Genomic DNA, 56,801 nt, shown 5'->3' with positions numbered 1-56,801 from the left:
AGGCGATCTTGGCGATGCGCGGGTTCGAGGCCAGCGGCTTGCCGGCCTCCAGGCCGAAGCCGTTGACGACGTTGATGACGCCCGGCGGCAGCAGGTCGCCGATCAGTTCCAGCACCACGAGGATCGAGGCCGGAGTCTGCTCGGCGGGCTTCAGGACGACGCAGTTGCCGGCGGCGAGCGCCGGCGCCAGCTTCCACACCGCCATCAAAATCGGAAAATTCCACGGGATGATCTGTCCGACGACGCCGAGCGGCTCGTGGAAGTGGTAGGCGACCGTGTCGTGGTCGATCTCGGAGATCGCGCCTTCCTGCGCCCGGACGCAGCTGGCGAAGTAGCGCCAGTGGTCGATGGCGAGCGGGATGTCGGCGTGCGTCGTCTCGCGGATCGGCTTGCCGTTGTCCCAGGTCTCGGCCAGCGCGATCAGATCGAGGTTGTCCTCCATCCGGTCGGCGATCTTGTTGAGGATGCGGGCGCGCTCGGCGGGCGAGGTGCGGCCCCAGGCGTCCTTGGCGGCGTGCGCGGCGTCGAGCGCCTTCTCGATGTCCTGCGCGTCCGAGCGGGCGACCTCGCAGATCACCTTGCCGGTGATCGGCGAGGTGTTCTCGAAGTAGCGACCGCTGGCCGGGGCCACCCACTGGCCGCCGATGAAGTTGTCGTAGCGGGCCGAGAAGGGCGACTTCGTCTTGGCGTCGGCTAGGAACTCCGGCTTGCTCATCGCGATTCCTCCATCACATTGTTGGTTGGCCGTGTTCGGCGTTCCGCGGGAGAGAAGGCCGATCGGCCCGGCGGATCAAGGTGGACTTTAGGCCAAACCGCTGTTGCAGCGCGGCAAGACACGGCAGGACTTGAGGTTTCGCAGATCTAAGCGGAACCGTTCCAGACTTGCCCGCGCGCCGGCTCGCCCTTCATTTAGTCCCGATCACCGCGCTTGACGACCCCGGAGGACCGGGCGGCGCCGCCGGACTCCGGTTTGCCCCGTACGGCATCACGGCCGGGGGGTGGGCGGCTCTCGGGGATGCGGGGGCAGGGCGTGTCGAGCCCGCCCCGGTGCAGGACGAGGCCGGTGGTGCGGCCGGCGCCATCATTCTCGAAGGTGATCTGCGCATCCTGCCCCTTCATGAAGAACGCGCGCTCGTCTTCCGGATAGAGGACGTGGCGCGGCTCGCCCGTCGCTTGCGCCCAGAGCCGACCGTTCTCCAGCCCGACCGTCAGGACGAGGCCCGGCGCGAGGCTGTAGCGGCCGACATGCGGGCTCAGGCGGGCCGGATCGAGCGTGACCTCCACCGGAGGGCGGCGCGGCTCGGCGAGAATCCGGGCGGCCTCCGCCGGGTCGATGCGCGGGGCGATCCGGTCGCGGCCGTTCTGGTGCAGCACCAGCCCGTTCGGGCGCCCGTCGGGCTCGGTGTCGATCGTGATGCGGGCGTCGACCACGCGGGAGAAGAAGGTGCGGTCGCTTTCCGGCACGAACGCGTTGGCCGGCTGGCCGGTGCCCTGGACCATCAGCCGCCCGCCGTCGCGGCGGACTTCGAGGAAGAAGCCGGGGCCCAATCTGTAGGTGCCGGCGTAGCGATCGAGGATCATGTCTTCGAGTACGATCGGGTCCGGCGTCTCGATGAACCCGAACCAGAGCGCGGCCAACTCGCGGGCCATCTTCTGCGCCGGGGCGTTCTCGTTGTTGGCCAGCACGATCACGGCCAGCCGCTCGCCCGGGTAGTAGTCGGTCATGGCCAAAAAGCCCGAGACCGCACCGCCATGCGACCACAGCGTCCGCCCATGCGCGGTGCCGACATACCAGCCGAAGCCGTAGCCCCGCCCGCCGTCGTCGAACATTTTTTGGCGCGACGCCTCGGAGATCACCTTCCCGGAGAACAGCGCCTCGTCCCAGGCCAGCAGGTCATCGACGGTGGAGTAGAGCCCGCCCGCCGCGTAGGCGACCGAGGAGGCCATCGGCGCCGCGTTGCGCCACTGCCCTTGCCCGAAGCGATAGCCCGCGGCGCGGCGCGGCAGGATCGCGGTGGCGTCGTCGTAGCCGGTGTCCTTGAGGTTCAGCGGCGCGAAGATGTGCTCGGAGAGGTAGCGCGCATAGGGCTCACCGGAGGCGAACTCGATGGCGAGCCCCAGCAGCAAGTAGTTGGTATTGCTGTATTCCACCCGCTCGCCGGGGGTGAACAGCAGCGGCTCGGCGGTCACCAGCTCGACCAGCGCCCGCGCCGGCCGCTCGATCCGCGAGATCGACGGCAGGTACTCGGGGAGCGCCGTGTAGTTGATGATGCCCGAGGTGTGGTTGAGGAGATGGCGCACCCGCACGCCCTCCCACGCTTTCGGCGCCTCCGGGTAGAAGCGGCCGACGGGATCGTCGAGCGACAGCTTGCCCGCCTCCACGAGTTGGAGGATCGCGGCCGCCGTGAACTGCTTCGTCAGCGAGCCGATGCGGAAGTGGGTGTCGAGGGTGTTCTTCGCGTTCCACTCGCGGTTGGCCAGCCCATAGGCCTGGCGAAACACCGGCTTGCCGTCCTTGGCCACGAGGATCGTGCCGCTCATCAGCCCGGACTCGCGGTAGGGCTCGATCAGCGCCGCCGCCCGCTTGGCGTAATCGACCGGGGCCGCCTGCGCAGGCGCCAGCAGGATCGCGAAAACGAGAACGGAGAGGAGGGGGCCGGCGTGCAACGGTTCCGGGCTCCGGACGTTTCGGGGGTCTCAGCGAGGGCCGCCACGGAACGGCGATCACGGTTTCGCCGCGACCCACCGAGATGATTCCACGGCTTTCCCGGAGCCGCAACCGGCCCGCGGTCGCCGCAGGCGGCCCTCGGTTCCCGGAAAAGCCCCCACAGCTGAAGGCAGACGACATGACGACATCCGCGCGCATCTGGCTGGCCGCCTCGCTCATCGGAGCGGGCTTCGCCGCTCCCCTCGCGACCGCCCCCGCGCTCGCCGAGACGGCGGACGCGAACCAGAAGGCCGCCCCGGCGGAGAAGGCCGCGGAGGCCGCGAAGCCCGTCGCGTTGACCCAGGCCAAGATCGACGGCGTGCTGGCGGCCCAGCCCGAACTCGCCAAGATCGACGCCGGCTCCCCCGACAAGCCCGATCCGAAGGCAGAGGCCAAGGCGCAGGAAGAGGCCGAGGCCATCGTGAAGCGCAACGGGTTCGCGAGCCTCGACGAGTTCCAGGACACCAGCGAGAGCATCGACGCGGTGCTGGAGGGGATCGACCCGCAGACCAAGAGCTATGTCGGCATCACGCCGCTGCTGAAAAAGCAGCTCGCGGCGGTCGAGGCCGACAAGTCCCTGCCGGCCAAGGACAAGGCGGCGGCGGTCAAGGAGCTGAAGGGCGCCATCGCCGCGGGCGAGCCGGGCGGCAAGCCGCCGGAGGGCAACATCGCCCTGGTGACGCAGAACTACGACAAGCTGAGCGCCGCGCTCGGGCCGGACGATGCCGGCGAGGACAAGGACGCTGCGGCGAAGGACGCGCCGGCGCCCGCGAAGGATAGCTCGGGCAAGGCCGCGGGGAAGAAGTAAAGGTATGGCGCCCCCCCTCTCCCCGCACGCGGGGAGAGGCCTTTAGGGACCTTGTCGTCCCTAAAGGAAGCGGAGCGGTGGTGAGGGGGACTCGACGGAAGGAGCTCTTCCGGAACCGCCCCCTCACACCTCGGCTGCCGCCACGTCGCGCCGACGACGAGGTCGTCGCGACCCTCTCCCCGCACAGCGGGGAGAGGGGATGCGCGGGCGCCGGGTCGGTCGATCGGAACCCTACGAAACGGATCGCCCATCCGGGAACGAACCCGGCGCGCGGTGCCTTTCCGCACCGACCTCGCCGGGCCCCCGTCCGCACAAGCGGCCCGGCTCTAAGCGCCTCAAGGCATCCGACGTGACATCATCCCCCCGGCCCGCTCCCGGCAGCGCGACGTCCGCCGGGCCGCCCTGGGTCGGGCCGGGATTTGCCGAGTTCGTCGGCATCGTCGCGCTGATGATGGCGGTCACCGCCATGTCGATCGATAACCTGCTGCCGGCATTTCCGCTGATCCAGCAGCGGTTTGCCGTGGAGGACGCCAACAGCCTCCAGCTTCTCGTCTACGTCTACATGATCGGCTTCGGGCTGGCGCAGATCGTCTACGGGCCGGTCTCGGACGCGCTCGGGCGGCGCAAGGTGCTACTCGCGAGCCTCGCGATCTACGCCGCGGGCTGCGGGCTGGCGATGGTGGCGCCGAGCTTCGAGTGGCTCTTGGCCTCTCGCATCATCCAGGGCATCGGCGCGGCCGGCGGCCGGGTGCTCTCGACCGCGATCGTGCGCGACCGCTTCTCAGGACGCGAGATGGCGAGCGTGATGTCGCTCATCATGATGGTTTTTCTGATCATCCCGATGCTGGGCCCCGCCATCGGCGCGACGATGCTGCTGCTCGGCTCGTGGATCTACGTGTTCGTCTCGATGCTGGCGTTGGGCGGCATCCTCGCCCTGTGGTTCGCCGCGCGCATGCCGGAGACGCTGCACCCGGAGTTCCGCCGCCCGCTGTCGGTCTCGGCGACGATGCAGGCGCTCGGCACGGTGCTGCGCACCCGCGTCGCCATCGGCTACGCCACGGGGCTCGGGCTGATGACCGGCTGCATCATGGGCTATGTCGGCTCGGCCCAGCAGGTGTTCGACACCGGGCTCTACCATCTCGGCAGCCTGTTCCCCGTCGCCTTCGGGCTGGTGGCGGGCGCCATGGGCGCGGCGACGCTGGTCAATTCCCGCATCGTCCGGCGGCTCGGAATGCGGACGCTGTCGCATGCCGGCCTCACCGCCTTCACCGCGGTCGGGCTGGTGCAGGTCGGGATCGGGCTGGCCTTCCGCGGTCAGCCGCCGATCGGGCTGTTTCTGGCGGTGCTGGCGCTCAACCAGTTCCTGATCAGCTTCGTCATGCCGAACTTCAACGCGCTGGCGCTGCAGCCGCTCGGCGCCATCGCGGGTACCGCCTCGTCGTTCCTCGGCTTCTACACGACGATGCTCGGCGCGTTTTGCGGCTGGCTGATCGGGCGCGCCTTCGACGGCACGGTGATGCCGGTAGCGGTCGGCTATGCGGGTCTGGGCGCGCTCGCCCTCGTCGTCGTCGCCTGGACCGAGCGCGGACGCCTGTACCGGGCAGGGATTTCCGGTTGATGGTCCGATCGGCTTAACCGGCGATTCAGCCTGAGCCGACACCGTTTGCGGGACTTCCTTCCTGTCCCGGAGCGTTCCCCTTGTTCGGTTCTGCCCAGAACGGCGTCCTCCTCGCCGCCCGCCTCCTCATGGCCGCGGCGCTCCTGCCGACCGGCATCGCGCGGGCGCTCAACGTCTCGGGCTTCGCGCTGACGCTCGCGGGCGCGGGCTGCCCGGCCCCGAACGCGGTCGCCACAGCCGCCGTGGTCGTGCAGGTGTTCGGCCCGCTCGCCCTGATCCTCGGCATGATGCCGCGCATCACCGGCCTCGCCATGGCCGGCTTCGTGGCGGCGATGGCCGCGCTGCTGCATCCGTTCTGGCAGTTCGTCGGCGGCAGCGCCGTGACCGAGCGGACCTTCTTCCTGGCCGATCTCGGGCTGGCCGGCGCCTTCCTGATGTACGCCATGACCGGCCCCGGCGCCTGGAGCTGGCAGGGATTCTTTGGACGTTCGGGCGGTGGCTCGGAGCCGGCGCGGGCCAAAGCGCCTGTGAAGAAAGCCCCGGCTAAGCGCGCGGGCGGCCGGGCCCCAGCCCGGGCGGCGGCGTGAGCGGCTGCAACGTCGAAACCGAGCCGTCGCCGGGCCGCGGCACCGCGCCGGGCCCGGCCTCGACGCCGCGCACCCGGCGCTGCCCCGACACCTCGGCGCCGGCATCCGGCGCGAGGCGGCGGAACACGAAGAACGAGCCCGCCGAGATGATCGCCACCGCCAGGAAGGCCAGCGAAAAATCCTCCGTGCGGATGTCCGAATGGCCGTGCAAGGATGCGGCGCCCTCCAGCGCCAGCGCCCCGATGGAGACGCCGAGACTGAGCGAGAGCTGCTGCGCCACGCTGGCGAGGCTGGTCGCCGCGCTCATCTCCCGCGATTCGAGGTCGGCATAAGCGATGGCGTTGACGCAGGTGAACTGAAGCGAGCGCACGCAGCCGCCGAGCAGCAGAACCGAGATGATGATCCAGTGCGGGGTCTGCGCCGTGAACAGCCCGTTGATGGCGAGAAAGGCGGAGGCGATCAGCGCGTTCGTCACCATGACGCGGCGGAAGCCGTGAGCGCGCAGGATGCGCGGGCCGACGATCTTGATTAGCAGCGCACCCGCGGCGGCCGCGAAGGTGATCAGCCCCGAATGCAGCGGATCGAGCCCGAAGCCGATCTGCAGCATCAGCGGCAGCAGGAAGGGAATCGCCCCCGTGCCGATACGGAAAAGGCTGCCGCCCGTGACCGCGGCGCGGAAGGTCGGGGTGCGCAGGAGATCGAGGCGGATCAGCGGATGCTCGGTGCGCCGGGCGTGGCGCAGGTAGAGCGCCATCAGCACCGCGCCCGCGCCCATGCAGCCCCAGGACACGCCGTCGGGCAGGAGATGACGCCCGGTCGAGGCGAAGCCGAGCATCATCAGGGCGAGCCCCGAGCCCGAGAGCAGGAAGCCGGCGACGTCCAGCGGCGGGCGCTCCTCTTCCCGAATGTCGCCGATATACATCGTAGCCAGCACGATCCCGACCAAGCCGATGGGAATGTTGATGAAGAAGATCCAGCGCCAGTCCGCGTAGGTGGTGATGAAGCCGCCGAGCGGCGGCCCAAGGATCGGGCCGATCAGGGCGGGAATCGTCAGATAGGCCAGCGCCCCGACGAGTTCGGATTTCGGGACGCTGCGCAGGATCACGAGCCGCCCGACCGGCACCATCATGGCCCCGCCGATCCCTTGCACGAAGCGGGCGGCCACGAAGCCGAGAAGCGAACTCGACGCCGCGCAGGCGAGCGAGCCCGCCATGAACACGCAGAGCGCGGCCCGGAACACGTTGCGGGCGCCGTAGCGGTCGGCGGCCCAGCCCGAGACGGGGATGAAGATCGCGAGACTCACGAGGTAGGCGGTGAGCGCGAGCTTCAGCGCGATCGGGTCCTCGTTCAGGCTCGCCGCGATGGCCGGCAGCGCCGTGGCGATCACCGTGGAATCGGTGTTCTCCATGAACAGGGCGGTGGCGACGACGAGGGGGACGATCTGGGCGGGACGCATCGGCGGAAACAAGCGCGGGACGGGCGGTTCGGTTGCAATGCCATACGACCGGAAACGACCCATCCGTATGGCCGTGCGCGAAGAGCGCCCCGCGCAGCGGCCTCGGCTACCAGCCGAGGCATCCAGCGGAGCGAGAAGCCTAAGGCCGCGGACGCGGCCGCCGGCGCCTGAGGCCCAAGCATGAAACCGGGCGGTCGCTGAAAGCGACCAGCCGAAACATCGTTGCCGAACGGTCACAGGGCGGCGGATACGCCCCCGCCGGAGGCCCGCAGCGGCGCGGCGTCCTTCCGGCTCGGGCCCCTTACGGCTAGGCTTCCCGTCCGAGACGACACAACCCTTTCCGCCCCGGCGGGACGGCGCATCACCGCGCCGGCCCCGTTCCTCCGCGAAAGAGACTGATGCTGCTGCGGTCGCAATTCTCCCGCTCCTCGATCCGGGCGGCGCGCCTCGGGCTGGCCCTGGCCGGCTCGCTCGGCGTGCTCGCCGGCTGCGGCGACGTGGTGCTCACCGACGGGCGCACGCTGACGCGCGCCGACCAGTTCGTGACGAGCGACGCGGTCGCCTCCGAGTCCAAGCTGTTCATCGATCCGACCCTGCCGCAGACGGTCCGCACCGTGCGGATCGTGCCCACCGTGTTCACGGAGGCCGTCTCCGGCCCCGGCCTGAACGCCGTGGAGCGGCGGCTGATCGCCAACGCCGCCGACCGGGCGCTCTGCTACGACCTGTCGCTGCGCTACGACATCGTCTCCGCCGGCCCCGCCGACCTGACGGTGCGCTCGGCGGTCACCCGCATCGACCTCACCAACGTGCCGGCGGCGGGCGCCACCATCGCGGCGTCCACGGCGATCTCGATCGCGGGGCAGGTCGGCGTGGGCTTCGCCAACACGGTCGGCAAGGTGCCGGTGCCGCGGGTGCCGCTCGGGCTCGGCAGCCTGACCATCGAGGCGGAGGCGATCGACGCGCGCCGACGCCAGCGCGCCGCGATGATCTGGGGCGGGGCGGCCAACGCCTTCACCAACTCCGCCCGCTTCTCGGCGGCCTCCGACGCCTACGACCTCGCGGGCGAGTTCGGCCAGGATTTCGGCTCCTACCTCGCCACCACCAAGGACCCGTTCCGGGGCGAGTTGCAGATCCCGACCTACGACCGCATCCGCATCACGACGCTCGGCGAGGCCCCCCTCGATCCCGATTGCGACCGCTTCGGCCGCGCGCCCGGCATCGACGGCATCATCGGCGATTCCCTGGGCCTGCCGCCGGACTGGACCGACCGGGGACCGGACGCCCGCCCGTCCCGATAGGACGGCCTCCGAAGCGTCCCGCCGGGCCCGCCTTCGACGCGCGCCCGGGCCGGTGCTATCAGCGCCCGGCGCGGCGGCGCCCCCGCACGAGGCGGGCCGCCGTCCGGCCCGCGGCAGCGGGCCCGCGCAGCGCGGCAGCAGACGGAGACGGACGATGAACCCCAGAATCAGCCGCCACGACGGCGTGGTCCTGGCGCCCTACACGGTCCGGCGGGACATCTTCTACGGCGGCTTCACCGGCCCGGACTTCCCGTTCGGGCGCATCCGCCGCGACGGCGATCCGATCGACGTGCCCCAGGCGGTGGACGAGGCGGACGTGACCGAGCTTCTGCCGGGCCGCTCGCTCTATGCCGGCTTCCTCTACGACCATTTCGGCCACGTCACGACGGAATCGATCCACCGGCTGTGGGCGTTCGACCCGAGCCTCCACGATCACGTCGTCTTCGTCGCGATGTGCTTCGACCGGCGCCCGGAGATGCTGACCTCGGTCCGGATTCCCGGCTACCTGCGCGACATCCTCGGCCTGTTCGGCGTTCCGGTCGAGCGCTGCACCATCGTCCGGCAGCCGACGCGGATCGCCGAGCTCGACATCCCCGAGCCCGGCTCGCGTCTCAAAGTCGGCGCCGCGGACTGGTACCGGGACATCCTGCGGGAGGTGTCGAAGCCGATCCTTGCCGCGGACGAGAGCGCGCCGACGCCGCGGCGCCTGTTCCTCGGGCGCCATCATATCCTGTGGAAGGGCACGCTGCTCGGCGAGCGCTACTTCGCCGACGTGCTCGCGGAATTCGGGTTCGAATCCCTCCGCCCCGAGACCCGGAGCATCGCCGACCAGTGCCGGGCGATGGCGCGGGCCGAGATGGTGGTCTTCGTCGAGGGCTCGGCGATCTACAGCACCGAACTCCTGGCCGAGATGCCGGGGCGGTTCGCGATGATCCCGCGGCGCAACGTGTCGAGCTTCTACACGCCCCATCTCGGGCAGCGCTGCCGCTTCGCGGTCGCCGGGAACGTGCGGGCGATCCATCGCTGCAAGGACCGCAACGGCTCGTCGATCCCGAGTTCGCCGGTGGTGACCCACGCGCCGCAGAGCATCCACGACGACCTCGCCCGCGCCCTCGACCTGCCGCTGCCGCCCTTCGACGCGGCCCGGTTCGCCGAATACGTGACGCGGGACATCGCGGCAGTGGCCAAGGACGACGCGGCGTTCCGCGAGCGGCTGACGGAGCAGGCGTTTCCGGAGCGGGCCGTCACACCCGGTTGAGCCGCGCGACCCCCAGCGGGCGGTTGGCCGAGAGCGGCCGGCTCGTGATGTAGCCGTTCAGGACGATGTCCGAATGGACCGGCGCGGCGTGGCGCTGGGTCAGCTCCTTCGCCAGGATCGAATCCGGGTTCAGCCCGGCGACGGCACTGGCATCGATGCTGTGGGACAGGATGTACCAGTCGGTCCCGATGCTGTGGAACTTCTCGGTCCGCGCGATGGCCGAGAGCTTCTCGGCGCCCGAGCGCGTCAGGATGTAGGCGTCCGAGCCCGGCGCCCGCAGGTTGGGAAGGCGCCGGCTGAGTTCGGCCAGGGCGGTGCCGATCGGCTCGACGGTCAGGCGGTCGGCGTCACCGCAGAGCCGGTCGTTGCAGAAGATGATGTCGGCATCCGCCGGCAGGGGCGCATGGCGCAGGAACGGCTCCATCGCCATGGTGGCCGTGGTGTCGTCCTCGAACACCAGGGTCAGCTCCGGCTCCCCCTCCGCCGTCTGCCGCCAGATGCGGTACTGCGTGAGCTGGTTGCCGAAGGTGCCGTCCTCCATGCGGGTGACCGGCCGGGTGAACAGGGGCTGGTCGGAGGCCGGGATCTCGTCGACGCGGATCGCCTTGGCGAACTCGAACGCCAGCCCGACCCGCTTCATCGCCGCCATGCACATATCGCGGCGGGCGTAGTCCTGCGGCAGGTTCACCACCTTCACGGCGTAGCGCCGCCCGCTCCCCGCCTGCGGGCTCGCGAGCAGCTCGCGCTCCGCCCTGATCCGAGCCTCGAGCTGCGGCCACGCCTTGGCCTCGGCGCAACGGTCGGCGAGCGCGAGCGCCTCGTCGTAGGCGCCCCGGTCCACCGCCAGCCGGGCCTTCAGGGCGTAGAGGTCGGCGTTCGCCAGCGTCTCGGCGCAGGAGAGCGCCTGCCGCTCGGCCCAGGCGAACAGGCCCAGGCTCTCGTAGCGGCGCAGCTGGCGCTCGATGAAGCTCGGCGAGGGCAGGCGCTTGAGCCGGGACTGGCGCAGGAAGATGCGGTCGGCGGCGAGCAGGGCCAGCGCGATCAGGTTGTTCTGCTGGAAGAAGTGGGTGATGTCCGCGATCGTGGCGTCGCTGTTGTTGTCCATCGCCAGCAGAAGCTCGTGCGAGAACGGCTCCTTGAGCGTCTCGGTGGCGATGAGATGCCGGTGCAGCGCCTTGTTGATCCGGTTGAGACGCGCGAAAGGCGTCATCGCGATCGTCTTGAAGCCCGCGTCTTTCATTCCATGACAGCTCTGCACGCGAGGACGAGACGGGCGTGGGGACGGCCCGGACGGCGCGCCCTACGGCGTCGCCCTCGTCCGGCCGGGACCGCCCCATATCGGCAAGTGGAGCCGGCGGCAAATCGGGCTCAGGCGCTGCGGCTCGCCGGCCGGCTCTCCTTGGGCGGGTCGCGCGGCTCGGCGGCGACCCCGCCCCCCTTGCCGACGGTGCGGCGGGCGCGGAAGGCCGGGCGCTGGTCGGCCTCCTTGCGCTTGAGCATGGCGCGGAACTCGTCGCGGCGCTCGTGGATCGAGGCGATGACGTGGCCCATCGGCACGCCGACATCGACGAGCACCGCCTCGGAGAGCTGGAGCGAGGCCTCGATCGTCTCCGGCACCGCGTCGGTCACGCCCATCTCGTAGAGCTGGGTGGCGTGGCGCGCGTCGCGGGCGCGGGCCACAACGGTGAGGTCCGGCCGCTCGGCGCGGGCGGCCTGCACCACCGCCTCGACCGCGCTCGGGTTGTCGAGGGTGACGACGAGGGCGCGCGCCGAGGCGATGTCGCAGCGGCGCAGCATCTCGGTGTTGGCCGAATCGCCGAAATAGACCGGGCTGCCGAGCCGCCGCTGCTCGGCGACGCGGGCTGGGTCGGCGTCGAGCGCGAGATAGGGGATGTCGTGGCGCTTGAGCATCTCGCCGACGAGCCGCCCGACCCGGCCGTAGCCCGCCACGATCACCCGGTTCTGCACCGCCTCCGGCACCGGCTCGGCCCGCGCCCGGCCGAGCTGCGCCCCCGACACGCGCCGGCCGACGCGGCGGCCGAGCACGGCGAGCGCCGGAATCGCGATCATGGTCACGGTGGTGACGATCAGGGCGGCGGCGCCGACCGGCTCCGGCACCAGCCCGGCGATCATCGCCCCGCCGATCAGCACGAAGGCGAACTCGCCGCCGGGGCCGATCAGCAGCGCCGTCTCCAGGGCGACCGGACGGGGGATGCCCATGAAGCGGGCCCCCGCCCACAGAACCGCGCCCTTGATGACGAGGAGGCCGATCGCGAGGCCGAGGATCGCGCCGGGCGCGGCGAGCAGTTGCGCCGGATCGAGGCTCATCCCGACCGAGACGAAGAACACTCCGAGCAGCAGGCCCTTGAACGGGTCGATCGTCGCCTCGATGGCGCGGCGGTATTCGGTCTCGGCGAGCAGCAGGCCGGCCACGAACGCGCCGAGCGTCATCGACAGGCCGCTCGCGGCGGCCACCAACGCGGTCGCCACGATGACGAGGAGGCAGGCCGCCATGAACAGCTCGGGCGAGCGGGTCAGCGCCACGAGATGGAACAGCGGGCGCAGCGCCACGCGGCCGGCCACCACGATGAGGACGAGCGCCACCGCCGCCTGACCGAGCGCGAGGGCGAGCGCCGCGCCGAGATTGCCGCCGTCGTTGCGGCCGAGCACGGCGATGGCGAACAGGATCGGCGCCACCGCGAGATCCTGGAACAGCAGCACCGCGAAGCTGGTGCGGCCCGCGGGCGTGCCGAGCCGCTTCTGCTCCGCCAGAACGGGGAGCACCACCGCGGTCGAGGACAGAGCGAGGCCGAGCCCGACCAGCACCGCGCCCGCCACCGGCTGGTCGAGCGCCACGAGGATCGCCGCGATGATGGCGGCGGACGCGATCACCTGGATCGAGCCGAGGCCGAACACGAGGCGGCGCAGAACCCGCAGGCGTTCCCAGGACAGCTCGACCCCGATCATGAACATCAGGAAGATGACGCCGAATTCGGCAAGATGCGCGATCTCCGAGCGGCTGCCGATGGTGACGAGGCCGAGCCAGGGATGGGTCTCGGCCAAGCGCCCGAGGCCGAACGGCCCGAGCAGCGCCCCCGCGCCGATGAAGCCGAGCACCGGGCTCACCCGCAGGCGGTGGAACAGCGGCACCACCACGCCCGCGGTGACGAGGAACAGGATCGCCTCCTTGTAGCCGCCCGCATGCGCCCCGGCTTCGGCGGCGATCTGAGTGGCGGCCTGCACGGGTGCGGTCATCGGGAGGGGCGCATGCCTGTCGGTGGGGAGCGGGGGCTTGGGATTGAGTCCGCCGCCATCATGGGCGGCGGGTCCACGCGGGGGCAACCGCTTTCATCCTGCGCGCGCACCAACACGTGAAGAATTTCGCGCTGCGGCATTCGGCACCCCGCCGTCCACCGATGATCGCGCCGGCCGGCACAACTTCGGCACAATGCACGCTTACGCTTGAGTAACGCGATGTTAGGGAATGGCCGGTTCGCCGCCCCGCAGAGGCCCGTCGAGATCGATGTTCAGGAAGCCGCCGAACCGGGATGTGGCGCGCGAGCGGCGCGAATGGGCGCTCGACCGGAGCCGCTGGAAGCACGAGCGCGACGTCGAGCGCGGCTACCGCATCAAGTGGGGCTACGTCTCGATCGCCTATCTCGTCGAGTTCATGGTGATCGGCGCCTCGCTCGCGGGCGCGTGGCTGTTCGCGGATTATTACAGCGACGGCGACAACCGCGCGTTCTACTTCATGCTGCTGGCCCCGCTGGTCTACGCCGCTGTCGAGCTGTGCCGCGTGCCGCTCGGCATTCTGGCCCGCACCCAGCGCTCGTGGTTCGTGCGGGGGCTGGCGATCATCGGCATCGTCTTCGCCGCGGGCGTGACGACGAAGTCGGTGTCGCAGCTCGGCGAGATGATGTTCCATCCCCGCCTGATGGACGCGGCCAAGGCCAAGACCGCCCTCAAGGACGCCCAGGCCGACCGCGACAGCATCGACACGCGGATCGCGGCCGCCAACGCCCGCGTCGAGCAATACGCCAACGAACTGGAGCAGATCGAGAAGCGCTCGGCGGAGAACGCCTCGCAGCTCGCAGGGCTCCCGGCGCAGCGCTGCGAGCGCGTCTACGGCACCAACAGCCGGGGCGTGCGCTACTCGAACCTCAAATGCGTCACCGACCCGCGCACCGCGACGCTCAACGCCGCGGTGTCCAAGGCCGGCACCGACCGCGGCGCCGTCGTCAAGGAGTTGGAGGAGGCGCGCAAGGCCCGCAGTCTGCTCGACCGGGGCGCGGCCGACCGCAAGGTGGCGGACGCCGAGCAGGCCTACCGCAACGCGGTCAACCGCTCGCAGCTCCACTCCTTCACCGCCATGGTCTACGGGGTCGATCCGATCGAGGTGAGCGACGCGCAGGTCCACGCTTTCCTGCGCATCTTCGTGTTCGTCCCCGCGCTCTGCGCCGCCTTCGCCTCGACGATCCTGGCGCTCTCGGCGGTCTCGGTGCGCCGGACCTTCATGGACGAGGACGACCTCGGCGCCGCCGTCAGCGCGGAGGCCGCGCCGTACCTGCTCGCCTCGGTCGCCGAGACCGTGCGCCAGGAGATGGCGAGCAATCCGCTGCGGCCCGCTTCGCGGGAGGGCTCGGTGATCCCGCTCGACCGCCGCACGGCGCCGACCGTGCCGCCGGCCCCGCCCGCCCCCGTGCCGGCGACGGCCTGAGTCCGACGAGTCCCGCCCGATGAGTATCCTGACCGACGGCACGCACGAGAACATCGTGCTGGCGCAGAACGTGAACGGCCGACTGCGCGCGGAAGCCCGCATGGCCTTCGCCCGTGCGTTCCTGCTTCGGGCGAGCGGCGCGGGCATCTTCCTGGCGCTGGCCGGGATCGGAGTCGGCGCGGCGTCCTACGGCTACGCCTACATGAACCAGTTCGACTCGGCCGCCGAGAAGATCGCGGGTGCGATGCAGGCGGCTTTGTCCGAGGTGACGCTCAAGACCAAGGGCGAGGTGACGCTCACCGACAACGTGCTGAAGCTGGAGCAGCCGCCCGCGCCCGCCGCCTCGCCGCTCGCCGCGGTCCAGGCGGCGGCCGCCGCCAAGCAGCCGGAGGGCTCCGCCCCGGTGCGGACCACCTACACGGTGTTCAAGAGCACGCCCTACCTCACCGGCGACATCGTCACCGGCTGGAACTTCGAGGGCACCGGCACCACCCCGACCAAGCAGTTCTGCTACTTCGCCTCGCCGATGAGCCTGTTCAGCACCGACATCAAGCAGGTCAACATCGCCATCGACCGCAAGCTCGTCGAATCGACCAGCCGCGAGTACAACCTCGCCGAACTCGTCAAGAAATGCGTCTGGTACGACAAGAAGCTCGACAATTGATCGGGGGCGGCGCCTACGGCGCTTCGGTGCCCTGCCGCAGGGGATTGATGAAGCCGAGGCCGGCGAAATCCCGCTCGTTGTCGGTGACGATGACAAATCCGCGAACCTGAGCGATGGCTGCGATCATCATATCGATCGCATCGCGTGGTCGGCCGATCGCTCGGCCTTCGGCCATCAGCACCGCCCAGATCAGCGCCGCCTCCTGATCGAACGGGCAGATGCGGTCGGCGAAGGTGGCCGCCGGTCCCTTATTCCCTGAGAACCAATCGTCCAGTCGCGTCCGCTTTTGCACCACCGGCATCTGAAGAATGCCGCGGCGAATTTCCCCGAGCGTCACGGCGGCGATGAAGAGTGTCGCGTCTTCCTGGGCCGCGATCCAGTCGAGCAGAGGCGCGGAGGGGACCGGCCTGACGAGATTGCTGACGATGTTCGTATCGAGAAGGTAGCCGCTCACGGATCGACATCGCGGCCGGGATGGCGGGTTTTCCTCAGGTCGAGATCGGCGCCGACAAGCGGCGAGTTGCGCAACGCTGCGAGAACGCCGCCGCGCTTGGGCGGAACGTTCTGAGCGCTCTCGACGCCTTTGGTACCCTCGACGGCCGACGCGACGGCCTTGCGCAACGCGGCAGCGCCGTCTCCGGGCTCGGCCAGCCGCCGTGCAAGCGCGCGCAGGAGGGCGCGGTCGGCGTCCAGCCCCTCGACCTCGAACCGCGCCAATCCCTCATCAGCCGGAGGGGTGCGATCCTTATCCTGATCTCGGGCAGACCTGTCCATCGATCGCCTCCGTTGCTCGGCCGAAGTGTGGCCCGGCGGCCGGTGACCCGCAATGGCTTCGCCTCATCCGGTTGCCGAGCCGCTTCGCACCGGGTTAGTCCGGGTCAATCCTCTTTTTCCCGACGCGAGCCGCCATGCGATTTTCCGGAACCGACAGCTACGTCGCACCGCCCGATCTCACGACCGCGGTCAACGCCGCGATCGTGCTGGAGCGCCCGCTGCTGGTGAAGGGCGAGCCCGGCACCGGCAAGACCGTGCTGGCGGAGGAGATCGCCAAGGGCTTGAGCGCGCCGCTGCTGACGTGGAACGTCAAGTCGACGACCAAGGCGCAGCAGGGGCTCTACGAGTACGACGCGGTCTCGCGCCTGCGCGACTCGCAGCTCGGTGACCCGCGGGTGTCGGACATCGGCAACTACATCCGCCGCGGCAAGCTATGGGAGGCGTTCGCCGCTCCCGAGCGGCCGGTGCTGCTGATCGACGAGATCGACAAGGCCGACATCGAGTTCCCCAACGACCTCCTGACTGAACTCGACCGGATGGAGTTCCACGTCTACGAGACCGGGCAGACCGTGAAGGCGAATGTCCGCCCGATCGTGATCATCACCTCGAACAACGAGAAGGAGCTGCCGGACGCGTTCCTGCGGCGCTGCTTCTTCCACTACATCAAGTTCCCCGATGCCGAGACGCTGCAGGCCATCGTCGAGGTGCATTATCCGGGCATCAAGCACCGCCTCGTCGAGGAGGCCCTGCGGGTGTTTCTGGAGACCCGCGAGGTGCCGGGCCTCAAGAAGAAGCCCTCGACCTCGGAACTGCTCGACTGGCTCAAGCTGCTGGTGGCCGAGGACGTGTCGCCCGAGACCCTGCGCGAGCGCGACGGCCGCAAGCTCATCCCGCCGCTGCACGGGGCGCTGCTCAAGAACGAGCAGGACGTCAGCCTGTTCGAGAAGCTGGCCTTCATGATGCGGCGGGAGGGCAGGGGCGGCTGAGCCGCCCCCTTGGAGCCGAAAGCGTCCTCATGGCATTCTGACGAGGGGATCGTGACCGGGAGGAGGCCGCCATGTCGCTCGCCGTCGCCGACCGCGACATCCAAACGATGTCCGCACGCGCCTTCCGCCGCTTCCAGGCGGAGCGGCCGGACCGCGAGCGCTGGGAGCTGGTGGCGGGGCGCCCCGTCATGATGGCGCCGGCCTCGCTGGCCCATAACCGGATCGCCAGCAACCTCGAGCGCCTGCTCAACGACGCGCTGGAGCCGCACGATCCGTCGCGTCTCGCCTGCCAGCGGCCGGGCATCGAACTCGGATCGGACGATCGCTACCGGCCGGAGCCCGATGTCGCCGTCATCGATGCCGATTACGAAGCGGGCCAGCGTTTCGTCGGTCGCGCCTATCTGCTGGCCGAGATCGTCTCCGGCACCGACCGCGAGACCGTCGCCGAGGCGGGCCGGCGCTGGATCGACATCAAGCGCGACCTCTACCGGGCGCACGCCACCTGCGAGGCCGTGCTGATCGTCGAGCAGGAGCGGCCCGAGGTCGAGGTTTCGATCCGCACCGTCGAAGGTTGGCGGACCGAGATCGTATCAGGATTCGACGGCCGGCTCGCCCTGCCGTCCTTCGGCTTCGAGGGTGAACTGGCCGCGCTCTACGAGGGCACGCCGCTGAGACCGCGCGGGGGCGGATAAAAACCCCCGCGCGGCACCGGCTCAATTCGCCCGGCGCGAGACCGACACCGCGTAGGCCGGCGAGCGGATGGCGAACATTGGGTCGTCGGACGGGCCGGCCACGCCCTCGGGCAGGTCCACCACCGGGTCGAAGGTGCGGGCGTCGCAGGTGGCGTCGGGCTCGATTCCCGTGATCGAGAGCGTGCCGAGCGTCTCGGCCTTGCGCTGCTCCTCCGGCCACGCCACCGTCGGATCGCTCGTCGTATCGCCGGACTCGGCCAAAATCGCCACGAGGTCGAACTTGGCCGGGCCCTTGGCGAGGCGCTCCTTCAGCTCGTCGGCGTAGAAATTGTCGGGCTTGGCCTTGGCCTCGTCATCGGTCAGACCCGCCTTGTCGGTGGACACGAACTTCAGCCGGGCGGTCTTGGTCTCGCCCTTGGCGTTGGTCAGCGTGTAGGCGTGGACCGCCCAGTAATCGACGCCCGCGTAGCTCGCCGGCACCGGACGGGCGTTGAGCCATGCCGCCTGGCGCGTCGTCTCGGGGTTGGCGGCGGAGAACGCCTTGACCTTCTCGGCATCCGGCTTGCCGTCGGGGCCCGGGGCGCGAACCTGCACGAATTCGAGCAGCTGGGCCGGGGTCTTGGTCGAGAAGACCGGCGCCGAGATCGTCACGAACACCATGTCGCCCGCGTCCGCGCTCATCCGCACCGAGAGGCCGCGGGTGACGGGCTTGGCCTTGTCCGAAATCTTGGGGTTGCTGCCGCCCATGGAGAAGCGGGCGGTCACCGGCACCTCTTTCGCGAAATGCGGCGCCTTGGAGAGCGCGGCGGCACCGGAAGCCGGCACGAAGCTGCCCTTGAGGCAGACGCCCTTGGCGCCGCTGGCGCGCACGCCCGTGTGGTTGCCGCCGGCCGCGAACTGCCCGGCGACGATGGCCGCCGGATCGGTCTCGTCCGCCTGCACAGCGGTCATCAGGCAGGCGGTCGCGGCGAGGCCGCCGAGCAGCGCGCGGGTTCGGCTCATGGTCTTCAGTGTCCCCTCGGATTGGAATCGCGCCAGGGAGCGCGTGCTCCCTCGTGAATTGCGCGCAATCTTTTTGCAAGCACCTTCCGAGCACCTTGGCCGTCACGGGCGCGTCATAACCTCGACGCAGAGCCGGAACGCGGTGACGATCGCGCCCGCTGCCCCAGTTAAGGGCGCGTCGCTCATCCAGCGCGGTGCTTCCCCATGAAGACGAAAAAACTCGGCCGCACCGGCCTCGACGTCTCGCCCCTCTGCCTCGGCTGCATGACCTACGGCGTGCCCGAGCGCGGCCCCCATCCCTGGACGATGCGCGAGGAGGAGAGCCGGCCGCTGATCCGCCGAGCGCTCGACCTCGGCATCAACTTCTTCGACACCGCCAACTACTATTCTGACGGCACCTCGGAAGAGATCGTCGGCCGCGCGCTCAAGGATTTCGCGCATCGCGACGACATCGTGCTCGCCACCAAGGTCTATTACCCGCTCACCGACCGGCCGAACGCCGGCGGCCTGTCGCGCAAGGCGATCTTTTCGGCGATCGACGCCTCGCTGAAGCGGCTCGGCACCGACTACGTCGATCTCTATCAGATCCACCGCTGGGACTACGCCACGCCGATCGAGGTCACGCTGGAGGCCCTCCACGACGTCGTGAAGGCCGGCAAGGCCCGCACTATCGGCGCCTCGTCGATGTACGCGTGGCAGTTCGCCAAGGCGCTCTACACCGCCGACCGTCACGGCTGGACCCGTTTCGCCACGATGCAGAACCACCTCAACCTGCTCCACCGCGAGGAGGAGCGCGAGATGATCCCGCTCTGCGCCGACCAGGGCATCCCGCTGATCCCGTGGAGCCCGCTCGCCCGCGGACGCCTGACCCGCGACTTCGACGCGGGCAGCGCCCGGCAGGAGAGCGACCTCGTCGGCAAGGGGCTCTACGACGCGACCGTGGAGGCCGACCGCAAGGTGGTCGAGGCGGTCGCCGCGATCGCGCAGGCGCGCGGCGTGTCGCGGGCGCAGGTGGCGCTGGCCTGGGTGCTCCAGAAGCCGGAGGTCGCCGCGCCGATCATAGGCGCCTCGAAGCCTCAGCATCTCGACGACGCGGTGGCGGCCCTCGACCTCGCGCTGACGGCCGACGAGATCGCGGCGCTCGAAGCCCCTTACGTCCCGCACGCCGTGGTGGGCTTCAAATGACCCGCCGCCTTCTGCTCCTGCGCCACGCCAAGTCCGCCTATCCGCAAGGCATGGCCGACATCGACCGGCCGCTCAACGCCCGCGGGCGCGAGGCCGCGCCGCTGATGGGCGACTTCATCGCCCGCGAGGGCCTGCGGCCCGACCTCGCCATGGTCTCGCCGGCCCGGCGCACACAGGAGACCTGGGGCCTCGTGCGCTCGTTCCTCGACGGGACGCGGGAGGAGACCGTGCCCTCGATCTACGAGGCGCCGTCGAACCGCATCCTCGACGCGATCCGCTCGGCGCCGGATGCGGTCGGCACGCTCATGGTCATCGGCCACAATCCGGGGATGGGCGATGCGGCGCTCCGCCTCGTCGGCGCGGGCGAGCGGGAATTGCGCCGGGACCTGCGCGAAAAATTCCCGACGGCGGCGCTGGCGGTGATCGAATTTCCAGGGGAAAGCTGGGCGGGGATCGCCGAGGGGACCGGCATGCTGCTGCGCTACGTCCGCCCGCGCCAGTTCGCGGCCGAGATGGACGACGACTGAAGGGGGCGGCGCGATAGAACCGTTCGCGCGGCTCGGCCGTTTCGACCGGGGCCGTGTCCGGCCCGCCCGACGGGGGAACGCTTGCTGCTCGAAGCCCTCTTGGCCCTGACGATGCTGCCGCGCGAGGCCGAGACGGCGGGGCGGGCCGCTGCGCAGTCCGTCGTGGCGCGGCTCCCGGCGCTGCCGCCGGCACCGGAGGCCTCGCCGACCCTGCCGCCGAGCCTGAGCCTCGTCGCCCGCGCGGTGTCGAACTGGCGCGAGGAGGCCGGCCGGAACCTCGCGCCGACCTCGCTCGCCCTCGTCGTACGCTACGCCGCGACCGAGCCCGGCTTCGTCGCCCGCTGCGTGCGGCTCAACAATTACTGGTGCGTGAAGCAGGCGCGCTGGTCGGGCGAACTCGGCGGCGACGCCGAGGGTCACACGGGTTTCGCCACCGCCGCCGACGGGGCGGACGCCGCCGCGGGCCTCCTGCGCCGCTACTACCGCGATTACGGCCGCCGCACGGCGCTCGCCATCGTGCGGCGCTGGGCGCCGGCCGAATGCGGCGCGCCGCGCCCCGTCGCGCGTTCGGTCCCGCGGGGCGGAACGGCGGCGGCGCGCGCCGCAGCAGTCCCCGCGGTCTCGGCCGGCCTCGCGCCGCAGGGCATCGGCCGGACGCTGCGGGCCCGCTTCCTCGCCCGCCACGGTCGCGGCGGGGTGGCCCGCGCGCTGCCGCCGGTCGCGGGCGGCCTGCGGGTCCAGCCGTGGTCGGCCCGCGCGCGGCTCGCCGGCCATTCCGGACGCGCCCCCCGCGCCGCGGCCCTGCCACCGCTGCGGCCCACGGCCGACATCGCCACCGGCCTCACCGCGGCCTCCGGCCCGGCGCCCCGCGCGGCAGCCGATCCGGCCGCGCTGCTCGCCTCGAACCGGTCCCCGGATGCGAGCCGGCTGACGGCCGAGGCCGCGGCGCTGCCGGCGCTCGCCGCCCTGCCCAAGGGGAGCCTGCTCGATCTCTCCGTCCCGGCCCCGCTCTGCGCGAACGACGAGACCCGCATCCGCAACTACGCCGCGCGCATCGCCGGAAGCGTCGGGATGGGCTCGGACGACGACCTGCGGCTGTTCGATCCCGACGGCCGGGCCGGGGCGAACCTGCTGCCGGTGATGCGGGCGATGTCGGCGGTCGAACTCGGCACCCTGCACGCCGCGCCCGCGTTGATCGCGGCGGCGGTCGGGCGGCTCGATGAGCGTCAGGCGACCAGCGCGAACGCAGAACCGAAGGTTGAATCGGACCGTTGATCCGACCCGGGGCCGCGACGATCAAATTACAGCACGAAGATCAACCGCAATATCATCCTCATTCGACAAAAGATCATTCGCAATAACGCGCCAATTCTTGTCACGACAGCACTGTTAGAGACATCTGTTCGGCCCCGATACACAGTCCTGCGTCGCTTGACCGAGCGGAGCGGTTCCCATACTGACATCGCCGAAGGCTGTCGGCACAGGGGGTCATGAGGGGAATCGCCCGAACCGCCCCTCGGAACGGCGCCAAGATCTCCTGCCGACAGGGCCTCGGACATGACCATCCATCGCGATCTGCAAGATGCGAAGGGCCATGATTCAAAAGGCCATGTGGCGTCCCACAAGATCGGCTCCGACAAGACGATCGAGTTCATCCAGGTCGGGGCACCGCAGGTCGAGGCGTCCGTCATCCTGCGCGACCGCTACGGCTTCCAGGAGAGCGGCGCCATCCTGAGCCGCCGCGCCCTCGACCGGCGGATCGTCAACCACATCGTCACCGCCGACAAGGGGCTGATCTGGCGCCTCGTGGAGACGCCGACGGGCGCGCGCATCGGCAAGAACGTGCGCAACTGGACGCTTTCGGGCAGCGACACCTACTTCATCTTCACCGAGAACGACACCGGCGACGACCGGCCCGCGGCGGCCGTGGCGCGGCTGCTCGATCCGCTGGACGGCGAGGACCTCGCGGTCGAGCCGGGCCGGACCTACCTGTTCTCCACCCTGGTCGCGACCCATCGCTGCGAGGCCTGCTTCGTCTTCCAGTTCCTCGACGCCGAGGGGCAGGTCGTGCATCGGCAGGCCCACGACGTCGTGACCGTCCGCAAGGGCGGATCGCGGATCGAGGATTACCAGCCGCTCACGAGCCGTCTCGACGTCCCCCGCACGGCGAGCCGCCTGCGGATCCTGATCGAGAAGGGCGCCAGCACCAGTCAGAACAACAGCTACCTGTTCTTCGCCAAGCCTGGGCTGGCGGTGGAGACGGACGAGCCGATCGTCCTGTCGAGCGAGTTCCTGCGCCTCGCCCGCGAAGACGGCCCGAGCCAGATGCTCGCCTACACGGCGAAGCTGCCGCTGCTCGCCTTCGAGGGCCGCAAGGGCACCAACGACATCGCCATCGTGATCGGCGCGCACGAGCACGTGATCAAGAACGCGATCTCCTACGGATTCGATTTCAAGATCAACGAGTTCCGGGTCAACTTCGATCAGGTCAGCATCGCGATCACGCGCAACTCGGCCAACCACACCTACATCCGGTTCGGCGTCTACGTCGACGACGACCCGATCGGTCAGGTCGAGCTGCTGATGGGCACCGACCGGATCAGCCACAACCTCAAGATCGACCGCAAGCATTTCGACGGGCAGTACCACGTCGTCTCGATCCGCGACGCCGACGACGGCACCGTGCTGCACCACACCACCGTGTCGCTCGACTTCCAGATGACCCCCTGGGAGGCGTTGCAGACCTACGCCAAGAAGCCGTTCGACGCGACGCTGTCGGCGCTCGCGGCCTATCACCTCAAGTCGTACCGCAACTGGCACTGCAACCCGCGCGACGCAGAGCGCATCCCGGACCTCTACGCCCTGCAGGAGACGCTGCTCGACGGCATCCGCAAGCGGGCGAGCTACCGGCCGCTCGCCTTCCCGGCGGTCGAGACGCCGGACGTCAGCATCGTCATCCCGCTGCACAACAAGTTCGAGGTGACCTACCTCTGCCTGTCGTCGCTCCTGTTCGCCTACACCGCCTACAGCTTCGAGGTCATCGTCGTCGACGACGGCTCGACCGACGACACCGTGTCCATCGCCGAGACCGTCTCCGGCCTCACCTGCCTGCGCAACCCGGTCGCCAAGGGCTTCGTCGAGAGCTGCAACCGCGGCGCGGCCGCCGCGCGGGGCCGCTACACGGTGTTCCTCAACAACGACACCGAGGTCACGGCCAACTGGCTCGACGAGCTGATCCACGCCTACGAGGACTTCAACGACGTCGGCCTCGTCGGCTCCAAGCTGATCTACCCCAACGGCACCCTGCAGGAGGCCGGCGGCGTCGTCTGGGGCAGCGGCAACCCGTGGAACTACGGCCGCAACCAGAACAACAACGATCCGAAGTTCAACTACCTGCGCCAGGCCGACTACGTCTCCGGCGCCGCCCTGCTGATCGGGTCCGAGTTCCTGCGCGAGATCGGGTATTTCAGCCGCGAGTTCATCCCGGGCTATTTCGAGGACACCGACCTCGCGATGAAGGTGCGCCACGCCGGCAAGCGGGTGCTCTACGTGCCGAGTTCGGTCGTGGTGCATTACGAGGGCCAGTCCTCGGGCACCGACGTTTCGTCGGGCATGAAGAAGTACCAGGAGGTCAACCGGCCTAAGTTCAAGAAGAAGTGGGTCAGCCTGTTCAAGGATCACGGCCGGGAAGGCGTCAACGTCGATCGCGAGAAGGACCGCAACGTCCGCCAGCGGCTGCTGGTGATCGACAACCACTACCCGATGATCGACAACGACGCGGGCAGCTACGCCGCCTTCCAGGAGATCCGGCTGTTCCAGAGCCTGGGCATGAAGGTCACCTTCCTGCCGCTCAACCTCGCCTTCATGGACCGGCACACGCGGGCGCTGCAGAAGATCGGCGTCGAGTGCCTCTACGCGCCGTTCGTCACCGACATCTCGGCCTTCATCCGCGATCGGATCGGCGAGTTCGATCTGGTCTACGTGACCCGCTACTATACCTTCGGCAGCGTCATCCCGCTGATCCGCGAGCATGCGCGCAGCATCAAGGTAATCCTCAACCTCGCCGACCTGCACTTCCTCCGCGAGATGCGCGCCGCCAAGGCGCAGGAGCCGAACTACAGCATCGAGGGCGCGCTGGAGACCAAGCGCCGCGAACTGGAGATGATCGCCGAGGCCGACCTGACGCTGAGCTATTCCGACGTCGAGCTGACGGTGCTGGAGAGCCATCTCCCGGCGGCCAAGCTCGGGCGGGTGCCGTGGGTCATCGACGTGCGCGACGACATCAAGCCGAGCTTCGCCAAGACCAAGGACATCCTGTTCCTCGGCGGCTTCGGCCATCCGCCGAACGTCGAGGCGGCGCGCTTCTTCGTCGCCGAGGTGATGCCCGAACTGATCGCCAAGGACCCGTCGATCGTCTTCCACATCGTCGGCAGCAACCCGACCAAGGAGGTGATGGACTTCGCCTCCGACAGCGTGAAAGTGCACGGCTACGTGCCCGACCTCGAGGCGGTCCTGACCTCAACTCGCGTGTTCGTCGCGCCGCTGCGCTCGGGCGCCGGGATCAAGGGCAAGGTGCTGGAGAGCCTGTCCTACGGGCTCGCCGGCGTGTTCTCGCCGATCGCCATCGAGGGCACCGGCCTGTCGGACTCGCTCGACTGCCTTGTCGCCGACGAGCCGCAGGTCTGGGCCGAGCAGGTGCTGCGGCTCTATCAGGACGAGGCGCTGTGGGAGCGCATCAGCGCGGGCGCCCTGAAGCGCGCCCGGCGCTTCTCGTTCGAGCACGCCCGCGAGGACCTGCAGAAGGCGCTGGCGACGGTGGACATCTACACCACCGCCGACGGCCTGCATTACAAGCGCGTCCGGCCCCGCTCGTACGAGTGATGCTTGGTTGCACGGAACAGGACCGATGGTCCTGTTCCGTGCGTCCGGCGGACGACCGCCGCCCCGCATTCGCGGGGGCAATCGGCGATGAATGAATCATCGCCGATTGACGTGCAGAGGACGTCAGGCGGCCTCGCCCGGCGCCCGCTTCAGCTGGCAGCCGGTGATGCGCCACTGGCCGTCGACCTGCCGCTGGAGCGTGTAGAGCGCGACCCAGTCGATGCCGGCCTCGTCCTGCAGGCTCATGCCCTGGGCGATCTCGTCCTCGGCCGTCTCCTCGGAGGTCTCGAAGCGGTAGCTGCGCGGGCGCAGTACCGGCGCATAACCCTTCTCCACCATGGCGATGAAGGTGTCGGCGGAGGGGAAGAGGTTGCGGATCTGCGGCGCGGCCTCGGCGTAGGCAGCACCCGAATCGTTGCGGCGGAAGGCCTCGATCTGGCGCTCGATAGTGGCGCGGGCGGCCTTTTGCGAGTTCTCGTCGGCCCGGGCGGACGGGATGCCGAGGGCGAGGGCGATCAGGACAACGGCTGTGCGCATGGTCGGGGCGCTCCGTGCTTCCGGCGCCGGAACCCGGCGCGGCCTGCGTTTCGTGAAGCAGGCCGCGGGCCAACGCGCTCAAGGGGCGTCGGGCTCCACCGGATCGTGCAGGCGCCGCCACGCGAAGACGGAAAACACACCGACGAGGCAGGCGGCGATGCCGAACCACGTGAAGGCGTATTGCAGGTGGTTGTTGGGCAGGTCGACCCGCAGGTTGCCGCCGCGGGGCCAGCCGCCGGGGTTCTCGGTCGCGTCCGCCTCGATCAGGTAGGGGGCGACGTTGGTGAGCCCGCGGGCGGCCGTGATCGCCGCGATGTCGCGGGTGTACCACTGGTCGCGGGCGGGGTCGGATTCCGGCACGAACAGCGTGCGGACCTCGCTGCCGCGCAGCATGCCGGTCACGGTGGTCTCGCCGGTCACCTGTCCCGCGGCGCGGCTCTTGGGGTCCTTCAGCTCGGTCGGGACGAGCCCGCGATTGACCAGGATGATGCTGCCGTCGTCGCGCTTGAGCGGGGTCAGCACGTAGAAACCCTGGAGCGCGCGGCCGGGCTCGCCCGGCGCGAGGCCGTGCACCAGCGCCTCCTTGTTGTGGAGGAAGGTGCCGGTGGCCCGCACCCGGCGGAACTCGTCGGCGCCCGGGTTCCAGGCGTCGAAGGCCGGGGGCGCGGCGGGCGGCTCCGCGCGAGAGCGCTCGACGATGCGGGCGATCAGCGCCTCCTTCTCGCCCTTGCGGGCAAGCTGCCACAACCCGAGGCCGAGCAGGATCGCGAGGCAGACGAGGGCCGCGATGCCGGGGGCGATCAGGCTGCGCAGGGCGCTCGGGCTCGGGCGGGTGTCGGCTCGGCTCACGGGCTCATTCCTCGCGGCCCGCCGACAGCGCGGGCCTCCAGATGCGAAAAAGGGCGGCTCGCGCCGCCCTTCCGGGTTTCGATTCCCCACCGCGAGATGGGGAAGGGTGAGGCGGCCGTCAGTGGGCCGAGGCGCCTGCGCCCCAGACGTAGATGGCGGCGAAGAGGAACAGCCACACCACGTCGACGAAGTGCCAGTACCAGGCGGCGAACTCGAAGCCGAGATGCTGCTTGGGGGTGAAGTCGCCCTGGTAGGTGCGCAGCAGGCAGACGGCGAGGAAGATCGTGCCGATGATGACGTGGGCGCCGTGGAAGCCCGTCGCCATGAAGAAGGTCGCCGAGTAGATCGAGCCCGAGAAGCCGAAATGGGCGTGGGCGTACTCGTAGGCCTGGCAGGCGGTGAACAGCACGCCGAGGATGATCGTCAGCCACAGGCCGTACTTCAGGCCCTTGCGGTCGCCGTGCAGCAGGGCGTGGTGGGCCCAGGTCACGGTGGTGCCGGAGGTGAGCAGGATCAGCGTGTTGAGCAGCGGCAGGTGCCACGGGTCGAACGACTCGATGCCCTTGGGCGGCCAGACGCCGCCGGTGAACTCGACGCGGGTCGCCTGGATCGGGTCGGCGGTGTAGAGCGCGGCCTCGAAATAGGCCCAGAACCACGCCACGAAGAACATCACCTCGGAGGCGATGAACATGATCATGCCGTAGCGGTGATGGAGCTGGACGACGCGGGTGTGGTCGCCGGAATTGGCCTCGTGGGTGACGTCCTTCCACCACGACAGCATCGTGTAGAGCACGCCGAGCGTGCCGGCGCCGAACACGTAGGGGCCGATGGCGAGACCGCCGGCCGACAGGCCCTTCATCCAGAAGACGGCGCCGAAGGCCATCAGGAACCCGGAGAACGCACCGAGGAGGGGCCACGGGCTCGGGTTGATGATGTGGTAGTCGTGATTCTTGGCGTGCGCCCCGGCCATCGCAACTGGTCTCCCTTCGCCCGTACCCGTCGCCGCATCGACGGCCGGGCCTTAACTTGCCTTGTTGAGGATCGGGCGGACCCGATCCCGGTGAAGCTCTATCGCGGCCCGCGCGCCCTTGTCACGCTTCGAGCCGTCAGAAATTCGTCGTCTTAGTGGGCTTGGCCGGGTCCATCTTGGCCGCTTCCGCCACCGGCGCCCCGTTCTTCGACGGGAAGTAGGTGTAGGACAGGGTCATCTCAGGCAGCGTGCCGATGTCCGGGTCCTTGCGCAGCGCCGGATCGACGTAGAACACCAGCGGGAACTCCGCCGACTCGCCGGGCTGGAGCGTGTGCTCCTCGAAGCAGAAGCACTGCACCTTGACGAAGTACGGGCCCATCAGGTCGGGCTGCACGTTGAACACGGCGATGCCTTTGGAGGGCTCTGAGCCGGTGTTCGTCACCTTGAAGAACACCGTCGCGGTCCGGCCCGGCACCGCCTCGACGCTCGCCTGCTCGGGCCGGAAGCGCCAGGACAGGTTCTTCGCGACGTTGGTGTCGAAGCGGACGGTCACGGGGGCGAGCGCCTCGCCGTCGGTGATCGTGGGGGCCGCGCCGACGAGCGGCGTGCCGTTGAAGCCGGTCGCCTTGCAGAACATGTCGTAGAGCGGCGCCGAGGCGAGCGCGAGACCGCCCATGGCGAGCACCACGCCCGCGCAGGCCGCCACGGTGCGGCGCACGCCGCGGGCCGCCTGACTCTGCCGGTCGGAGCTGTCCGTCATCATCGCGCCCCTAGAGCGGCCGTTGCAGGACCTGCGGTCCGAGCTTGGCGATCGTCAGCACGAAAAACAGGATCACCAGGGCGCCGAGCGTCAGCGCGATGGCGAGCGAGCGCTTGCGCCGGGTCTGCGCCTCTTCGGGCGTCAGCGGGCGGATGCCGTCGGGGAGATCGCTCATGCCGGGCCTCAGACCACGACTGCGCGGTAGAGGCCGAGCCCCTGCTCGGCGAGGAGCGCCGAGAACAGCAGGAACAGGTAGAGGATCGAGAAGGCGAACAGGCCCATCGCCGCCTTGCGCTCGGACTCGCCCTCACGAAGGCGGAAGACCTGCACGGCGCCGGCCAGCATGCCGAGGCCGCCGAGCACGCCGATCAGCGCGTAGAGCCAGCCGCCGAAGCCGAAGAACACCGGCGCGAGGCCGAGCGGCGCGAGCAGCAGGGTGTACCAGACGATCTGGCGGCGGGTGGAATCCGGGCCGGCGACGTTCGGCATCATCGGGATGCCGGCCTTGGCGTACTCGCCGCTCTTCACGAGCGCCAGCGCCCAGAAATGCGGCGGCGTCCAGATGAAGATGATGGCGAACAGGATCAGCGACTCGATGCCGACATGGCCGGTGACGGCGGCCTGACCGACCACCGGGGGAAGCGCCCCGGCGGCGCCGCCGATGACGATGTTCTGCGCCGTCGCCCGCTTCAGCCACATCGAGTAGATCACGGCGTAGAAGACGATGGTGAAGGCGAGTAGCCCCGCGGCGAGCCAGTTCGAGGCGAGCCCGAGGATCAGCACCGAGCCGACCGAGAGCACGATGCCGAAGGACAGGGCCTCGTCGGGGCGGATGCGCCCGTCGGGGATCGGCCGCTTGGCGGTGCGGGTCATCAGGGCGTCGATGTCGGCGTCCCACCACATATTGAGGCAACCCGAGGCGCCGGCACCGACCGCGATCATCAAAAGCGAGATCGCCGCGATCACCGGGTTCACGGTGGCGTCCGACACCACCATGCCGACGAGCGCGGTGAAGATGACGAGCACCATCACCCGCGGCTTCAGCAGCGCGAAGAAGTCGCGCACCTCGCCGCCGACCGCGGGGGCGAAGGAATGGGTGTCGGCGGTGACGCTGTTCGACAGGGTCGTCATGAAAACCGTGTTCTGACGCTTGGATGGAGGCGGGGAGGGGGTTTTTTGGATCGCCGCCCTTTGCCGGAGGTCTTCCGCGGAAGACTTCGGGGAAAGGGCGAGGACCGCCGGGGCGGTCCTCGCTTTTGGTTTTAGTGGGCCGGCTCGTCGACGATCTTGGGGAGCGTCTCGAACTGGTGGAAGGGCGGGGGCGACGACAGCGTCCACTCCAGGGTGGTGGCACCCTCGCCCCACGGATTGTCCGCGGCGCGGGTCTTGGAGCGGAAGGCGAGCACGATACCGATCACGAAGACCACCATGCCCAGCGCGAAGACGTGACCGCCGAGCGTCGCGACCTTGTGCCAACCGGCGAAGGCCTCCGGGTAGTCGGCGTAGCGGCGCGGCATGCCGGCGAGACCGAGGAAGTGCATCGGGAAGAACAGGATGTTCGCACCGACGAAGGCCAGCCAGAAGTGCAGCTTGCCCGCCCACTCGGGGATGATGTGGCCGGTCATCTTCGGGAACCAGTAGTAGACACCGGCGAAGATGATGAACACGGCGCCGAGCGAGAGCACGTAGTGGAAGTGCGCGACGACGTAGTAGGTGTCGTGCAGGTACTTATCGACCGCCGAGTTCGCGAGCACGACGCCGGTGACGCCGCCGACCGTGAACAGGAAGATGAAGCCGACCGCCCAGTGCATCGCGGCGGTGAAGCGGATCGAGCCGCCCCACATGGTCGCGATCCACGAGAAGATCTTCACGCCGGTCGGGACCGCGATCACCATGGTGGCGAACACGAAGTAGGACTGCGTCTGGAGCGACAGGCCGACGGTGTACATGTGGTGGGCCCACACGACGAAGCCGACGACGCCGATGGCGACCATGGCGTAGGCCATGGCGAGGTAGCCGAAGACCGGCTTGCGCGAGAAGGTGGCGATGATGTGCGAGACGATGCCGAAGGCCGGCAGGATCATCACGTACACCTCGGGGTGGCCGAAGAACCAGAACAGGTGCTGGTAGAGCACCGGGTCGCCGCCGCCGGCCGGATCGAAGAAGGTCGTGCCGAAGTTACGGTCGGTCAGCAGCATCGTGATCGCGCCGGCGAGCACCGGGAGCGACAGGAGCAGCAGGAAGGCGGTGACCAGCTCGGCCCAGGCGAAGAGCGGCATCTTGTGCAGCGTCATGCCCGGGGCGCGCATGTTCAGGATGGTGGTGATGAAGTTGATCGCGCCGAGGATCGAGCCCGCACCGGCGAGGTGGAGCGAGAAGATCGCGAAGTCGACCGCCGGACCGGGGTGGCCGGCCGAGGAGGAGAGCGGCGGGTAGACGGTCCAGCCGGTGCCGGCGCCGGACGCGCCGGGCGAGCCCTCGACGAACAGCGAGCAGACGAGGCAGGCGAAGCCCGACACGGTCAGCCAGAACGAGATGTTGTTCATCCGCGGGAAGGCCATGTCCGGCGCGCCGATCATCAGCGGGACGAACCAGTTGCCGAAGCCGCCGATGAGGGCGGGCATCACCATGAAGAACACCATGATGAGGCCGTGACCGGTCACGAACACGTTGTAGGTGGCCGGATTGGAGAAGTACTGCAGGCCGGGCTCTTCCATCTCCATGCGGATGCCGAAGGAGAGGAACGCGCCGATGGTGCCCGCCATGAAGGCGAACACGAGGTAGAGGGTGCCGATGTCCTTGTGGTTCGTCGAGAGGAACCACCGGGCGAAGAACGAGGGCTTGTGGTCGTCGTGGGCGTCGTGCCCGGCATGTGCTGCGGCTGTGGCCATCTCTATGCCTTGCTCAGATCTCTGTCGCCTCTGGCGAGTTCAGGTTTCGGCCGGAGCATCGCCCCGGCCCGATGAAAGCGTCAGCGGGCGTCCGCGAGGCGCGAGCCGTTGTCGATCGCGGCGAACTTCGTCTTCGCCTCGGTCAGCCACTCGGCGTAGGCCTGCTCGGAGACGACGCGCACGGTGATCGGCATGTAGGCGTGGCGGGCGCCGCACAGCTCGGAGCACTGGCCGTGATAGGTGCCCTCGCGGTCGGCGCGGAACCACCACTGGTTCAGGCGGCCGGGGATCGCGTCGATCTTGCCGCCGAAGGACGGCATCGCCCAGGAGTGGATCACGTCGCCGGAGGTGACCTGCACCTTCACGATCTTGCCGACCGGCACGACCATGTCGTTGTCGGTGGCCAGGAGCTTCGGCTGCTTCTCGTCGTCGAGGTTGGCGTCGAAGGTGAAGCCGCCCTTGTCGCCCTCGGTGGTCGGGTACTCGTAGGACCAGTACCACGCGTGGCCGATCACCTTGACCAGCACGTCGGCCTTCGGGTCGGAGAGCTGGGTGCGCAGCGTCCGGAACGACGGGATCGCGACGGCGACGAGGATCAGGACCGGGATGATGGTCCAGGCCACCTCGATCATCGTGTTGTGGGTGGTACGCGAGGGCGTCGGGTTCGACTTCTCGTTGAACTTGAAGATCACGTAGACGATCAAGGCCAGCACGAACAGCGAGATGCCGAACGCGAGCCAGTGCAGCCAGTTCTCGAAGACGTGGAGGTCGTGGGCCTCCGCCGTCACTGCCACCTGACGATCCATCTGCCACGGCTCGGGCTGGCCGATGCCGGCCGCCAACGCGATGGAAGACGGGACGAGGAGGGCGCCGAGAGCGGCGGCCCCTCTCAGTGACCAATGTTGCGCCTGCGTCTTCCGCATGTTCCCCGCCTGGCTCCCCGAAGTGCCTGTTGAGTTCTTGACCCTTGAATTCGCGAAGCTTGATCGCAAATCCGGTGGGCGGCCCGACCCTGGCGTGCCATGCCGGTTGTTCGGCTTGGTCTGGCGCTGCCGGACGGGCGGTCGCGACGTAGAACCATACTGATCGTAAAACCGCAACCGCAACGGCGTCGCTTCGCGTCGGTTGGACGCGGGTCAATGGGACCGGGGTGACATCCGGCGGGATCTGAAGGTGCGACGATGGGGCAGGGCGGAACGGGCGTCGAAGCGGGCCTTCCCCCCACCTCGGTCCGGGTCGGGACGCTGGTCGTGGCCTACGAGTCCCCCGAGCCGAAGCCCGATTCGCGCTCCCTCGCGGTCGAGACCCCGGTCAACGTCGTCTACGGCAGCGTGCCCTACGCGGTGATGATGCTGACGCCCGCCGACCTCACCGATTTCGCCTACGGCTTCAGCCTGACCGAGGGCGTGGTGGAGTCCGCCGACGAGATCCGCGGCGTCTCGGTCGAGGACGGGGAGGGGGGCCTGCGGCTCCTCGTCGATCTCGCCCCGGGTCGGCTTCGTGAGCACCTTGCCCGAAAGCGCGCCATCTCCGGTCGCACCGGCTGCGGTGTGTGCGGCATCGACGATCTCGCCGCCCTGCCCATGGCGAAGGCACGCGACGACGGCACTTCGAGCGGGCCGCGCGTCTCGCTCGCCGCGATCCAGGCGGCGCTCGACGCGCTCTTCGACCGTCAGACGCTCAACCGAGAGACCCGCGCGGTCCACGCCGCCGGCTGGGCCCGGCTCGACGGCACGCTGTTCGCGGTCCGCGAGGATGTCGGTCGCCACAACGCGCTGGACAAGCTGATCGGCGCGCTGATGCGCGAGGGCGTGCGGCCGGACGAGGGGTTTCTCGTCATCACCAGCCGCTGCTCGTTCGAGATGGCGGAAAAAGCCGCGGTGCTCGGCGCCTCGGTGCTGGTGGCGATCTCGGCGCCGACCTCGCTCGCCATCGAGCGGGCGCGCTGCCACGGCCTGACGCTGTGCGCCATCGCCCGCTCGGACACCCTCACGGTGTTTTCGGGACGCGAGCGGCTCGTGCTGGCGGGTGAGGGGGACTGAAGTTTCGGAGCCCGTTTGACGGGCCCATCCCACCCAATCCCCTCATCCTGAGGTGCCGCGCAAGCGGCCTCGAAGGAGGGCTCCAGAAGTCGCGCGATCCCTGGAACCCTCCTTCGAGGCTCCGCTTCGCGAAGCACCTCAGGATGAGGGGGAGGGTCGGAGGAAACGCGACCTCGGACCGGCGCTCAGTTCGCGCCGCCGGCCTCGGCCGTGCCGCCGGGCACGACCGTCGCGCCGCCGATGACGCGGACCGGCTTGCGGTCGGCGGGCGGGTCCTGCCACGTGCGGTCCTTCGGCGCGGGCGCCAGCGCCGGGGCGGACTCGGCGGTCTTCACGGGGTTGGCAGGCTCGGCCGGCTCCGCACTCTTCGCGGGCGCGCTCTCCACAGGCTTCTCCTCCGCCTTCGCCGCGGGCTCGGTCGGGCGCAGGCTCGGCGCCGGGGCGGGCGGCGCGACGCGGGCGACCGGGGCCTTGGCCGGCGGGGGCGCCTTCGCGGCGCGGCGCGCGGCATCCGGCCGGGCGGCCGCGTCGGGATTGAGGCCGTAGGGGTTGGCCTCCGGCGCGCTCGGCGGCGCGATCCCGGCATTGGCCTCCTGGCGGGGCAGGCTTGGGCGCGCGGGCGCCGCGCGCACGCGGCCCTCGTCCGGGGCGAGACCGCGATAGCTCGGGGCCGGCACGGCGGAGGGGATGTCGGCGGGCGGCACCAGCCGTTCGGCTTCGCGGAAGCGGCGCGGCCGGTCGTCCTCCTCGGTCCAGCCGTAGCCCGGCGTCACCGGGCGCGGGCGGATCGCGGTCGGGTAGTAGGGTTCGCCGACGACCTCGCGGCCGATCACGGCGCCGTCGCGGGCATCCACCACCAGGCGCAGGCGCGCGCCCCGCGGACCGGTGGCTTCGACGATGTAGGCGCGCCCGTCGAAGCGCGGACGGCCGATCTCGGTGAAGCCGCGATCCTGGAGGCTGTAGGCGACGGAGCGCGGCGACAGCGCCGGCTCGGCCCGGTAGACCGCCCGCGGCGCGCCGTAGACGTCCTCCGGGCCGTAGCCCCAGGAATAGCCCTGCGCGGACGCCCCCTGCAGGCCGGCACCGAGAAGGAGCGCCGCGGCGCCCCCACGGCGCAGCATCGTCACGGCACGACCGGAGACGGGACGGCTCGCCATGCGGACCTCACGAGATCGAAACGGGTCAAGAACGGATATCCGGGAGCCCGCTGTTGGCCGCGGGTCTCCCGGCGTCACGGGCGGTCGCGTGTCCCCGCATTCCCTCCGTGTCGGCGGACCCGGTTAAAGCCTTCGAATGGGGCGAGATTGCGAAGCGGGCCTGCGCTGCACCGGCTGATTGCGGCAGGCCGCGGAGGGTCGCGTCGGGCGAATTGGGGGCATGCTCCTGCGGGCGGTTGAAAGCCCCCGGCCTGCGGCTCCGCGCCCCTTGCTGGAAACCTTAAAATCTGGCAACGTCCCCTATAGGACAGCAACACTGTCCCAATTTGTCGCGCTGGCCGCCGGGCGAGCTGTTGGGAATTCCTCACGTGATCGACGTGACGTCCGAACGAGCTGACAAACCGGCGACCGTCAAGGCGATCCGGGCGAGCGACGGCTGAGCGAAGCCGGACGCTGCAGCCCGCGGGTCTCGCGGGCGATTCCGGCAGGAAGACCCCGACAGGACCGATCGGCTAAAAGTCGCGCGCGGCCCGGGCATCATTTGATGTTCGGGCACGAAACATGCTCGCGGGGCGGGCAGGGTCGGAGATTGGCGGACGATGAGCGGAATTTCGTCTGAACTGTCGGTGGTCGAACACGAGGCGCCCGCTCCGTCGCGGGCCGGGCCCGCGCCGCTGATCGTGCGCGACCCCGCCCTGCCGATCGCGCAGGGCGCCTACGATCCGGCCCAGGAGCGCGACGCCTGCGGCGTCGGCTTCGTCGCCGACATGCACGACCGGCGCAGCCACGCCATCGTCCAGCAGGGCCTCAAGATCCTCGAGAACATCGACCATCGCGGGGCGGTCGGCGCCGACCCGACCATGGGCGACGGCTGCGGCATCCTCACCCAGATCCCGCACGGCTTCTTCAGCGAGGAATGCTCGCGCCTCGGCTTCGAGCTGCCCCCGGCGGGCGGCTACGCCATCGGCCAGTTCTTCATGCCGCAGGCCGCGGACGCCCGCGCGATCATCGAGGGCATCGTCGAGAAGACGCTGGCCGACGAGGGCCTGCCGCTGCTCGGCTGGCGCGACGTGCCGGTCGACTCGGCCGATCTCGGCAAGGCCGTGAAGGAGACCGAGCCGCATCACCGCCAGCTCTTCATCGGCTGCCCGGCCAGCATCGCCGATCAGGACGCCTTCGAGCGGCGTGTCTACATCGCCCGCAAGGTGATCTCGGGGAAGGTCTACGGCCACGACGACAAGCGGCTGATGGAGTTCTACCCCGTCTCGGTGTCGAGCCGGACCATCGTCTACAAGGGCATGGTGCTCGTGCACCAGCTCGGCCATTACTATCTCGACCTGAAGGACGAGCGCTTCGTCTCGGCCCTGGCCCTCGTGCATCAGCGCTTCGCCACCAACACCTTCCCGACCTGGCGCCTGTCGCACCCCTACCGGATGGTCGCGCATAACGGCGAGATCAACACGCTGCGCGGCAACGTGAACTGGATGGCCGCGCGCCAGGCGAGCGTCGATTCCGAGCTGTTCGGCAACGACATCTCGAAGATCTGGCCGATCTCCTACGAGGGCCAGTCCGACACCGCCTGCTTCGACAACGCGCTCGAATTCCTCGTGGCCGGCGGCTACTCGCTGGCGCACGCGATGATGATGCTCATCCCCGAGGCCTGGGCCGGCAACCCGCTCATGAGCGAGGAGCGGCGCGCCTTCTACGAGTACCACGCCGCCCTGATGGAGCCGTGGGACGGCCCGGCGGCGGTCGCCTTCACCGACGGCCGCCAGATCGGCGCGACGCTCGACCGCAACGGCCTGCGTCCGGCCCGCTACATCGTCACCGACGACGGCCTCGTCGTGCTCGCCTCCGAGATGGGCGTGCTGCCGATCCCCGACGAGAAGATCGTCCAGTCCTGGCGCCTCCAGCCGGGCCGGATGCTGCTGATCGATCTTACGAGGGGCCGCATCGTCTCCGACGAGGAGATCAAGGGCGAACTCGCCGGCGCGCACCCCTACGCCGACTGGGTGAAGAACACCCAGATCGTGCTGGAGGAGTTGCACCCGATCAGCCCGCGGGCCTCTCGCACCGACGTGTCGCTGCTCGATCGCCAGCAGGCCTTCGGCTACACCCAGGAAGACCTCAAGCTGCTCATGGCCCCGATGGCCGTGACCGGCCAGGAGGCCGTCGGCTCCATGGGCTCGGACACGCCGCTCTCGGCGCTCTCCGACAAGCCCAAGCTCCTCTACACCTACTTCAAGCAGAACTTCGCGCAGGTCACCAACCCGCCGATCGACCCGATCCGCGAGGAGGCCGTGATGAGCCTCGTCTCGTTCATCGGCCCGCGCCCGAACCTGCTCGACATGGAAGGTGCCTCGCGCCGCAAGCGGCTCGAAGTGCGCCAGCCGATCCTGACGAACGGCGACCTCGAAAAGATCCGCTCGATCTCCCACTTCGAGGACCGCTTCGACACCCGCACCCTCGACATCACCTACGCGGCCGAATCCGGCGCCACGGCGATGGAGGGCGCGCTCGATCGCCTGTGCGACCGGGCCGAGGTCGCCGTGCGCGGCGGCTACAACATCATCATCCTGTCGGACCGCATGGTCGGGCCGGACCGCATCCCGATCCCGGCCCTGCTGGCGACCGCGGCGGTCCACAACTACCTGATCCGCAAGGGACTCCGCACCTCGGTCGGCCTCGTGGTCGAATCGGGCGAGCCGCGCGAGGTGCACCACTTCGCCTGCCTCGCGGGCTACGGCGCCGAGGCCGTGAACCCCTACCTCGCCTTCGAGACGCTGATCGCGATGAAGGGCGAGTTCCCGCCGGACCTGACCGACGACGAGATCGTCTACCGCTACATCAAGTCGATCGATAAGGGCCTGCTCAAGGTCATGTCCAAGATGGGCATCTCGACCTACCAATCCTATTGCGGCGCGCAGATCTTCGACGCGATCGGCCTCAACGCCGACTTCGTCGCGCGCGACTTCTTCGGCACCGCCACCACCATCGGCGGCATCGGCATGGCCGAGATCGCCCGCGAGACGGCGGAGCGCCACCGCGACGCCTTCGGCGACGCCCCGATCTACCGCAACGCGCTCGATGTCGGCGGCGAGTACGCCTACCGCCTGCGCGGCGAGACCCACACCTGGACGCCCGACACCGTGGCGACGCTGCAGCACGCGGTGCGCCTCGGCGCGGCCGAGCGCTACCGCGAATACGCGCGCCTCGTGAACGAGCAGGAGAACCATCTCAAGACCCTGCGCGGCCTGTTCCGGATCAAGACCGCGGCCGATCTCGGCCGCGAACCGATCGACATTTCGGCGGTCGAGCCGGCGGTCGAGATCGTCAAGCGGTTCGCCACCGGCGCCATGTCCTACGGCTCGATCTCGAAGGAGGCGCACGAGACGCTGGCGATTGCCATGAACTCGTTCGGCGGTCGCTCGAACTCGGGCGAGGGCGGCGAGGAGCCGCGCCGCTTCCTGCCGGGGCCGGACGGGCGCTCGCGCCGCTCGGCGATCAAGCAGGTGGCCTCGGGCCGCTTCGGCGTGACGACCGAGTACCTCGTCAACGGCGACATGATCCAGATCAAGGTGGCGCAGGGTGCCAAGCCCGGCGAGGGCGGCCAGCTGCCCGGCCACAAGGTCGACGCCAAGATCGCCAAGGTCCGCTACGCCACGCCAGGCGTCGGCCTGATCTCGCCGCCGCCGCACCACGACATCTACTCGATCGAGGATCTGGCCCAGCTCATCTTCGACCTGAAGAACGTGAACCCGGCCGCCGACATCTCGGTCAAGCTCGTGTCCGAGGTCGGCGTCGGCACGGTCGCGGCGGGCGTCGCCAAGGCGCGCGCCGACCACATCACGATCTCCGGCTTCGACGGCGGCACCGGTGCCGCCCCGCTGACCTCGATCAAGCATGCGGGCGGCCCGTGGGAGACGGGTCTCGCCGAGACCCAGCAGACGCTGGTGCTCAATGGGCTCCGCGGTCGCGTGGCGCTCCAGGCCGACGGCGGCATCCGCACCGGCAAGGACGTGATGATCGCGGTGCTGCTCGGCGCCGACCAGATCGGCTTCTCGACCGCCCCCCTCATCGCGGCCGGCTGCATCATGATGCGCAAGTGCCATCTCAACACCTGCCCCGTGGGTGTCGCCACCCAGGACCCGGTGCTGCGCAAGCGCTTCAAGGGAACGCCGGAGCACGTCGTCAACTACTTCTTCTTCGTGGCCGAGGAGCTGCGGGAGCTGATGGCGGCGATGGGCTTCACGAAGCTCGAAGACCTGATCGGCCGCTCCGACCTGTTGGACAAGCGCGAAGCGATCGAGCACTGGAAGGCCCGCGGCCTGGACTTCTCGAAGCTCTTCCATCGCCCGGAAGTCGGACCGGACGTCGCCATCCGTCACACGGAGACGCAGAACCATCCGATCGACACGGTGCTGGACCGCCGCCTGATCGCGGGCGCCGAGCAGGCGCTGGCCTCCGGCGAGGTGGTGACGCTGACCGACGTGATCCGCAACTCGGACCGCGCGGCGGGCGCCATGCTGTCCGGCGCGGTCGCCAAGGCGCACGGCCACGACGGGCTGCCCGACGACACCATCGTGGTGCGGCTCACCGGCACCGCCGGCCAGAGTTTCGGCGCGTGGCTCGCCGCGGGTGTCACCTTCGACCTGACCGGCCACGGCAACGACTACGTCGGCAAGGGCCTGTCGGGCGGCAAGCTGATCATCCGTCCGAGCGACGCGCTGAAGGCGCCCCCCGCCCGCACGATCATGGCCGGCAACACCGTGCTCTACGGCGCCATCGCGGGCGAGTGCTACATCCGGGGCGCGGCGGGCGAGCGCTTCGCCGTGCGCAACTCCGGCGCCATCGCGGTGGTCGAGGGCATGGGAGACCACGGCTGCGAGTACATGACCGGCGGCGTCGTCGTCTCCATCGGCGTCACCGGCCGAAACTTCGCGGCGGGCATGTCCGGCGGCCTCGCCTACGTGCTCGACGAGGACGGCTCCTTCCGCGACCGCTGCAACCTGTCGATGGTCGATCTGGAGCCCGTCGAGGAGGAGGACGACATCATGCGTCGCTTCCACCAGGACGGCGACCTCGAGACCAAGGGCCGGGTCGACATCCTCGCCGACATGTCGGGTCACGACGAGGAGCGGCTCAGCCAACTCCTCACCAACCACCTCAAGTACACCGGCTCGCCGAAGGCCAAGCAGATCCTCGACGACTGGGCGGGCTTCCGCACCAAGTTCGTCAAGGTGATGCCGGTCGAGTACCGCCGGGCGCTGCGCGAGATGGAGATGGCACGGATGCCGGCGGCGGCGGAGTAGGGGCGCGATGGGCGAGCAGACGGCGCGCGTCCGCCTCGTCCGGACGCCGGACGGACAAAGGCTCGACATCCCGCCCGGCTTCATGCTGGGCGGGGACGAGGCGATCCTGACGGCGAAGGACGGGCGGCTCGTCGTCGAGCCGGTGGCCCGGTCTTCGCTCCTGTCGGTCCTCTCCGGTCTCGACGACCTCGACGAGGACTGGCCGGAGATCGAGGACGCTTGAAGGTAATGACTGCTTGAGCCCCCCGAGCGGCTCTGAGTCATCGAACTGAGATCAGTGGGCCGCAGCGTGCCCGGGGGCTGGATACCGTCGCGAGGCGGTCACGAAGAGACGGACACGATGGGCAAGGTCACGGGCTTTCTCGAATACGACCGGCAGGAGCAGAAGTATCAGCTCGCCGCCGACCGCGTGCGGCACTTCCGCGAGTTCACGCTGCCGCTCGACGAGCACGACCTGTCGAAGCAGGCGGCGCGCTGCATGGATTGCGGCATCCCGTTCTGCCACGGGCCGACCGGCTGCCCGGTCCACAACCAGATCCCGGACTGGAACGACCTCGTGTTCCAGTCGGACTGGCAGGAGGCCTCGCGCAACCTCCACTCCACCAACAACTTCCCCGAGTTCACCGGCCGCATCTGCCCGGCGCCCTGCGAGGAAGCCTGCACGCTCAACCTCGAGAACCAGCCGGTCGCGATCAAGACGATCGAGCAGGCCATCGCGGACCGGGCCTGGAACATGGGCTGGGTCAAGCCCGAGCCGTCCGAGACCCGCACCGGCAAGCGCGTGGCGGTGATCGGCTCCGGCCCCGCCGGCATGGCGGCGGCGCAGCAGCTCGCCCGCGTCGGCCACGACGTGCACGTCTACGAGCGCGAGCCCAAGGCCGGCGGCCTGCTCCGCTACGGCATCCCCGACTTCAAGATGGAGAAGCGCCACATCGACCGGCGCGTGAAGCAGATGGAAGCCGAGGGCGTGGTCTTCCACTACAAGGCCAATATCGGCGTCAACGTCCCGCTCGAGGAGCTGACGGGCAAGTTCGACGCCGTGCTGTTCTGCGGCGGCGCCGAGGACCCGCGCAACCCGCAGCTGCCGGGCCAGGAACTCGACGGCGTGCACTACGCCATGCCCTACCTCGTCCAGTCGAACCGCCGGGTCGGCGCCGAGCCGATGCCGGGCAACGGCGAGCTGCCGATCCTGGCCGCGGGCAAAAACGTCGTCGTCATCGGCGGCGGTGACACCGCCTCCGACTGCGTCGGCACCGCCTTCCGCCAGGGCGCGCTCTCGGTGACGCAGCTCGACATCCGCCCGCGCCCGCCGGAACGCGAGGACAAGCTGACGGTGTGGCCCTACTGGCCGACCAAAATGCGCACCTCGTCGAGCCAAGCGGAGGGTGCCGAGCGCGAGTTCCAGGCTGCGACCCTGAAGCTGCAGGGCAACCGCAAGGGCCAGCTCACCGGCGTCGTCTGCGCCCGCGTGGACGAGAAGCGCCAGCCGATCGAGGGCTCCGAGTTCGTGCTGCCCGCCGACCTCGTCTTCATGGCGATCGGCTTCGCCGGCTCGATCCAGAAGGGTCTGGTCGAGGAATCCGGCGTCTCGGTCGATCGCCGCGGCAACGTCTCGGCCAACGAGGAGGACTACCGGACCTCGAACCCCAAGATCTACGCCGCGGGGGACATGCGCCGGGGCCAGTCGCTGGTGGTCTGGGCGATCCGCGAGGGCCGTCAAGCGGCCCGCTCGATCGACGAGGCGCTGATGGGCTCGACGGTGCTGCCGCGCTGAGCGGAGGCGTTCGTCGGAGGATCGGGGCCGTCGCTGCGAAGCGGCGGCCCTTTCTTTTGGGCGTTCCCCGACCCCTTGGCGCGCCATAGAGATCAGCTTGCAAAGTCGGATGCTTTCCCTATCGTGACCACAAGGGTCACGGAGCGATCGATGCAAGAAATTCAGCTTCGCGAGGCGAAGGCGACCCTGTCCTCGGTCATCGACCAAGCGCGGCAGGGACAGCCCTCGATCATCACCCGGCGCGGTCGGCCGGAGGCTGTGGTGCTGAGCTTCGAGGAGTGGCAGCGGCTCTCGCAGGTGCCGTCTTTCGGCCGACTGCTGATGGCGGCCCCTCTGGAGGACGGCGATCTGCCGGAGCGTCAGGGCGGGGTCAGAGACCCGGACTTCTGACCGTTGTACCTCATCGACACCAACGTCCTCTCGGCCGGAGCGCCGACGCGACACGTTCAGGCGCAGGACGTGACGGCCTGGATGGATCGCAACAGCGCCGGCCTATTCCTCTCGGTCGTCACGGCCGCAGAGATCGAGGACGGCATCGCCAAGTGCCGTCGGGAGGGCGCAAGCCGCAAGGCGGGTCGCCTCGCGGATTGGTTGGAGGCGCTGTTGCACCTCTATGCGAACCGGATACTGCCGATCGATCTCGACACCGCACGGCTGGTCGGCGCCCTGACGGATCGGGCGAGGGGGCAGGGACATGCTCCCGGCTGGGCGGACCTCGCGATTGCCGCAACCGCTCGGCGCCACGGCTTCACGCTGCTGACCCGCAACCTTCGGCACTTCCATCCGCTTGGGGTGCCGGTGCTCGATCCGTTCGCCGCACTTCCGCCCGAGATCGCCTGACGTCAGCGACAGACTGCGCCGTCAGCCTTCTGCAACCGTTGCTCTCACCCCGGCGGCCAGCGGAAATCGTCCGCCCGGCCCGGCTGGGGCAGGGGGGCGGCACCGCGTTGGAGGCTGCGCTCGCGGGTGCCGGTGGCGTCGCCCTCGGAGGGGCGGCCGGTCATCAGCGTGCCGCCGGGCGCGGTCTCGGCCCGGCCGAGCGGCACCACGGGGCCGGCGGCGGGCTTGACGGGGAGCGTCGGGATGCCGGGCGGCTCGGGCAGGCTCGGCAGCATCGCGGTGATTTTGCGATCGATGGCGGCGGTGTCGTCGCCCGGGCTCCCCGGGGTGGGCGCACCCTCCGGCGGGTTGGTGGTGGCGACCGGGGCGGCGGGCTGTTCGGTGGGCAGGCCGCCGCGGGCGCCCATCAGGCGCTTCAGCTCCACGTCGGCGAAGTGGGCGACCTTGCGGGCGCCCGCGCTGGTGAAGTGGATGCCGTCGGCGGTGCGCAGCCGCGCCTCCTGGCCCTCGACGTCGGGGCCGTTGGCGGTGAAGCGGTTGCGGTCGTCGACGAAGCCCTGCCAGATGTCGACATAGGTCTGACCGGCCTTCTGCACCCGCTCGCGCACGAGGTCGTTGATGCTGGCGTAGTCGCGGGTGAGGCTGTCGCTGCGCACCGGCGGCAGGCCGACCCAGATCAGCGGCACCTTGGCGTCCGAGAAGGCCTTGATCACCGCATCGACGCGGGCGCCGTAGAGTTCGCGCCAGCGGTCGGACAGGGCCTCGACGCTCTGGTCGCCGTCGCGGATCGATTGGCGGTCGTTCACGCCGACCATCATCAGGGCGTAGGAGAGGTTGGGGTTGGCCTTGAGGTAGTCCTCGGCGCTTTTCGCCCAATCGACCACGTCCTTGCGCACGAGGCCGCTGTCGCCCTTGGAGCGGTCGATCACCGCGACCTCGGCGCTGTCGGAGAACGCCTCGTCCACGCCCTTGCCGAGATAGCTCGCCAGCGAATCGCCGAACACCGCGACCTGCACGGTCGGGGCCGCCTTCGGCACGACGGGCTTGGGCGGCTGGGCGACGCTCGGCGCCGGGCTCGGGCGGCGCCGGGCGCGGGCGGCGCGCTCCTCATCGGAGCGGGTCGTCACCGCGGGCGCGCGGGGCCGCGAGGGACGGGCGTAGCCCGAGGGCGGGGCCGCCTGTCCGGGCGGAGGCTGCGGCGCGGGCTGGCTGCGCGGCTGGTCCTCCCACGGCCAGTAGAACGAGCGCGATTCCTGCTGCTGCGGCGGCGGGGCCGGGCGGCGGGGCTGCGGCCGGGCATAGCCGTCGTCGCGGTAGTAGCCGCCGCGGGGGCGGCGCGGGGCGTAATAGGGATCCTGCGGCGGGGCGTCGTAGGTGTCGCCCCACTGCGCCAGGGCCGGCGGCGGGCCGGCGAGGCAGGCGGCGACGGTGAGCAGGCCGAGGACCGCGGCGGCGCAAGGGAGCGCGGGGCGATCTTTCGGGCGACGATCCATCCGGGAACCTCGGGTCGATGCTGCGCGGGCCGTATGCCGTCCGGCCCCGTCTGAAGCGCTCAGGATAGCGCGGGAGCGCGCCCGCGTCGAAGCCCCCCCGAAAGGCGGGCTCAGCGCCCGCCCTCCAGACGCTCCAGCAGGGCCGGGCGGGCGTAGCCGTCGGCGGGCAGGCCCTCGCGGATCTGGTAGCGGCGGACCGCCTCGCGCAGCTTCGGCCCGGCCCGCCCGTCCCCATCGCCCTCGTACAAGCCTTCGCGGGCGAGCCCGGCCTGGAGCCGCTTCAGGCCCGGCCCATCGAGGCGGGCGGCGCCGTTCGGCCAGGGGGCGGCGAGCGCCGGGGCGCCGGCGAGCCGGTCGGCGAGATGGCCGATCGCGAGCGCGTAGGAATCGCTGGTGTTGTAGCCGCGGATCGCCTCGAAGTTTTGGGTGATGAGGAAGACCGGGGCGCCCAGGCCGCCCGGCAGGAACAGGCTCGCCTCGCCGGCTTTGGGCAGCGGCTTGCCGTCGGTGCGGCGCACGCCGCGGGCGGCGAAGTCGGGGATCGGGCCGCGGTAGCGCGTCAGGTCGAATTTTTCCGGGAGCGCGACTTCGTAGCCCCAGCTCAAGGCCGGGTTCCAGCCGAGCGAGCGCAGGTAATGAGCGATGGAGGCCAGCGCGTCGGCCTCCGAGCGCCAGATGTCGCGCCGGCCGTCGCCGTCGAAATCCACCGCCTCGCGCAGGTAGACCGAGGGCAGGAACTGCACCTGCCCCATGGCCCCGGCCCACGACCCGACCATTTTCGGGGGCTCGACATCGCCGTTCTCGAGGATCTGGAGGGCGGCCAGGAGCTCGTCGCGAAACAGCCGGCCGCGATGCCCGGCATAGGCGAGGCTGGCGAGCGAGCGCACCACCGGCAGATTGCCCGCGCTCGCGCCGAAATCCGACTCGATGCCCCAGAAGGCCAGCACTACGGAGCGCGGCACGCCGGTCTTGGCCTCGATCGCCGCGAGCGTGCCGGCAAGCCGCGCGGCCTGCGCCTTGCCCTTGGCGATCCGCGCGCCCGAGACCGCGCCGACGAGGTAGTCCCAGGTCGGGCGGCTGAACTCGCTCTGGCGGCGGGTGCGGGCGATGACTTCGGAGTCAGGCCCGCTCACCCCGGCAAAGGCCGCATCGAAGGTCTTTTGCGAGACGCCCCGCGCCTTGGCCTCGGGGCGCAGCGAGGCGACGAAGCCGGGAAAGTCGCCATCCTGCGCCGAGGTTGGGCCGGCGGCGAGGAACAGGGCCGCGAGGAGCGCGGCGCGCTGCCTCACCGCCGGTTCCGCTTGGCCAAGGAGTCTTCCCAGGCCAGCGCCTGAGCCACGATGGCGTCGAGGTCGTCGTGCTTCGGGGTCCAGCCGAGTTCCGCGCGGATGCGGTCGGCGCCCGCGACGATCTGGGCCGGGTCGCCGGGGCGGCGGGGGGAGAGCCGCACCTCGAAGTCGCGGCCGGAGATGCGCTTGACCACCTCGATCACTTCGAGAACCGAGTAGCCGCGGCCGTAGCCGCAGTTCAGCGTCAGGCTGTCGCCGCCGGCGCGCAGGTGGTTCAGCGCCACCATGTGGGCCTCGGCGAGGTCCGTCACCTGGATGTAGTCGCGCAGGCACGAGCCGTCGCGGGTGGGGTAATCGGTGCCGAACACTTCGAGATGCGTGCGCTGGCCGAGGGCGGCCTGCGTCGCGACCTTGATCAGGTGGGTGGCGTTCGGCGTCGACTGGCCGGTGCGCCCGCGCGGGTCAGCGCCCGCCACGTTGAAGTAGCGCAGCACGACGTAGCTGAAGCCGTGGGCGGCCGCCGCGTCGGCCAGCATCCACTCGCTCATCAGCTTGGAGCGGCCGTAGGGGTTGATCGGGTTGGTGGCCAGAGTCTCCGGCACCGGCACGGTCTCGGGCTCGCCGTAGACGGCCGCCGTGGAGGAGAAGATGAAGTGCTTCACGCCCGTGCGCGCCGCGGTCTCGATCAGCGCGCGGGTCTTGACCGTATTGGCGAGGTAGTAGCCGAGCGGGTCGGAGACCGAGTCCGGCACCACGATCTTGGCGGCGAAGTGGGCGATGGAATCGATCCGGTGGCGCAGGATCGTCTCGGTGACGAGGGCCTGATCCGACACGTCGCCGACGACGAGGCGCACCTCCGGCGGCAGCGCCCAATCGAAGCCGGTGGAGAGGTCGTCGAGCACGACCACTTCCTCGTGCCCGGCATCGACCAGCGCCAGCACCATGTGGCTGCCGATATAGCCCGCGCCCCCGGTGACCAGAACGGCCATGGATGTTCCTCTCGCTCAGTTCGGCCGCACTCTAGCGGCCAAAGTTTCAGACGCGATTAAAGTGCCGTCGATCCCCATCGGCACCGAGATCGGCTCGATCCGGGCGGCGTGACGCCTCTTTGTGACAGACATTTCACGCGAAAAGCACGCCGCGGCGCGCGAAGCGGGGCTGTTGCTGGCGCGCGGCGTGCTATCTCACCCTGACCGTTCAAGGTTGCCCCGCCCCACACCATCCACGGGTCCCGCCAGATGAAACCGATTCGCAAGGCCGTCCTCCCCGTCGCCGGCCTCGGCACGCGCTTCCTCCCGGCCACCAAGGCGGTGCCCAAGGAGATGCTCACGGTCGTCGACCGCCCGGTCGTCCAGCACGTGGTGGACGAGGCCCGCGAGGCCGGCATCGAGCATTTCATCTTCGTCACCGGCCGCGGCAAGGCGGTGATCGAGGACCATTTCGACATCGCGTTCGAACTCGACCACACCCTGCAGGAGCGCGGCAAGACCGCGGCCTACGAGGAGCTGAAGAAGGATCTGCCCAAGGCCGGCCAGACCAGCTTCACCCGCCAGCAGGCCCCGCTCGGCCTCGGCCACGCGGTGTGGTGCGCCCGCGAGATCGTCGGCGACGAGCCGTTCGCGGTGCTGCTGCCCGACATGCTGAGCCGCGGCTGCATGGCCCAGATGCTCAAGGCCTACGAGCAGCACGGCGGCAACGTCATCGCCGTGGAAGAAGTGAAGCCGGAAGAGACCCACCAGTACGGCATCGTCGCCGTGGGCGAGACCTTCGGCCAGTCCTTCGAGATCACCGGCATGGTCGAGAAGCCCAAGCAGGGCACCGCGCCCTCGAACTTCATCATCTCCGGCCGTTACATCCTCCAGCCCGAGATTTTTTCGATCCTGGAGAAGGGCGAGAAGGGCGCGGGCGGCGAGATCCAGCTCACCGACGCGATGATCCGGCTGGCCGAGCAGCAGAAGTTCTACGGCATGCGCTTCGACGGGCGCACCTACGACACCGGCTCCAAGATCGGCTTCCTCACCGCCAACCTCGCCTACGGTCTGGAGCGGCCGGAACTGGCCGAGGCCCTGAAGGCGGAAATCCGCGCTCTGCTCGGGTAGGTCGTTCGACCCCGGCTTTCGGGAAAGCCGAGCGATGTCAGAAACTTGGAAGGGCGCCTGGGATACCACATCCCAGGCGCCCTTCCGTTTCCGCAGGCGTCCACGCGGCGGCGCAGCCGAGCCATGCATACGGCGCAGGTGGAATCGTTCTCATCGCCCTTGCGTTTTGTGCGCCGCGATGCGAATTGTGCATTGCGAGATCGCGATGGCGTCGTGGTCCCGCAGCCCTTCTTGGGCGTTTCCTCCCTAGACTTCGGGCCGCCCTCCATCGGGGCGGCCTTTTTTCTTTTCGGGCCTACTCCTCCGCCGTCATTCCGGGGCCGCGCAGCGGAACCCGGAATCCACCCGTGATGCGGGAAGAGCGGTCGAAAACGAACCGTCGCGGCCAGTCGTGGATTCCGGGTTCGCCTTCGGCGCCCCGGAATGACGTGGAGAAAACGGGATTCTCCTACTCCGCAGCCATCCGAAGCGGCGTCGTATCCACCGTCTCGGCGGCGACTTCCGCAAACACCTGGGTGAGATGCTTGGCCAGCGGCGCGAAGCCCGCCGTGAGCGCGAGTGATTGCTCGTTCATGTAGAGCGCCCGGTTGATCTCGATCTGCAGCGCGTGGCGCCCGAGGCCCGGCTCGCCGTAATGCTCGGTGATGAAGCCGCCGGCATAGGGCTTGTTGCGCACCACCCGGTAGCCGAGCGCCCGCAGGCGCACCTCGACGCTCTCGGTGAGCGCGGGCGCGCAGCTCGTCCCGAACCGGTCGCCGAGTACGAAATCGGCCTGGGCGGCCTCGTCGCGCCCGAGGCTGGACGAGGGCATCGAGTGGCAGTCGATCAGGATCGCCTTGCCGAAGGTCCGCGCCGTGCGCTGGATCAGGCCGCGCAGCGTCCGGTGATAGGGCTTGTAGAGCGTCTCGATCCGGCCCACCGCCTCCTCGACGGAGAGCCGCTCGCGGTAGATTTCCTGACCGTCGGCGACGATGCGCGGCACCGTACCGAGCCCGCCGGCGACCCGCATGGAGCGGGTGTTGGCGTAAGCCGGGAGCCGCCCGGTGAACATGCGCGGGTCGAGTTCGTAGGGCTCGCGGTTCAGGTCGAGATAGGCGCGGGGGAAGTTCGCCCGCATCAACGGCGCGCCGAGCCCGACCACCGCGGCGAACAGCCGATCGACATGGGCATCCTCGGAGCGGCGGAGCGTCAGCGCGTCGAGCCGGGAGGCGGCGAGGAAGGCCGGCGGGTAATGGGCGCCGGAATGCGGCGCGTTGAACACGAACGGCACGGCGTGCGCGGCGGGCTCGTCCACGACGAAGGGCGGATCGAACGTCTCGGTGCCGTCGGCGGGGGGGAGGCTCATCGCGTGGCGGGCGCCGATCTGTGGCGGACGGGGGACATTTCGCCACTTTGCGGCGGCGCGGGCGGGCTGTCTACTGCAACGCACGGGACGGCCGCCGGTCCCGTGGGCGCGCCGGTCTTAACCCCGTGTTTACCATGCCGCCGCTTTATGGAATGAACACCCCAGGGCGTAGAGGCATCGGGACGTCGTTCGATGAAAATCCTGCTCGCGGAAGACGACAACGACATGCGGCGGTTCCTGGCCAAGGCGTTGCAGAACGCCGGCTACGACGTGCTGTCGTTCGACAACGGTCTGTCCGCCTATAACCGCCTGCGCGAGGAGCCGTTCGAGCTCCTGCTCACGGATATCGTCATGCCGGAGATGGACGGCATCGAGCTGGCGCGCCGCGCCACCGAACTCGATCCCGACATCAAGGTGATGTTCATCACCGGCTTCGCCGCCGTGGCGCTGAACCCCGATTCGAAGGCGCCCAAGGACGCAAAGGTCCTTTCCAAGCCCTTCCACCTGCGCGAACTCGTCAACGAGGTCGAGAAGCTGCTCGCCGCGGCGTGAGGGGCGGGGTCGGTTCGTCTCCAACCCCTCCGCCGTCATTCCGGGGCCGCGCAGCGGAACCCGAACCCGGAGGGGCGCGCCGGAGGCGTGCAATCCACCCGTAATGCGCGGCCCTACGAGGCGTCGAGGCCAGTCGTGGATTCCGGGTTCGCTTCGCGCCCCGGAATGACGGTGCTCGTTCCTGAGGGCGTTGCGATCATCCTCGCTGTGTCTTCCCCGCAGTAGGAAGATACGCGGCGCTCGCCTATATCGGCTGCTTCTCCCCTCGGGCGCGCGAGCGACCATGCAGCCGGTCACGATCTACACCACGGCCTGGTGCCCCTATTGCTCGGCGGCCAAGAGTCTGCTGCGCGAGAAGGGCGTGGCCTTCACCGAGATCGACGTCGAGAAGACGTCGGGCGCGCGGGCCGCGATGGTCCAGCGGGCCGGCGGGCGCACCAGCGTGCCGCAGATCTTCGTCGGCGACCGCCATGTCGGCGGCTGCGACGACCTCTACGCCCTCGACCGCGCGGGCGGGCTCGACCCGCTGCTGGCCGCATGAGCGCGGCGTCCACCTTCGTCGCCGCCTGCGTGCAGATGCGCGGCGGGCGCGATCCGGCCGCCAACCGCGAGGCCGCGGTGAAGGCCGTTCGCGAGGCCGCCACTGCCGGCGCCGCCTACGTCCAGACGCCCGAGACGACCTCGCTGATCGAGCGCGACCGCGACGCCCTGTTCGCCCATGTCGGCCCGCAGGATTCCGACGCCACGCTCGCGACCCTGCGCGAAGTCGCGCGCGAGACCGGAATCGTGCTTCAGATCGGCTCGCTGGCGATCCGCGAAGGCCAAAAAATCGCCAACCGGGCCTTCCTGATCGATGCGGAGGGTGCGATCCGCGCCTCCTACGACAAGCTCCACCTCTACGACGTCGATCTGCCCAACGGCGAGAGCTGGCGCGAATCGGCGACCTATTCGGGCGGCGCCTGTGCGGTGGTGGCGCAGACCCAGCTCGCGGCCTTCGGCCTCACCATCTGCTACGACCTGCGCTTCCCCGCGCTCTACCGGGCGCTGGCCGAGGCCGGCGCCACGGTGCTGACGGCGCCCGCTTGCTTCACCCGCCAGACCGGCGAGGCGCACTGGCACATCCTGCAAAGGGCGCGGGCCATTGAGACCGGCTCGTTCATGATCTCGGCGGCTCAAGGCGGGCGGCACGAGGACGGACGCGAGACCTTCGGGCACTCGCTCATCATCGATCCCTGGGGGCGCATCCTGGCCGAGGCCGAGGGCGACGCGCCGGGCATCATCCTCGCCGAGATCGACCTCGCCCGCGTTCAGGACGCCCGCGCGCGCATCCCCACCCTGTCCCACGCACGCCCCTTCGACGTGCGCCGAGTCTGATCTTTTGTTATCTTTTTCGCCCGCGGCGTGGCTCTGCCCGCGCTCGAGGCCCTCACGAAAATGATCCGCTTCACCCTCGTCTGCGACTCCGGCCACAGCTTCGAGAGCTGGTTTCCCTCGGGCTCGGCCTATGACGAGCAGGCCGCGCGCGGGTTCGTGACCTGCCCGATCTGCGAGTCGGGGCGGGTGACCAAGGCGCCGATGGCCCCGGCGGTCGCCCGCACCGACCGCGACCGCCGCCCCGCGGCCGAGCCGGCCAGCCTCCCGGCCCCCCCGAGCCCGCCGCCCACCGCGCCGATGCCGATGCCGATGCTCGCCGAGCCGGAGCGGCGCCTGCGCGCCCTGTTCAAGGCGGTGCGCGAGCACGTGGTCTCGACCTCCGAGCATGTCGGCGACCGCTTCGCCGAGGAGGCGCGGGCGATCCATTACGGCGACGCGGAAGGCCGCCCGATCTACGGCGAGGCGACCCCGCACGAGGCGCGGGAACTCGCCGAGGAGGGCATCGAGGTTATGCCCCTGCCGCTGTCCCCGGACGACCGGAACTGATTTTTTTCGGACTTTTCAGGAGATCGCGTCACGGAACGCGATCTCTGCGTTTTCCCGAAGGAGACGGCTCAGACGCCGGCTTCGAGCCAAGCCCGCGCCTCGGCGATCCGGGCGCGCTCGAACACCTTGATCTGCACCGGCGAGACGAAGCCGAAGGTCTCGGCCACCGCCCGCAGCCAGGTCGCGTCGGTGACGAGCGCCACGTGGCTCACGCCCTTCATCATCGACAGGCCGAAGCGCGGGTCCTTGAAGAAGGCCGCCGGCTCCATGCCCTCGAAGGCGCGCACGTCCTCCAACAGCTTGAGCTTGCCGCCCTTGTCGAGGTCGGCCTTCATCGCGGTCATCACCGCGTTCATCTCCTCGTCGGAGATCTTGCCGTCGACGACGATCTCGGCGATCGCGGAATCGGGCTTCTTCTCATAGGTCAGCAAGGCGCGGCGCTCCTCGAAAGGGCGCCGACGCGGGAGTCCCGCGCCGGCCGCCCGGGAGGCCGCTTATAGGAAACTCTGCGGGTCCACGTCGATTGCGACCTTGAGATTGCCTCGCGGCTTCGGTCCCCGCGCCAGCCAGTCGCGCAGGTAGCTCTGCACGTCGATGCCGCGCTCGGTCTTAACCAGCAGACGGAAGCGCCAGCGCCCGCGCACCAGCGCCAGCGGAGCCTCCGCCGGCCCCAGCACCATGACGCCGGGCGGCGGATCGGCCGCGCGCGCCAGCGCCTGCCCGTGGGCTTCGGCCTTCTCGCGCTCCTCGCCCGACACGATCAGCGCCGCGAGCCGCCCGAACGGCGGCAGCCCCGCCGCCTCGCGGGCGCCGATCTCCTCCTCGTAGAAGCGCTCGGCGTCCCCCGAGAGCAGGGCGGCGATGACCGGATGGTCGGGCTGGTAGGTCTGGAGCAGCGCGCGCCCCGGCCGCTCGCCGCGCCCGGCGCGGCCGGTCACTTGCTGCAAGAGCTGGAACGTGCGCTCGGCCGCCCGCGGATCGCCCGTGGTGAGCCCGATATCGGCATCCAGCACGCCGACGAGCGTCAGGTGCGGGAAGTTGTGGCCCTTGGCGACCAACTGCGTGCCGATGACGATGTCGCACTCGCCCGCCGCCACCGTCTCCAGCTCCTGCCGAAGCCGCTCGGCCCCGCCGGGAAAGTCGCTCGACAGGACGACGATGCGCTTGTCGGGAAACAGCGCGGTGGCTTCTTCCGCGATGCGCTCGACGCCGGGGCCGCAGGGCGTCAGGTGATCGAAGGCGCCGCACTCGGTGCAGGCTTCGGGCTTCGGCTGTGCGTAGCCGCATTGGTGGCAGACCAGCGCCCGGCGGAAGCGGTGCTCAACGAGCCAGGTCGAGCAGTTGCGGCACTGGTAGCGATGGCCGCAGGCGCGGCACAGGGTCAGCGGCGCGTAGCCCCGGCGGTTGAGGAACAGCAGCGCCTGCTCGCCCGCGGCCAGCGTCGCCTTCACGGCGTTGACCATGGGTGGGGACAGGAAGCGCCCGATCTCTGGCTTGTCGAGGCGCATGTCGATCGCCTTGATGTCCGGTAGCGGGCGCCCGCCGAAGCGGCCGGGCAGCGAGACGTGGCGGTAGCGCCCGCTCTGGGCATTCACCAGCGACTCGATCGAGGGGGTGGCGGACGCCAGCACCACCGGGCAGCCTTCGAGCCGGCCGCGCACCACCGCCATGTCGCGGGCGTGGTAGTGGACGCCGTCCTCCTGCTTGTAGGCGCTCTCGTGCTCCTCATCGACCACGATCAGGCCGAGCCGGGTGAAGGGCAGGAACAGCGCCGAGCGGGCGCCGACCACCACCGAGACCCCGCCCGAGGCGACGCCCGCGCGGATGCGCTCGCGCCGCTTGCCGCCGATGCCGGAATGCCACGTCGCTGGGCGTACGCCGAAGCGGCTCGCGAACCGATCGAGGAACTGCGCGGTGAGCGCGATCTCCGGCATCAACACCAGGGCCTGGCGCCCCTCGCGCACGCACTCGGCCACCGCCTCGAAATAGACCTCCGTCTTGCCCGAGCCGGTGACGCCTTCGAGCAGGATCGTACCGCCGGTCTCGGTCGGGGAGGGCGCCGCGATGAGATCGTGCGCCGCAGCCGCCTGCGCGTCGGAGAGCGGCACGCGGGGATGATCGGGATCGGGCGGCAGGGCCACCGGCTCGGGGACGAGCGCCACGGCCTCCAGCGCGCCGTCGTCGATGAGGCCATCGACGACGCTGAGCGACACGCCCGCCTCCTTGGCGAGCGCGCTCTTGCCCCGCACCGCCCCGTCGGAAGCGACCGCCAGCACCTTGCCCCGCGCCGCCGTCGGGCGGGAGGCCGGGCGACCGGACGTGCGCACGCCGATGCGGGAGCTCTCGCGCTGCGCCGCCTCGTCGGGCAGGCGCAAAGCCATCGCGAGCGCCGAGCCCTTCGGGGCGAGCGTGTAACGGGCGAGCCAATCGACCAGCTTGCGCAGCGGCTCGGACAGGGGAGGGACCTCGATCCGCCCCGTCACCGGCCGCAGGTTGCCGCCCGAGGCCCGCTCATCGACGCCCCAGACGACGCCGATGGTCTCGCGAGGGCCCAGAGGCACCTGCACCACGTCGCCGGCCGCCAGCGTCAGGCCGGGCGGCACCGCGTAGCTGTAGGCGGTGTCGAGCGCCAGCGGGATCAGGATGTCGGCGACGGCGGGCATGGCATCACGGTTCTTCGAACGATCGTTCTATATATGTCCCGCCGCATCCTGGCGAATGTCGCGCCACAGCCGGTGCGCGACCGGCACCGCCAACAGGCTCAGCCCGCTCATGGCCCAGAACGCGGGCAGCCCCAAGCCGCCGTAGAGCGGCCCGGCGGCGAGCGTCACCAGCGCCGAGGCGAGGCCGAGGCCCAAGCTGCCGTAGACGGTGAGCGCGGTGGCGCGCAGCCCCTCCGGCACCGCGCGCGTGAGAATCCGCAGACAGGCGAGGTGCAGGAGCGCGAAGGTCAGCCCATGCAGCGCCTGGATCGCGATCAGCGCGGGGAGCCACGTCGTCTGCGCCTGCACCGCCCAGCGCAGGGCCCCGGCGAGCGCGGCGAGTTCGAGCGCGCGGGCCGGCCCGATCCGGCCGAGCAGGCGCGGCCCGAGCCAGAAGAACACCAGGACTTCCGCCGCGACCGCCTCCGCCCAGAGCAGGCCGGCGGCGCTGGCACCGATCCCGGCCCCGGTCCAGGCGATCACCGCGAAGGCGTCGTGCATGGCATGCGCGCCGATCACCAGGGCGGCGGCGAGCACGAGGCGGCGAAAGGCGCCGATGGCGACGAGCGCCCGAAACTCGCCCGTCGCCCCCGCCGCCGGCGGGCAAGCCGGGGCGGGGAGCCGCAGCGTCACCAGCGCGGCCATTCCGAACAGCACGGCGCAGGCCCCGAGCCCGGCCCCGTCGCCGTAGCGCCCGACGAGCCATCCGGTCAGCACGGTGGTGACGATGAAGGCGGCCGAGCCGGCCCCGCGGATGCGCCCGTAGGCCGCGCCGTTCCGGCCGGCGAGAACAAGCGCGTCGGCGAGCGGGCTGAGCGCCGCGCTCGTCGCCGCATGGATCAGCACAAGGACGACCAGCACCGCGAGCCCGTCGCCGGCGAGCAGGCCTAGGGTCAGCCCGCCCGAGGCCGCGAGACCGAACGCCAGGAAACCCCGCACGGCAGCGTACCGGTCCGCGAGCCGCCCGGTCGGCGGGCCGACGACGAGCCGCACCAGCATCGCCGCGGCGAGCAGCGTGCCGATCTGCGACGCCTCGAGCCCGCGCGCGGCGAGGGCGGCCGGCAGGAACGGCGACAGCGCACCGTATCCGCCGTAGAGCGCCGCGTAGAGCGCGACCGCCCGCCAAAAACTCCCCTCGCTCGCCACAAGCGCCCCCGCTCACCCCAACCCGATCTGGCGCGGGGCGCCGTGGCCGGAAGGGGAGGGGGCGGATCGGATGAGAGTTCGCCGATTTCGTTCTCGCCGACGACTGCCCTCCGCCCTGAAACTGGTCTAAGGAGCGTGCTGCCGAGGGTCCCGTCCGTGGCCCGTCGGCCGCGCGGCCGGCCCGTGATGCCGGTCTCGCGGTGTTCCGCGAGAGAGGTTTTTCGTCGGCCATGACCAGCCCCAGCACCGGACCCGGCAACGACGGCGCGCCGCTGCGCCCGCAATCGCAGCTCGTGACCGTGTTCGGCGGCTCCGGCTTCCTCGGCCGCCACGTGGTGCGGGCGCTGGCCAAGCGCGGTTACCGCATCCGCGTCGCGGTGCGCCGGCCCGACCTCGCGCTGTTTCTTCAGCCGCTCGGCAAGGTCGGCCAGATCGTCGCCGTGCAGGCCAACCTCCGCTATCCCGATTCCGTCCGCCGCGCGGTCGAGCATTCGGACATCGTCATCAACCTCGTCGGCATCCTGCAGGAGCAGGGGAGCCAGCGCTTCGCGACGCTGCAGACCGAGGGCGCCGGCACCATCGCGCGGGCCGCGGCGGCGGTCGGCGCGCGGGTGATCCACGTCTCGGCCATCGGCGCGGACGAGGCCTCGCCCTCGCTCTACGCCCGCTCCAAGGCGGCGGGCGAAGCGGAAGTGCACCGTGCCAGCCCGGACGCCGTCATCTTCCGACCGTCCCTCCTGTTCGGCCCCGGCGACGGCTTCTTCAACCGCTTCGCCGGGCTCGCAACCTTCCTGCCGGCGCTGCCGCTGGCCGGCGCGCAGTCGCGGTTCCAGCCGGTCTTCGTCGGCGACGTCGCCGAGGCGATCGCCCGCGCGGTCGATGGCGATGCCGAGAGGGGCAAGATCTACGAACTCGGCGGGCCGGAGGTGAATACGCTCGAATACTTCGTGCGCTACATGTTTGAGGTGATCATGCGCCGCCGCGCTGTGATCGACCTGCCCGAGCCCGCGGCGCGGCTCCAGGCCCGCGTGCTGGAGATCATCGACACGCTCACCTTCGGGCTCTTGCCCCCACACCTCAAGCTCACCCGTGATCAGGTCACGCTGCTCCAGAGCGACAACGTCGTCTCGGAGGCCGCCAAGTCCGAGGGGCGCACCATCGAGGGGCTCGGCATCGTCCCGACCGCGGTCGAGGCGGTGGTGCCCGGCTATCTCTGGACCTACCGCAAGGCCGGCCAGTTCGCGCAAGGCCGCGGCACCGAGGCGATGGCCGCGGTGCCCGACCTGATCGCGTCGGGCACCGAAGCCCCGGAATCGCAGCACCATCCCGCCCGCGCGAGCGGCCCGGCCATCGGCGCCGAAGCCGCGGGCGCGAGCCGCATGGGCCAGCGCTGGGGCACGCGCTCCTAAGCGTACCCCATTTTCGGATGGGCCTTCCGCTTCGCCAGGAAGGCCCTTGGCAGGCTCCCGCGAACTTTTCTCGATTTTCCGATTGACGAGGGCATAAGGGCCCCGTAGAAGCACCTCACCAACGGGGCGCCGCGGCCCACCACACGGTGGGGCAGCGAACCGGAGGTCATCGGGACTGATTGAGCGGCACGGCTGATCCGGGCGACTGGATCGGACGATCGCTGTCCTTCGTGTCCCCGATGTGTCGATCGGATGACGGTTGACAGGACGGTTCGCCGGCTCTAGACGCCACGGACCGCTCGAGCGGACTTCCCGGCAACGACTTACGGTCGCTGCGTGAACGGGACCGCCGCGGAACTATCGCTGAAGACGGGGCTGATCGGGCCGGGCAACCGGGATGATGGCGCGTCGGCAGCAGGAGGTTACACCTCGGGTGTAGGCTTCGCGCTCTTTGACAAGTAGATATCGAGAAAGAGAAACGCGGGCGGCTTGTTCATGTCCTTGCGGGTTCGGTCGGAAGATCGAGCCGTGAGAGTATGACGCTGGACCGACGT

General features: G+C 70.0%; 49 protein-coding genes (1 of these 49 running past the window's edge). 25 read left to right on the top strand and 24 right to left on the bottom strand.

The window, feature by feature from the left end; all coding sequences use genetic code 11:
• Positions 1-715, bottom strand: partial view of an aldehyde dehydrogenase gene (gene adh, locus AAHG03_RS24230; protein WP_342153860.1) — the 5' portion only. It extends 809 nt beyond the left edge of the window; the window shows 715 of its 1,524 coding nt (coding positions 1-715); it begins with the start codon at positions 713-715; the stop codon falls past the left edge of the window.
• Between the two features lie 194 nt (positions 716-909).
• On the bottom strand, positions 910-2,667 hold the full coding sequence (locus AAHG03_RS24225) for a serine hydrolase (RefSeq protein ID WP_342153858.1): 1,758 nt from the start codon (positions 2,665-2,667) through the stop codon (positions 910-912).
• A 179-nt stretch (positions 2,668-2,846) separates the two neighbouring features.
• Here AAHG03_RS24225 and AAHG03_RS24220 point away from each other — a divergent pair, with 179 nt between their 5' ends.
• The 3 genes from AAHG03_RS24220 to AAHG03_RS24210 all read left to right on the top strand — a co-directional run bounded on the left by AAHG03_RS24220 (position 2,847) and on the right by AAHG03_RS24210 (position 5,720).
• On the top strand, positions 2,847-3,515 hold the full coding sequence (locus AAHG03_RS24220; protein WP_342153857.1) for a hypothetical protein: 669 nt from the start codon (positions 2,847-2,849) through the stop codon (positions 3,513-3,515).
• A 451-nt stretch (positions 3,516-3,966) separates the two neighbouring features.
• Positions 3,967-5,133, top strand: a complete 1,167-nt coding sequence (locus AAHG03_RS24215; protein WP_342153862.1) for a multidrug effflux MFS transporter — start codon at positions 3,967-3,969, stop codon at positions 5,131-5,133.
• An 80-nt stretch (positions 5,134-5,213) separates the two neighbouring features.
• Positions 5,214-5,720 (top strand): DoxX family protein, encoded by a 507-nt coding sequence (locus AAHG03_RS24210; protein ID WP_342153855.1) that lies wholly within the window; start codon positions 5,214-5,216, stop codon positions 5,718-5,720.
• Here the strand turns inward: AAHG03_RS24210 and AAHG03_RS24205 are convergent.
• Positions 5,677-7,176 (bottom strand): MFS transporter, encoded by a 1,500-nt coding sequence (locus AAHG03_RS24205; RefSeq protein WP_342153853.1) that lies wholly within the window; start codon positions 7,174-7,176, stop codon positions 5,677-5,679. The genes AAHG03_RS24210 and AAHG03_RS24205 overlap by 44 nt on opposite strands.
• A gap of 398 nt (positions 7,177-7,574) precedes the next feature.
• Between AAHG03_RS24205 and AAHG03_RS24200 the strand changes: the two genes are divergently transcribed.
• Positions 7,575-8,474 carry a DUF3313 domain-containing protein gene (locus AAHG03_RS24200; RefSeq protein WP_342153851.1) on the top strand — a complete coding sequence of 300 codons (900 nt, stop codon included), beginning with the start codon at positions 7,575-7,577 and terminating at the stop codon, positions 8,472-8,474.
• A gap of 154 nt (positions 8,475-8,628) precedes the next feature.
• Positions 8,629-9,732 (top strand): glycosyltransferase family 61 protein, encoded by a 1,104-nt coding sequence (locus AAHG03_RS24195; protein ID WP_342153849.1) that lies wholly within the window; start codon positions 8,629-8,631, stop codon positions 9,730-9,732.
• Here the strand turns inward: AAHG03_RS24195 and AAHG03_RS24190 are convergent.
• Both AAHG03_RS24190 and AAHG03_RS24185 read right to left on the bottom strand, forming a co-directional pair.
• The gene (locus AAHG03_RS24190; protein WP_342153847.1) at positions 9,719-10,942 is read right to left on the bottom strand and encodes a hypothetical protein; all 1,224 of its coding nucleotides are present in this window, start codon (positions 10,940-10,942) and stop codon (positions 9,719-9,721) included. The genes AAHG03_RS24195 and AAHG03_RS24190 overlap by 14 nt on opposite strands.
• 158 nt (positions 10,943-11,100) lie before the next feature.
• Entirely contained in the window at positions 11,101-12,987 is a 1,887-nt protein-coding gene (locus tag AAHG03_RS24185; protein WP_342153845.1) for a cation:proton antiporter domain-containing protein, read from the bottom strand.
• A gap of 268 nt (positions 12,988-13,255) precedes the next feature.
• Here AAHG03_RS24185 and AAHG03_RS24180 point away from each other — a divergent pair, with 268 nt between their 5' ends.
• A complete protein-coding gene (locus AAHG03_RS24180; protein WP_342153843.1) occupies positions 13,256-14,449 on the top strand; it encodes an ATPase in 1,194 nt (397 codons plus the stop codon).
• A gap of 19 nt (positions 14,450-14,468) precedes the next feature.
• Complete coding sequence (locus AAHG03_RS24175) at positions 14,469-15,113, top strand: hypothetical protein (RefSeq protein ID WP_342153842.1); 645 nt, start codon at positions 14,469-14,471, stop codon at positions 15,111-15,113.
• A gap of 13 nt (positions 15,114-15,126) precedes the next feature.
• On the opposite strand, the gene AAHG03_RS24170 is transcribed toward AAHG03_RS24175, so the two are convergent.
• The gene (locus AAHG03_RS24170; RefSeq protein ID WP_342153840.1) at positions 15,127-15,567 is read right to left on the bottom strand and encodes a type II toxin-antitoxin system VapC family toxin; all 441 of its coding nucleotides are present in this window, start codon (positions 15,565-15,567) and stop codon (positions 15,127-15,129) included.
• Entirely contained in the window at positions 15,564-15,887 is a 324-nt protein-coding gene (locus AAHG03_RS24165) for a hypothetical protein (RefSeq protein WP_342153838.1), read from the bottom strand. The genes AAHG03_RS24170 and AAHG03_RS24165 overlap by 4 nt, the downstream gene beginning before the upstream one ends.
• A 134-nt stretch (positions 15,888-16,021) precedes the next feature.
• On the opposite strand from AAHG03_RS24165, the gene AAHG03_RS24160 reads away from it, so the two are divergent.
• Positions 16,022-16,873 (top strand): AAA family ATPase, encoded by an 852-nt coding sequence (locus AAHG03_RS24160; protein WP_342153836.1) that lies wholly within the window; start codon positions 16,022-16,024, stop codon positions 16,871-16,873.
• 71 nt (positions 16,874-16,944) lie between these two features.
• Positions 16,945-17,565 carry a Uma2 family endonuclease gene (locus tag AAHG03_RS24155; RefSeq protein WP_342153834.1) on the top strand — a complete coding sequence of 207 codons (621 nt, stop codon included), beginning with the start codon at positions 16,945-16,947 and terminating at the stop codon, positions 17,563-17,565.
• A 21-nt stretch (positions 17,566-17,586) separates the two neighbouring features.
• On the opposite strand, the gene AAHG03_RS24150 is transcribed toward AAHG03_RS24155, so the two are convergent.
• The gene (locus AAHG03_RS24150) at positions 17,587-18,567 is read right to left on the bottom strand and encodes a catalase family peroxidase (protein WP_342153832.1); all 981 of its coding nucleotides are present in this window, start codon (positions 18,565-18,567) and stop codon (positions 17,587-17,589) included.
• 204 nt (positions 18,568-18,771) lie between these two features.
• Between AAHG03_RS24150 and AAHG03_RS24145 the strand changes: the two genes are divergently transcribed.
• The 4 genes from AAHG03_RS24145 to AAHG03_RS24130 all read left to right on the top strand — a co-directional run bounded on the left by AAHG03_RS24145 (position 18,772) and on the right by AAHG03_RS24130 (position 25,160).
• Positions 18,772-19,752, top strand: a complete 981-nt coding sequence (locus AAHG03_RS24145) for an aldo/keto reductase (RefSeq protein ID WP_342153830.1) — start codon at positions 18,772-18,774, stop codon at positions 19,750-19,752.
• Positions 19,749-20,279: a SixA phosphatase family protein gene (locus tag AAHG03_RS24140; protein WP_342153828.1), complete on the top strand. Its 531-nt coding sequence runs from the start codon at positions 19,749-19,751 to the stop codon at positions 20,277-20,279. Before AAHG03_RS24145 ends, AAHG03_RS24140 begins: the two co-directional genes overlap by 4 nt.
• 81 nt (positions 20,280-20,360) lie before the next feature.
• A complete protein-coding gene (locus AAHG03_RS24135; RefSeq protein ID WP_342153826.1) occupies positions 20,361-21,554 on the top strand; it encodes a hypothetical protein in 1,194 nt (397 codons plus the stop codon).
• Positions 21,555-21,890: 336 nt separating this feature from the next.
• Positions 21,891-25,160, top strand: coding sequence for a glycosyltransferase (locus AAHG03_RS24130; protein ID WP_342153824.1), 3,270 nt, complete (start codon positions 21,891-21,893; stop codon positions 25,158-25,160).
• A 123-nt stretch (positions 25,161-25,283) separates the two neighbouring features.
• Here AAHG03_RS24130 and AAHG03_RS24125 read toward each other — a convergent pair whose 3' ends face one another.
• The 8 genes from AAHG03_RS24125 to coxB all read right to left on the bottom strand — a co-directional run bounded on the left by AAHG03_RS24125 (position 25,284) and on the right by coxB (position 32,090).
• Positions 25,284-25,697, bottom strand: a complete 414-nt coding sequence (locus AAHG03_RS24125) for a DUF4864 domain-containing protein (RefSeq protein WP_342153822.1) — start codon at positions 25,695-25,697, stop codon at positions 25,284-25,286.
• 78 nt (positions 25,698-25,775) lie between these two features.
• Entirely contained in the window at positions 25,776-26,546 is a 771-nt protein-coding gene (locus AAHG03_RS24120; protein WP_342153820.1) for an SURF1 family protein, read from the bottom strand.
• Positions 26,547-26,664: 118 nt separating this feature from the next.
• Complete coding sequence (locus tag AAHG03_RS24115) at positions 26,665-27,516, bottom strand: cytochrome c oxidase subunit 3 (RefSeq protein WP_342153818.1); 852 nt, start codon at positions 27,514-27,516, stop codon at positions 26,665-26,667.
• Between the two features lie 136 nt (positions 27,517-27,652).
• Entirely contained in the window at positions 27,653-28,276 is a 624-nt protein-coding gene (locus tag AAHG03_RS24110) for a cytochrome c oxidase assembly protein (protein WP_342153816.1), read from the bottom strand.
• Between the two features lie 10 nt (positions 28,277-28,286).
• Complete coding sequence (locus AAHG03_RS24105; RefSeq protein WP_056242179.1) at positions 28,287-28,451, bottom strand: hypothetical protein; 165 nt, start codon at positions 28,449-28,451, stop codon at positions 28,287-28,289.
• Between the two features lie 8 nt (positions 28,452-28,459).
• On the bottom strand, positions 28,460-29,407 hold the full coding sequence (locus AAHG03_RS24100; RefSeq protein WP_342153813.1) for a heme o synthase: 948 nt from the start codon (positions 29,405-29,407) through the stop codon (positions 28,460-28,462).
• Between the two features lie 131 nt (positions 29,408-29,538).
• Positions 29,539-31,167, bottom strand: coding sequence for a cytochrome c oxidase subunit I (gene ctaD / locus AAHG03_RS24095; protein ID WP_342153812.1), 1,629 nt, complete (start codon positions 31,165-31,167; stop codon positions 29,539-29,541).
• Positions 31,168-31,247: 80 nt separating this feature from the next.
• Complete coding sequence (gene coxB, locus AAHG03_RS24090) at positions 31,248-32,090, bottom strand: cytochrome c oxidase subunit II (RefSeq protein ID WP_342153810.1); 843 nt, start codon at positions 32,088-32,090, stop codon at positions 31,248-31,250.
• 258 nt (positions 32,091-32,348) lie between these two features.
• On the opposite strand from coxB, the gene fdhD reads away from it, so the two are divergent.
• The gene (fdhD, locus tag AAHG03_RS24085; RefSeq protein WP_342153808.1) at positions 32,349-33,209 is read left to right on the top strand and encodes a formate dehydrogenase accessory sulfurtransferase FdhD; all 861 of its coding nucleotides are present in this window, start codon (positions 32,349-32,351) and stop codon (positions 33,207-33,209) included.
• 185 nt (positions 33,210-33,394) lie between these two features.
• On the opposite strand, the gene AAHG03_RS24080 is transcribed toward fdhD, so the two are convergent.
• Entirely contained in the window at positions 33,395-34,366 is a 972-nt protein-coding gene (locus tag AAHG03_RS24080; protein WP_342153806.1) for a hypothetical protein, read from the bottom strand.
• A 599-nt stretch (positions 34,367-34,965) separates the two neighbouring features.
• On the opposite strand from AAHG03_RS24080, the gene gltB reads away from it, so the two are divergent.
• The 5 genes from gltB (at position 34,966) to AAHG03_RS24055 (ending at position 42,292) form a co-directional block, all read left to right on the top strand.
• Positions 34,966-39,678 carry a glutamate synthase large subunit gene (gene gltB, locus AAHG03_RS24075; RefSeq protein WP_342153804.1) on the top strand — a complete coding sequence of 1,571 codons (4,713 nt, stop codon included), beginning with the start codon at positions 34,966-34,968 and terminating at the stop codon, positions 39,676-39,678.
• Positions 39,679-39,685: 7 nt separating this feature from the next.
• Positions 39,686-39,901, top strand: coding sequence for an AbrB/MazE/SpoVT family DNA-binding domain-containing protein (locus tag AAHG03_RS24070; RefSeq protein ID WP_342153802.1), 216 nt, complete (start codon positions 39,686-39,688; stop codon positions 39,899-39,901).
• A gap of 117 nt (positions 39,902-40,018) precedes the next feature.
• The gene (locus tag AAHG03_RS24065) at positions 40,019-41,452 is read left to right on the top strand and encodes a glutamate synthase subunit beta (RefSeq protein ID WP_342153800.1); all 1,434 of its coding nucleotides are present in this window, start codon (positions 40,019-40,021) and stop codon (positions 41,450-41,452) included.
• A 150-nt stretch (positions 41,453-41,602) separates the two neighbouring features.
• Positions 41,603-41,842 (top strand): type II toxin-antitoxin system Phd/YefM family antitoxin, encoded by a 240-nt coding sequence (locus tag AAHG03_RS24060; RefSeq protein WP_342153798.1) that lies wholly within the window; start codon positions 41,603-41,605, stop codon positions 41,840-41,842.
• A 3-nt stretch (positions 41,843-41,845) separates the two neighbouring features.
• Positions 41,846-42,292 carry a type II toxin-antitoxin system VapC family toxin gene (locus AAHG03_RS24055; RefSeq protein ID WP_342153796.1) on the top strand — a complete coding sequence of 149 codons (447 nt, stop codon included), beginning with the start codon at positions 41,846-41,848 and terminating at the stop codon, positions 42,290-42,292.
• A 44-nt stretch (positions 42,293-42,336) separates the two neighbouring features.
• On the opposite strand, the gene AAHG03_RS24050 is transcribed toward AAHG03_RS24055, so the two are convergent.
• From AAHG03_RS24050 to galE, 3 genes are all read right to left on the bottom strand, one after another.
• Entirely contained in the window at positions 42,337-43,785 is a 1,449-nt protein-coding gene (locus tag AAHG03_RS24050) for an SGNH/GDSL hydrolase family protein (RefSeq protein WP_342153794.1), read from the bottom strand.
• A 110-nt stretch (positions 43,786-43,895) separates the two neighbouring features.
• Positions 43,896-45,074 (bottom strand): lytic murein transglycosylase, encoded by a 1,179-nt coding sequence (locus tag AAHG03_RS24045; RefSeq protein WP_342153792.1) that lies wholly within the window; start codon positions 45,072-45,074, stop codon positions 43,896-43,898.
• Positions 45,071-46,063, bottom strand: coding sequence for a UDP-glucose 4-epimerase GalE (gene galE / locus AAHG03_RS24040; RefSeq protein ID WP_342153790.1), 993 nt, complete (start codon positions 46,061-46,063; stop codon positions 45,071-45,073). The genes AAHG03_RS24045 and galE overlap by 4 nt, the downstream gene beginning before the upstream one ends.
• 249 nt (positions 46,064-46,312) lie before the next feature.
• On the opposite strand from galE, the gene galU reads away from it, so the two are divergent.
• The gene (gene galU / locus AAHG03_RS24035; RefSeq protein WP_342153788.1) at positions 46,313-47,173 is read left to right on the top strand and encodes a UTP--glucose-1-phosphate uridylyltransferase GalU; all 861 of its coding nucleotides are present in this window, start codon (positions 46,313-46,315) and stop codon (positions 47,171-47,173) included.
• Positions 47,174-47,621: 448 nt separating this feature from the next.
• Here galU and AAHG03_RS24030 read toward each other — a convergent pair whose 3' ends face one another.
• Positions 47,622-48,518, bottom strand: a complete 897-nt coding sequence (locus AAHG03_RS24030; protein ID WP_342153786.1) for an N-formylglutamate amidohydrolase — start codon at positions 48,516-48,518, stop codon at positions 47,622-47,624.
• Positions 48,519-48,710: 192 nt separating this feature from the next.
• On the opposite strand from AAHG03_RS24030, the gene cpdR reads away from it, so the two are divergent.
• The 4 genes from cpdR to AAHG03_RS24010 all read left to right on the top strand — a co-directional run bounded on the left by cpdR (position 48,711) and on the right by AAHG03_RS24010 (position 50,990).
• The gene (gene cpdR / locus AAHG03_RS24025; protein ID WP_056242220.1) at positions 48,711-49,070 is read left to right on the top strand and encodes a cell cycle two-component system response regulator CpdR; all 360 of its coding nucleotides are present in this window, start codon (positions 48,711-48,713) and stop codon (positions 49,068-49,070) included.
• Positions 49,071-49,353: 283 nt separating this feature from the next.
• The gene (gene grxC / locus AAHG03_RS24020) at positions 49,354-49,611 is read left to right on the top strand and encodes a glutaredoxin 3 (RefSeq protein WP_342153784.1); all 258 of its coding nucleotides are present in this window, start codon (positions 49,354-49,356) and stop codon (positions 49,609-49,611) included.
• Positions 49,608-50,444 carry a carbon-nitrogen hydrolase family protein gene (locus AAHG03_RS24015; RefSeq protein ID WP_342153782.1) on the top strand — a complete coding sequence of 279 codons (837 nt, stop codon included), beginning with the start codon at positions 49,608-49,610 and terminating at the stop codon, positions 50,442-50,444. Before grxC ends, AAHG03_RS24015 begins: the two co-directional genes overlap by 4 nt.
• 60 nt (positions 50,445-50,504) lie before the next feature.
• The gene (locus AAHG03_RS24010) at positions 50,505-50,990 is read left to right on the top strand and encodes a DUF1178 family protein (RefSeq protein WP_342153780.1); all 486 of its coding nucleotides are present in this window, start codon (positions 50,505-50,507) and stop codon (positions 50,988-50,990) included.
• Between the two features lie 68 nt (positions 50,991-51,058).
• Here AAHG03_RS24010 and AAHG03_RS24005 read toward each other — a convergent pair whose 3' ends face one another.
• The 3 genes from AAHG03_RS24005 to AAHG03_RS23995 all read right to left on the bottom strand — a co-directional run bounded on the left by AAHG03_RS24005 (position 51,059) and on the right by AAHG03_RS23995 (position 54,838).
• Positions 51,059-51,421, bottom strand: a complete 363-nt coding sequence (locus AAHG03_RS24005) for a SpoIIAA family protein (protein ID WP_056242302.1) — start codon at positions 51,419-51,421, stop codon at positions 51,059-51,061.
• Positions 51,422-51,484: 63 nt separating this feature from the next.
• Positions 51,485-53,653, bottom strand: coding sequence for a primosomal protein N' (locus tag AAHG03_RS24000; protein ID WP_342153778.1), 2,169 nt, complete (start codon positions 53,651-53,653; stop codon positions 51,485-51,487).
• A 27-nt stretch (positions 53,654-53,680) separates the two neighbouring features.
• Positions 53,681-54,838, bottom strand: coding sequence for an MFS transporter (locus tag AAHG03_RS23995; RefSeq protein ID WP_342153776.1), 1,158 nt, complete (start codon positions 54,836-54,838; stop codon positions 53,681-53,683).
• 230 nt (positions 54,839-55,068) lie between these two features.
• On the opposite strand from AAHG03_RS23995, the gene AAHG03_RS23990 reads away from it, so the two are divergent.
• Positions 55,069-56,247 (top strand): complex I NDUFA9 subunit family protein, encoded by a 1,179-nt coding sequence (locus AAHG03_RS23990; protein ID WP_342153774.1) that lies wholly within the window; start codon positions 55,069-55,071, stop codon positions 56,245-56,247.
• Positions 56,248-56,801: the final 554 nt, after the last annotated feature.

It is taken from the genome of Methylorubrum subtropicum, from assembly GCF_038442325.1.
GTDB classification, from domain to species: Bacteria; Pseudomonadota; Alphaproteobacteria; order Rhizobiales; family Beijerinckiaceae; genus Methylobacterium; species Methylobacterium subtropicum.
Note: the sequence above shows the minus strand (reverse complement) of the source record. Positions and strands in the feature narration are given on the sequence as shown.

What these genes read in the sequence shown, in the direction of transcription:
- AAHG03_RS24200 (WP_342153851.1), top strand. Translation starts at nt 7,575, where the DNA reads ATGCTGCTGCGGTCGCAATTCTCCCGCTCCTCGATCCGGGCGGCGCGC.
- AAHG03_RS24205 (WP_342153853.1), bottom strand. Translation starts at nt 7,176, where the DNA reads ATGCGTCCCGCCCAGATCGTCCCCCTCGTCGTCGCCACCGCCCTGTTC.
- galU (WP_342153788.1), top strand. Translation starts at nt 46,313, where the DNA reads ATGAAACCGATTCGCAAGGCCGTCCTCCCCGTCGCCGGCCTCGGCACG.
- AAHG03_RS24160 (WP_342153836.1), top strand. Translation starts at nt 16,022, where the DNA reads ATGCGATTTTCCGGAACCGACAGCTACGTCGCACCGCCCGATCTCACG.
- AAHG03_RS24030 (WP_342153786.1), bottom strand. Translation starts at nt 48,518, where the DNA reads ATGAGCCTCCCCCCCGCCGACGGCACCGAGACGTTCGATCCGCCCTTC.
- AAHG03_RS24175 (WP_342153842.1), top strand. Translation starts at nt 14,469, where the DNA reads ATGAGTATCCTGACCGACGGCACGCACGAGAACATCGTGCTGGCGCAG.
- galE (WP_342153790.1), bottom strand. Translation starts at nt 46,063, where the DNA reads ATGGCCGTTCTGGTCACCGGGGGCGCGGGCTATATCGGCAGCCACATG.
- AAHG03_RS24110 (WP_342153816.1), bottom strand. Translation starts at nt 28,276, where the DNA reads ATGACGGACAGCTCCGACCGGCAGAGTCAGGCGGCCCGCGGCGTGCGC.
- coxB (WP_342153810.1), bottom strand. Translation starts at nt 32,090, where the DNA reads ATGCGGAAGACGCAGGCGCAACATTGGTCACTGAGAGGGGCCGCCGCT.
- grxC (WP_342153784.1), top strand. Translation starts at nt 49,354, where the DNA reads ATGCAGCCGGTCACGATCTACACCACGGCCTGGTGCCCCTATTGCTCG.
- AAHG03_RS24050 (WP_342153794.1), bottom strand. Translation starts at nt 43,785, where the DNA reads ATGGATCGTCGCCCGAAAGATCGCCCCGCGCTCCCTTGCGCCGCCGCG.
- AAHG03_RS24115 (WP_342153818.1), bottom strand. Translation starts at nt 27,516, where the DNA reads ATGGCCGGGGCGCACGCCAAGAATCACGACTACCACATCATCAACCCG.
- AAHG03_RS24100 (WP_342153813.1), bottom strand. Translation starts at nt 29,407, where the DNA reads ATGACGACCCTGTCGAACAGCGTCACCGCCGACACCCATTCCTTCGCC.
- AAHG03_RS24195 (WP_342153849.1), top strand. Translation starts at nt 8,629, where the DNA reads ATGAACCCCAGAATCAGCCGCCACGACGGCGTGGTCCTGGCGCCCTAC.
- AAHG03_RS24010 (WP_342153780.1), top strand. Translation starts at nt 50,505, where the DNA reads ATGATCCGCTTCACCCTCGTCTGCGACTCCGGCCACAGCTTCGAGAGC.
- AAHG03_RS24105 (WP_056242179.1), bottom strand. Translation starts at nt 28,451, where the DNA reads ATGAGCGATCTCCCCGACGGCATCCGCCCGCTGACGCCCGAAGAGGCG.
- ctaD (WP_342153812.1), bottom strand. Translation starts at nt 31,167, where the DNA reads ATGGCCACAGCCGCAGCACATGCCGGGCACGACGCCCACGACGACCAC.
- AAHG03_RS24220 (WP_342153857.1), top strand. Translation starts at nt 2,847, where the DNA reads ATGACGACATCCGCGCGCATCTGGCTGGCCGCCTCGCTCATCGGAGCG.
- cpdR (WP_056242220.1), top strand. Translation starts at nt 48,711, where the DNA reads ATGAAAATCCTGCTCGCGGAAGACGACAACGACATGCGGCGGTTCCTG.
- fdhD (WP_342153808.1), top strand. Translation starts at nt 32,349, where the DNA reads ATGGGGCAGGGCGGAACGGGCGTCGAAGCGGGCCTTCCCCCCACCTCG.
- AAHG03_RS24185 (WP_342153845.1), bottom strand. Translation starts at nt 12,987, where the DNA reads ATGACCGCACCCGTGCAGGCCGCCACTCAGATCGCCGCCGAAGCCGGG.
- AAHG03_RS24125 (WP_342153822.1), bottom strand. Translation starts at nt 25,697, where the DNA reads ATGCGCACAGCCGTTGTCCTGATCGCCCTCGCCCTCGGCATCCCGTCC.
- gltB (WP_342153804.1), top strand. Translation starts at nt 34,966, where the DNA reads ATGAGCGGAATTTCGTCTGAACTGTCGGTGGTCGAACACGAGGCGCCC.
- AAHG03_RS24155 (WP_342153834.1), top strand. Translation starts at nt 16,945, where the DNA reads ATGTCGCTCGCCGTCGCCGACCGCGACATCCAAACGATGTCCGCACGC.
- AAHG03_RS24015 (WP_342153782.1), top strand. Translation starts at nt 49,608, where the DNA reads ATGAGCGCGGCGTCCACCTTCGTCGCCGCCTGCGTGCAGATGCGCGGC.
- AAHG03_RS24065 (WP_342153800.1), top strand. Translation starts at nt 40,019, where the DNA reads ATGGGCAAGGTCACGGGCTTTCTCGAATACGACCGGCAGGAGCAGAAG.
- AAHG03_RS24080 (WP_342153806.1), bottom strand. Translation starts at nt 34,366, where the DNA reads ATGGCGAGCCGTCCCGTCTCCGGTCGTGCCGTGACGATGCTGCGCCGT.
- AAHG03_RS24000 (WP_342153778.1), bottom strand. Translation starts at nt 53,653, where the DNA reads ATGCCCGCCGTCGCCGACATCCTGATCCCGCTGGCGCTCGACACCGCC.
- AAHG03_RS24060 (WP_342153798.1), top strand. Translation starts at nt 41,603, where the DNA reads ATGCAAGAAATTCAGCTTCGCGAGGCGAAGGCGACCCTGTCCTCGGTC.
- AAHG03_RS24190 (WP_342153847.1), bottom strand. Translation starts at nt 10,942, where the DNA reads ATGACGCCTTTCGCGCGTCTCAACCGGATCAACAAGGCGCTGCACCGG.
- AAHG03_RS24215 (WP_342153862.1), top strand. Translation starts at nt 3,967, where the DNA reads ATGGCGGTCACCGCCATGTCGATCGATAACCTGCTGCCGGCATTTCCG.
- AAHG03_RS24070 (WP_342153802.1), top strand. Translation starts at nt 39,686, where the DNA reads ATGGGCGAGCAGACGGCGCGCGTCCGCCTCGTCCGGACGCCGGACGGA.
- AAHG03_RS24140 (WP_342153828.1), top strand. Translation starts at nt 19,749, where the DNA reads ATGACCCGCCGCCTTCTGCTCCTGCGCCACGCCAAGTCCGCCTATCCG.
- AAHG03_RS24180 (WP_342153843.1), top strand. Translation starts at nt 13,256, where the DNA reads ATGTTCAGGAAGCCGCCGAACCGGGATGTGGCGCGCGAGCGGCGCGAA.
- AAHG03_RS23990 (WP_342153774.1), top strand. Translation starts at nt 55,069, where the DNA reads ATGACCAGCCCCAGCACCGGACCCGGCAACGACGGCGCGCCGCTGCGC.
- AAHG03_RS24150 (WP_342153832.1), bottom strand. Translation starts at nt 18,567, where the DNA reads ATGAGCCGAACCCGCGCGCTGCTCGGCGGCCTCGCCGCGACCGCCTGC.
- AAHG03_RS24165 (WP_342153838.1), bottom strand. Translation starts at nt 15,887, where the DNA reads ATGGACAGGTCTGCCCGAGATCAGGATAAGGATCGCACCCCTCCGGCT.
- AAHG03_RS24145 (WP_342153830.1), top strand. Translation starts at nt 18,772, where the DNA reads ATGAAGACGAAAAAACTCGGCCGCACCGGCCTCGACGTCTCGCCCCTC.